The following is a 56,928-nucleotide window of genomic DNA, read 5'->3' as shown; positions in this document are numbered from 1 at the left end:
GGACCGCCGCCGCGGCCAGGATGACGCGGGGCCAGGAGGCGGGCGCGTTCGGCGCGGTCGGCGGCCAGCCCGAGGCGCCGCCCGACGACACCGGCGAGGCCCTCGGCCTGCCCGCCTCCGGGCTCACGCTCACCGTCGGCTTCGGCGGATCGCTGTTCGACGACCGGTTCGGGCTCGCCTCCCGCAGGCCGGCCGCGCTGGCCGACCTGCCACACCTGCCCGGTGACGCGCTGCTGCCGGAGATCTCCGGCGGCGACCTGTGCGTGCAGGCGTGCGCGCACGACCCGCAGGTGGCGGTGCACGCCATCCGCAACCTGGCGCGCATCGGCTTCGGCCGGGTCTCGGTGCGCTGGTCCCAGCTCGGCTTCGGCCGTACGTCGTCGACCTCGCGCGCGCAGGCGACACCGCGCAACCTGATGGGCTTCAAGGACGGCACCGCCAACCTCAAGCTGGAGGACGTGGCGCTGCTGAGGGAGCAGCTCTGGGTGGGACCCGGCGACGGCGCCGGCTGGATGACCGGGGGCAGCTACCTGGTGACCCGCAAGATCCGCATGCTGGTCGAGACGTGGGACCGGGCACCGCTGGCCGAGCAGGAACAGATCTTCGGCCGGAACAAGGGCGAGGGGGCCCCGCTGGGCGGGAAGGCCGAGTTCGACGTGATCGACTTCGACGCCAAGGGCCCCGACGGCGAAACCCTGATCAAGGACGACGCGCACGTACGGCTGGCGCACCCCTCCCACAACGGCGGCGCGCGCCTGCTGCGCCGCGGCTACAACTACGTGGACGGCTCCGACGGGCTGGGCCGCCTGGACGCCGGGCTGTTCTTCATCGCCTACCAGCGCGACCCCCATCGGCAGTTCGTCGCCGTGCAGCGGTCCCTGGCGGGGAAGGACTCCCTCAACGAGTACATCAAGCACGTCTCCAGCGGCCTGTTCGCCTGCCCGCCGGGCGTGCGCGACGCGGGCGACTACTGGGGCCGCGCCCTGTTCTCCTGAGTCCTCCCGAGTCCTCCCGGCTCCCGCGTCGCCGAGACGGGGGCCGCCCGGCCGGCAGGCGGTCCGGGGTTCCGGCGGCGGAGGGGGCTCACCGGGCCTTCCGTCCGCCGGTCCGGTGCCGCAGGGCGTACAGGAGGCCCGAGGCGGCGAAGAACAGGAGGGTCACCAGCAGCCATCGCCCGAGGTAGGGGGCGGTGCTCAGTCCCGTCGCCTCCCGGTAGTTGTGCTCCGAGGCGCGCAGGACGAGGGGAAACCAGACGAGCAGCAGCAGGCCGGACAGCCCGGCCGGCACGCGCACGTAGTTGACCGGCGGCGGCCACCGGCCGGTGGACGGTGCCCGGGGCGGGCGTGCCGGGGGCGCCGACCGTGACTGGACGGCGGTGTCGGCGAGGGAGTAGAGCGGGAACAGCACCAGGTCGTGGATGATCACGGCACCGACGAACCACAGCAGGAATCCCACCCAGATCCCGGCCGCGATCACCCGGGTGGCGGCGTAGCCGGCCACCGCCAGACAGACGGCCAGGGCGAGCAGGTGTCCCGGTCCGGCGCCGTACCCGGTCCTCCACGTCCTCCACGTCGTCCACCGGTGCGGCGCACCCTCGCGGCGGGTCACGAGAACGACCGGAAGTCGAGTTCGCGTACCCATTTGGTGTTGTGCACGCCGGGGGCGCCCGGCACGATGATCCGGGCCGGGAAGCCGTGGTCCATCGACAGGTCGGCGCCGTTGACCCGCAGCGCCAGCAGCGAGCGCGGGTCGGCCACCTGCCGGGCGCTCAGCGACGCGTGGCTGAACACACCGCCGCGCTGCAGCGACCGGACGAAGACCCCGCTCCCGCCGACGGCCCCGGCGAGGCGGGCCAGGTCGGCCAGCCGCACACCGGTCCACTCCTGCTCGGTGGACCAGCCCTCCACGCAGGCGATCGGCAGTGAGCAGGTGTGCAGCGGCAGTGCCAGCAGGTCCGCGCGCGACAGCCGTGCCGGACGTGGCCCGGTCAGGGTCAGCCGCCAGCCGGGGCCGGTTTCCGCTGCCCTGACACCCACACTGGCCGCGGTCTTGTTCACCGGGAAGTCGTTCGGGCCCGGACCGTACGCGCGGCCGTGCGGGGCGAGCAGCGCGGTGCCGCGCAACGGCCCGTCGAGGGTCTGGCCGACGGACAGGCCGAACATCGTCAGCGAGCCACCGCCGACGAAGGCCAGCAGGCCGCGCCGGGACACGGTGGGCGGCGCCGGGGCGACGGGCACCAGCCCGTCGGGATCGGGCGGTTCCGGGTGGGTGTCGCGCAGGCCGGTGCGCAGCTCCCGGCGGAGGTCGCGGGATCGCAGCGCGGTGATCGCCCGGGGCAGCTTGAGGACGACGTGCGCCACGAGCGCGGCCAGGAAGAGCCAGGCGCCGTACAGGTGGGCCGGATAGAAGGAGAACGGGAAGACGTAGAACAGCTGTATGTTCAGGATGCCGGTGGTGAACTGGAAGACCGCGCCGCCGACCAGGAGCACCAGGCTGGCCCGCTCCAGCAGCTGGGCGGGGGAGCGGGCGGGTGGCCAGGCGAACAGTTTGGGGATCACCGACCACAGCTTGGCCAGCAACACCGGCACCAGGGTGAGCCCGAGGATGACGTGGACCCCCTGGGTGAGCCGGTACAACCAGGCCGGATGGGTCGGCCAGTCGAAGAGGTAGAAGCCGAGCAATCCCTTCTCCGGCGTGATGTCGTTGCCGGGCAGCCGCGGATCGTAGGCGGCGTAGGAGACCAGGCCCGTCAGGGCCACGATCGAAATCCCCGCCAGCAGCACCAGGCCGAACACCGACGTCAGCCAGGGGCCACGCAGCGGGCTGCGCCAGAACTCCGGGCGGAACGGGCCCGGCGGCCGCCCGTCCCCTCGCGGCCACGCCCTCGCCCTGCCCTTCGCGGGGCCACCTCCGGCGGGGCCACCTTCGGCGGGGCCGCGCCCGCGGGATGCGTCCGACACTGATCACCCCCGAAGCCGGTGCCGGCATGAGACGACCACTCTGTCGGCCCGCCGAGGGTCCTTACCGGAAAAGGCCGCCTCCAAAGCCCGGCCTCTTCCCGTTTTTGGCCAGGTCCGCGTCGGCTCCTTTCCGATCGTCGAGCGGAGAGCGGACGAACGTGGCCGGAGGCGGTGGCTACAGCGAGTTCGACCACCGGCTCACCGGCTCACCGGCTACGTCGAGGAGGAGAACGCCGGCGACAAGCCGATCGCCTCCGGCGGCAGGTATCTCGTGGACGTGCTCGGCGAGCGGGCGGTCGACTTCGTCGAACGCTCCCGCGAGCACGCCCCGGGCGAACCGTTCTTCCCGCAGGCAGGTCAGGCCGACTGCCGGAGCGCCTCACACGTCGGCTGACGGTACTACCCGGGCACGCGTCGGCACGGTTTCGACGATCTCGTGACCGGCCGGGCCCGATCCACCGGGCCCGGCCTGCCGCCCGCCCGGCGGCTACGGCCGGGCGGTCCGGAAGTAGTGGCCCTCCTCCAGGTCCTCGATCAGGCCCGGCCGGGTCGGCCGCCAGCCCAGCAGTGCCCGGGTCCGCTCGTCGGAGGCGGGGCTGTCGGCGTCGAGGAACCCCGCCAGCCAGGCGAAGTGCCCGGCCGCGTCGCCGGTGGGGACGGAGCGGGTCCGCAGGCCGAGGTGGCGGCCGATGACCTCGGCGATCGAGCGGATCGGCACGCCCCGGTCGGCGGCCGCGTGCAGGACCGATCCGGCCGGTGCGCCCTCCAGGGCGAGCCGGAACAGGTGTGCGGCGTCGACACGGTGCGCGGCCGGCCAGCGTTGGGAGCCGTCGCCGATGTAGCCGGAGACGCCCTTGTCGCGGGCGATGCCGACGAGAGCCGCCATGAACCCGGGGTCGCCCTCGCCGTGCACGGTCGGCGGGAGCCGTACGACGGACGAGCGGATGTCCCGGTCGGCGAGGGCGAGGGTCAGACGCGCGGTGTCCATCCGGGTCCGCGGGCCGCCGGTCAGATGTGCGGGCAACGCGTCGGACGTGCGGCCGTCCTCCTCGGTGCTCACGCGGCCCGGGGCGAGTCCGAGCAGCCCGGAGGCGAGCACGAACGGCCGGGCGGAACCGGCGAGCGCCTCCCCGAACGTCTCGACGGCACGGTGGTCCGCGTCGGAGGCGCTTTGGAAGTCTCCCGCGAAGGCGATCTCGTGCTTGAACGCGAGATGAACCACCCCGTCCGACGCGGCGGCCGCGTCGCGCAGGACGCCGAGGTCGTCGAGCGTGCCGTGGACAACCTCGGCCCCGGCCTTGGTGAGGGCGGCGGACGAGGCGTCCGAGCGGGCGAGCCCGACGACCTGGTGACCCGCGTCGATGAGTTCGGGCACGAGTGCGGAGCCGATCCATCCGGATGCCCCGGTGACGAAAACGCGCATGAGCGAGCCTCCAGCGTAGGCCGGTCGTCCTCGCGCGGAGGACGCGCCGGACGGCCGAGCGATGTCAGTCACTGTCATCACACGGTAGCACCTGATGTCAGTCACTGTCATCAGGTACGATGCCGGGCATGGGGAGATGGGAGCCGAACGCGCGCGGCCGGCTCGAAGAGGCGGCACTGGATCTCTACTTCGAACGCGGCTTCGAACGGACCTCGGTGGCGGAGATCGCCGAACGGGCGGGACTGACGGAACGGACGTTCTTCCGGCACTACGCGGACAAGCGCGAAGTGCTGTTCGCGGGGTCGGGCGCGTTGCATGAGCTTCTCGTGGGCGTGGTCGCCCGCGCTCCCGAGCCCGCCACCCCGATGGAGACCGTGGTGGCGGCCCTCCAGGCCGCCGCGACCGTGCTGCAGGAACGCCAGGAGCACGCCCACCGGCGCCATGCCGTCATCGCCGCCAACGCCGAGCTGCAGGAACGCGAGCTGATCAAACTCGCCTCGCTGTCGGCCGCACTCGCCGAGGCGTTGCGGCGGCGCGGTGTCGACGACGCCTCCGCGAGCCTTGCCGCGGAGGCGGGCATCGCCGTTTTCAAGATCGCGTTCCAGCGCTGGATCGAGCAGGCCGGGCGGGCCGAACAGGAAGGGCGGATCGAGCAGGCCGGGCGGAAGGACTTCTCCCGGTTCATCGGAGAGTCGTTCGCGGTGCTCAAGGCGGTGACCACGGACGCCTGACTCAGGATCGGTGACCGCGGGCGCCTGACGTGCGATCGATGGCCGCGGGCACCTGACTCACGATCGGTGACCGCGGGCGCCTGACGTGCGATCGATGGCCGCGGGCACCTGACTCACGATTGGTGACCGCGGGCGCCTGACGTGCGCGGGATCCGGTCGATCGGGCAGGCGTGGGTGCGCCGTCAGCGAAGGCTCGCGAACCATCGTCCCGCCTCCCGCCAGTGCTCGGTCACCGGGAAGCCGCCGGCCAGCGCCAGGCGCGCGATGTCGGTCACCGAGACCCGGGCCCAGCCGAACCAGCCGCCGACCGTCTCCCCGCTGCGCAGCCGTACCCTGTCCACCCGGCTGGCCGTGCCCGGTCCCTCCACCTCGGCGAGGACCTCGCCGCCCGGCCGGACCAGCTGCCTGACCCTGCGTACCAGGGCGGCGGGGTCGCCGCCGATGCCGATGTTGCCGTCGGCGAGCAGCACGGTCGCCCACCGGCCGCTGCTCGGGATCCGGTCGAAGACGTCGCGGCAGAGGGCGAGGCCTCCGGCACGACGGGTCAGGTGAACGGCGTGGGGGGTGATGTCGATGCCCAGTGCGGGAACACCTCTGCGTGTCAGCGCGACGGTGAGCCGTCCGGGCCCGGAGCCGACGTCCAGCGTGGGGCCGGCGCAGCGGGCCAGCATGGCCTCGTCGCCGTCGATCGGTTCGAACCAGCGACCCGGCTCCAGCGGCTCCACGGTCCCGTCGACGTACTCGATCTCGGTGGCCGTACCGGTCAGGGACTCCGCGTAGAGTTCACCGATCATCGGGAGACTCCCGCCCCGATGACCGCCAGGGCCTCGGCGAAGCGGGATCCGGGTGCCCGCGCCGCGACATGGAAGGCGTCGGAGGCGATGTCGACGTCGTCCAGCTCCGGCATGTGGGCCACGTCCAGCCCGGCCTCGCGCAGGCGCCGCAGCTGGGTCGCGCCGGTGGTGGGCCGCGACATCGCCACGCCGAGCAGCAGGGACGGGTCGGGGCGGCACAGCCCGAGCAGCCAGAAGCCTCCGTCGGTCGCCGGTCCGTACACCGCGTCGTGAGCGGCCAGCAGGGTGACAGCGGTGTCCAGCAGTTCCGGAGTGACCTGGGGGGTGTCCATGCCGATCAGGACCACGGGCAGCCGGTGCAGCCGGTGGGCGTCGTGGAAGGCGGCGGCCAGGCGCTCGTCAAGGCCGTCGCCACGCTGGGGGATCACGGTGAAGCCGTCCGGGAGCCAGGCCCCGGGGAGCCCTTCGAGCGCGAGCACCCGCCGCCGGACCCGCGTCGCGGCCACCGCGTGCAACGTGTCCCACAGGGAGGCCGCCGCCAGGTGGGCGGCCTGGGCGGGGGTGAACGGCGGGGTCAGCCGGGTCTTCACCCGCCCGGCCACCGGCTCCTTGGCGATGACCACGATCTGCGCGGCGCTCATGTCCTCTCCCTCGTGACGCGGCGCACGTCCTTCCACGTGACGCGGCTCACCTTGTCTCCCTCGCGACGCGGCGCACGTCCTTCCCCGTGACGTGGCTCATGTCGTCTCTCTCGTGACGCGGCGCACGTCCTCTCCCATGACGCGGCGCATGTCGGCGATCGCCCGGAGGGTGCCGCGCACGGTGCCGGTCACCTTGGAGCGTCCCACCCGTGGCAGGTAGTCGACCTCGGTCTCGGTGATCCGCCAGCCGGCCGAGGCGGCGCGCAGCACCATCTCCAGGGGGTAGCCGAACCGGCGGTCGGCCAGTCCCAGCCCGACCAGCCCGGCACGGTCGCAGGCGCGCATCGGGCCCAGGTCGCGCAGCGGGGCGCCGGTGCGGCGCCGCAGGCGCGCGGCCAGCACGGCGTTGGCGACCCGGGCGTGCGCGGGCCCGGCGTGCGGCATCCGGCGGCCGAGTACCAGGTCACTCTCGCCCGCCAGGACCGGACCGGCCACCCGTGGCAGCTGGCCGGGGTCGAGCGAGGCGTCGGCGTCCATGAAGCAGACGACCTCGGTGGTCGAGGCCAGCAACCCGGCGTGGCAGGCGGCGCCGAACCCGCGCCGTGGCTCGCTCACCACCGGCGCGCCGTACTCGGCGGCGACGGCGGCCGAGCCGTCGGTGGAGCCGTTGTCGACCACGATCGGGCGATAACCGTGCGGCATCCGGCCGAGAACCCAGGAGAGCGCGGCCTCCTCGTTCAGACATGGCAGCACCACGTCGATCTTCATGGCTTCGAGGGTAGGGCAGGAAGCGGCGATCACCTCGTACAAAGCGATGGCGCATGTCCAGCAAACGGCCAGCTCAGCCCTACCTTTGGTAGGGGAGTCCACGCCCCGGGGCAGCGGATCGAAGCGGAGAGGAACGCCTTTTGAGTGGTTCCTCGTTGGAGGATCCTGACATGTCGGCGACCGGAGCCACGGTCGTGGCGCGAGGCGTCCACATCGCGGGTTCCCCACGCGATGGGAGAACGGCACGCGCGCTCTGGATCTGGGCGCTGCTGATCGCCGCGTCCTTCGCGGCGGGCGCGATCCTGCACGCGCTCGGTGCGCTCACCATCGACCACCTGCCTCCGCTGCACGCGCATTTCCGCGCGCCGACCCCCGCGCTGCTGCCCGCCGCCGCGTTCGGGGGCGCCGCCGTCCTGTTCCTGCCCGCCCTCGCGGCGCGGCTGGGCTTCGGGCGTGCCCTGCTGGTGTCCTACGGCTGCGCGCTGGCCTGGACGGTGCTGCTGTCGATCTCCGCCGGCGGACCGGCCGCCCCGCTGACCCACCCGCAGGAGTATCCGGCGGTGCTGCCCACGGTGGGCGACGACCCGCTGAGCTGGCTGGCCTCGTTCACCCGGCACCTGCCGGACTATCCCACCCACGTGCGCGGGCACCCGCCGCTGCCCGTACTGGTGCTCTGGTCGATGGCCGCGCTCGGGCTGTCCGGACCGCTGTGGGCGGCGCTGCTGGTCGTCGCGGTCGGCTGCTCGGCGACCGTGGCGATCGCGCTGACGGTACGGGAACTGGGCGGGGAACGGGCGGCCCGGAGGGCGCTGCCGTACCTGGCGCTCACCCCGGCCTCGGTCTGGATCGCCACCAGCATGGACGCCTTCTTCGCGGGGGTGGGCGCGTGGGGCGTGGCCCTCCTGGCGCTCAGCGGGCGGGGCCGGATCGCGCGAAGGTTCGGCTGGGGGGCCGGCGCAGGGGTGCTGCTCGGCGCGCTGCCGTACCTCAGCTACGGCCTGGTCCCCTACCTGCTCATCCCCGTGGTCGTCGCGGTCGCCGCCCGCGTGCCGCGCGAGGCCGTGCTCGCGGCCCTGGCCGGTGCCGCGGTGGTGACCGCCGCCTTCGCCACCGCGGGCTTCCTGTGGCCCGCCGGGGTGCTGGCCACCCATGCCGAGTGGGCGGCCGATCCGGGCGCCGCCCGGCCCTATCCGTACTTCCTGTTCGCCAACCTGGGCGTGCTGGCCATGCTCACGGGACCGGCCACCGCCGTGGGCCTGGCGCGGCCCGGCCCCGGCGGGGCGCGCGCCGTGGTGGCGGCCGCCCTGGTGGCGGTGCTCGCGCTGGACGTCAGCGGCGTGACCCGGGGTGAGGTGGAACGCATCTGGGTGCCCTACGCGCTGTGGATCGGCCTCGCCGCGAGCCTGGCACCCGGCAGGCGGTGGCTGGCCGCCCAGATCGTGACGGGCCTGCTGCTGCAGGGGCTGGTCCTCTCACCCTGGTGAGCCGTTCCCGCGACATCGGGGGCGTGTCGTCCCAGTACGTCGTCACGGGCGCGTCATCCCAGTGGGGCGGTGGCGAACTCCTTCATTCCCTCCTCGAAGGCGACCTCCGCGGCGAACCCCAGTTCCTCACGGGCACGCTCCGGCGAGGCCACGATATGGCGTACGTCCCCTAGCCGGTACTCGCCGGTGATCACCGGTGCGGGCCCGCCGCGCTGCCCGGCGAGGGTGGCTGCCATCTCGCCCACGGTGTGCGGCTCACCGCTGGCGATGTTGTAGGCGGCGGGCGAGCCCGGCTCCCCGCAGCCCAGCGCGGCCACGTTGGCCCTCGCGACGTCCCGCACGTGGACGAAGTCGCGGCGCTGGCCGCCGTCCTCGAAGACGCGCGGCGCGCGCCCGGCCTCCAGCGCCGACCGGAAGATGGCCGCCACCCCCGCGTACGGCGTGTCGCGTGGCATCCGCGGGCCGTACACGTTGTGATAGCGCAGCGCGACGGCGGTGCCACCGGTTTCACGCGCCCAGTTCGCCGCCAGGTGCTCCTGGGCGAGTTTGGTGGTGGCGTAGGCGTTGCGGGGATCCATCGGCGCGTCCTCGCCGACGGCCGCCGGCACCACCCGGGCGTCGCACCGCGGGCAGCGCGGCTCGAAGGACCCCCGGTCCAGCTCCGGGGCCGCCCGTGGCCCCGGCCGCACCCGGCCGTGGCCGGCGCAGTCGTAGGCGCCCTCCCCGTACACCACCATCGATGACGCCAGCACCAGCCTCGCCACGCCGTGGCGGGCCATCGCGGCCAGCAGCACGGCGGTGCCGTACACGTTCACCGAGGCGTAGTCGGGCAGGTCGGCCACGTCCACGCCGAGCCCGACCTTGGCCGCCTGGTGCACCACGGCGTCCACCCGGCCCAGCGGCTCGTCCAGTGCCGTGCCGTCCCGCACGTCGCCGCCGGTGCGCAGGTCGAAGCCGATCACCTCGTGACCGGCGGCGCCGAGCGCTTCGGACACGTGGCCTCCGATGAACCCGGCCGCGCCGGTGAGCAGTATCTTCACCTGCCGAGGGTACGAGGCGACGCCACCGTCGCAGCGGTCCGGCACGCGGATGTCCGCAGGTCACCGGCCTGGTCCATCGCGGGTCGTCCCGTCGTCGACAGCCTGTCGACGACGGTTCCCCGGCCCGGAGCCGAGGCCGGGTTCCTCAGCCAGGAGTACCCGTGCCGACCGGAGCGCCTTCGGCGCCTCGGTCCACCGCCCGGGCCGATGAGGCGCGAGGCGAGCGGCAGGCGGGGCGCGGCTAGGGTTTGAGCGCGACGCCGCCGGCGCACGCCACCTCGGGAGCGTCGCCCCAGGGGCCGGGCTCCGGCCGCCACCGCTGCACCGGTACGACGCCGGGCTCCAGCAGCGTCAGGCCGTCGAAGTAGCGGGCGATGAGCTCCGGGCTGCGCGGCGTGTAGGCGACCACGCCGCTCCCCGAGTTGTGGCGGCGCATCGCCTCGACGTACGCGGGGTCGGTGTCGGCGCCGTCGTAGAGCGCCAGGTAGCTGCCCGAGGGCAGGTCCCGCATCAACCGGCGCACGATCGAGAGCGCCTCGTCGTGGTCGCCGATCAGGCCCATGATGCCCATCAGCATGAGCGCGGTGGGCTGCCCGAAGTCCAGCGTCTTCGCGGCCTCCCGCAGGATGTGCTCGGGGTCGCGCACGTCCGACTCGATGTAGTCGGTGGCGCCCTCGGGCGTGCTGGTGAGCAGCGCGCGGGCGTGCACGAGCACCAGGGGGTCGTTGTCCACGTAGACGACGCGCGACTCCGGCGCCACCCGCTGGGCGACCTCGTGGGTGTTGTCGACGGTGGGCAGCCCGGTGCCGATGTCCAGGAACTGGCGGATGCCCGCCTCACCGGCCAGGTGGCGCACCACGCGGGCGAGCATGTACCGGGAATGACGGGCGACGTCGACCATGCCGGGGAAGACGGCGGACACCCTCTCACCCGCCTCGCGGTCGACGGCGAAGTTGTCCTTCCCGCCCAGCAGGTAGTTCCAGATGCGCGCCGAGTGCGGCACCTCGGCGTCGATCCGTTCCATCCCGGGCCGCCGCCCGTCCTCTGACGAACGGGATGACGGGTTAGAGACGGTCGGCTCATCGGCCATGTGGGGATCTCCTGCCTTCGGCCTTCGGGTGTCCTTCAGGGAGGTTACGCCCATCCGTGGACCCTGACCCCGAATCATATGATCTTGGTTCCACGGCGTCAGGCCGAAGCCGTCGACGTGCGCACCCTCGCTGAGGCCGACGGCACGTGAACCGTCCCGGGTTCCCGGGGGATCCGACCGGTTGACCCCGAAGAGGCCGGGTTGACTCCGAAGAGGCCGGGAGGGCCCGAACCCGGCGCTCCCTCACCGGTCCTTCTCACCGTCCCTCCTCGCGGCCCCGTCACCGGCCCCTTTCGCCAGGCCCTCTCACCAGGCACTCTCACCGGCCTCTCTCCAGGCACTTCCAGCGGCCCTCTCACCGGTCCCGGGCAACCCGCTCGGCCAGGAAGTCCTCCCAGGTCCGCAGGCCCACGACGGCACCCTCAAGGGACAGGTTCTCGCCGGTCCGGTACGCGCGGCCGGCCCTTCCCGGGATCCGGACCGGCACCATCAACCGGTGCCCGCCGCGCGCCCGCAGGTATCCGCCGCTCAGCTCGGCCATCCCGTACACCTTCGGTCCCGCCAGGGCGGGCACCGGGCCGGACGGCTCGCCGAGCGTCAGTTCCACGAGCCGGGCCGCCACCTCGCGCGCGTCGACCGGCTGGAACCGGAGGCCACCCGGGACCGGTATCACCGGCAGTTTCGCCATCCGCCGCACCACGTCCAGGACCAGGTCGTGGAACTGGGCGGCGCGCAGCGTCGTCCACGGCAGGCCGGAACCGGCCACGGCCCGCTCCGCGCCCAGCTTGGACCTGAAATAGCCCAGCGGAACCCGGTCCGCCCCGATGACCGAGATGTACACCAGGTGTCGTACCCCGGCGCGCGACGCTGCCCGCACCAGGTTCCGGGTCGCCTCGTCGTCACCCCTGGGGCCGCCCGCGAGGTGCAGGACGGTCTCCGCCCCGTCCACCGCGGCCTCGACCCCCTCGTCCTTGAGCAGGTCACCGGTCACGTACTCGACGCCGCCCCCGGGTTCGTGGCCGTTCCTGCTGAGCACCCGCACCGTACGGCCGGCGTCTCGCAGGAGCGGTACGACGAGGCGCCCGAGCGTGCCCCGTGCCGCCGGTGAGCAGGATGGCTGACGTCATGATTTCTCCAGGCTCTTCGTTTCGGTCGGAGAACCGGTCCTCCGGTCACATCGGCCGGGTTCCGCGGGTCTTGGTCGAACGGTCCCCGGCCGCGGCGCGGCAGCTCGCGAGCCGCGCCCGCCGCCGGGTACGCGGGCAGGCCCCGGTTCCCGACCCCGATCCCGAACGCCTGAGCCGGCTCGACCTGGCGGTCCTCGACGACTGAGTGCCCCCTGCCAGGGCGGGCGTGCCCGCCGCTACGCGGTCAATGTAACCACTTCGAGGTCGGCAGGCGTCCCCGGCGGGCCTCCCGGGAAACGACCTCACGGCGACACGGACGCGCCGCTCACCCGTGGCGACAGGTCGCCCCACGTTCCCGGCGGATCCATCGCGTCACCACGTGGTGGGTGACCGATCGCGAAGTGGCGCCCGCCCCTTTCACGGAAGCCAGTCCTGAAGTCCGGGGAGATGCCCGAGCTCCGACTCGATACGTCGCCTGTCGCCGGTGGTGAGTTCCAGACCACGTAAATCGGCGCTCCATGGATCGGCGGGCTCGCCGAGGACCATGGCCAGGTCGACGAGGTGGCACAGGGCGATGGCCCGCTCGACCACCGGGGCGTCCGCGCCATGCCTGCGCACCGCCGACTTGAGCGCGCGAAAAGCCTGCAGGTCGTCGTTCTTGAACTCGCGCAGGATCCGGGCGTTGTCGAGCGCCCTGGCCAGGCCCGTCAGCTTTTTCGAGCCGCCGTACTCCAGTTCGGCGGGCTCGTCACGCTGGATGAATATGATCGAGTTCCCGGACGGATCGATCAGCGTGAACCGGGACGCGCCTGGCCGGTAGCGGGTGATCCGCGGCAGGCCCGAACCGAGCACCTTGCCGTGGACCCGCCGCATCGCCGCGACGAACGCCGCATGGTACGGCGCCACGTCGTCGACCATGACCAGGCAGCCTCCCGACTCCTCCCGGGCCGGATCCAGCCCTTCGGGCGCCGGGCCGAAGTCCAGCTGGAACCCGCTCCACCGCAGTGCCAGGTAGACATAGGGCCTGCTCTGCTTGTACGTCGCCCGGAACCCCAGCGTCTCGTAGAACGCCAAGGTCTCCTCCACAGAGGCGCACGGCATCAACGGCACCGTCGTCTCGTTCGGCCGAACCGCGATCTCACCCACGTCATTCCACCTTTCGGGTCGTCCGGCGATGCTCGCACCCCGCGGTGAACCTCGCATATGGATCGTTCCACTGCGGATCGGGAACGGGCGGGGGTGGACACGGGCCCGCCGGAGGGTGGATCGAGGTCGCTCACACCGTCTCTCCGGCCCCGGCGAGGTCATGTCGAGGGAGCGGGCGGGATACCCTGCCTGCGGTGTCTCGAACCACGTGACCGGAGGAGTCGATGCTGGGATGACGGCAGGGCGACCGATGCCCACACAGGACGACGTGCTCGGATACTTCGACACGCTGTCGAACTGGGGACGGTGGGGCGACGACGACGAACGCGGCACTCTGAACCACATCACCGACGACGTCCGGCTGGCGGCGGCGCGGGCCGTGCGCCACGGCAGGAGCGTGTCGTGCGCGTGGGAGGTCGCCGTACCGGAGGACATGGAGCGGTCGACGACGACGTGCCCGTGCGCCGCCGACATGCCGGGCGCCGAGAACATGCCGGCACCGGGGTTCCACAACGACCGGCGCTGGGGCTTCTCGTCCGAGCGGCTCGGCGTCACGTTCCACGGCAACACCCTCACCCACGTCGACTCGCCGTGCCACATCTTCTGGGACGGCACGATGTACAACGGGCGGCCGCACTCGCTGGTCGACGCCGCGACGGGATCGGCGTGGGCGTCCGTCACGGCGGCGGCGAACGGGATCGTCACGCGTGGTGTCCTGCTGGACGTCGCGAGCGTGCGGGACGTGCCGTGGCTGGAACCGGGGCAGGGTGTGTTTCCCGAAGACCTGGAGGAGGCCGAGCGTCGCCAGGGGGTGCGGGTGCGATCCGGCGACGCGGTACTCCTGCGGACCGGCCACGGCCGCGTCCGGCACGAGGGCGGTGCGGCCGGCGGTTTCGCGCAGGCCGGGTGGCACGCGTCCTGCCTGCCGTGGCTGCGCGAACGGGAGGTCGCGCTGATCGGCGCCGACACCCCCCAGGACGTTCAGCCCTCGGGGTACGAAGACGTGTTGATGCCGGTTCACGCCGTGAGCCTCGTCGCGATGGGTCTGTGGCTGCTCGACAACTGCGACCTGGAGGCGTGCGCGACGACGGCCGCCGAGCTCGGCCAGTGGGACTTCCACCTCGCGGTCGCGCCGGTCCGCTTCGCCGGTACGTCCGGCAGCCCGGTCAACCCGATCGCCACCTTCTGACCGCGGTTCGCGAGGAGGCGCGACACCGTGAAGGACCCGGCCCGCACCCGGAACGCGGTCGTGACCGGTGAGAACACGCCGTGCCGGCCGGGAACCAGACGGTATGAGCGCCTCAGGGCGAGGTGTCGCGGTGCTCTCGGGACGAGACCGGCCCGCCTCAGCGCGGGCCCCCGCCGACCTGCGACTCCGGGCGGACCGGCCGAATACGCCCGCGCGGTGACCGAAGGCAGCCGCGTCTGGAGGACCCCCGAGGACATCGACCACTTCGTGGCACTGCGGCTGGAGCATCGGCGCACCATGCCGGAGCGCCGATCTCCGCTGAAGATCTGGACGGTGCTCCCCGAGGCCTGCTACGTCAGGAAGTCGGCGGACGGGCTTGCATGCGCGCCCAGCCCGAACACCTGACACACCTCGCCCGCACCAACCCCGCCGTCACGATCCAGGTCCTGCCGTTCTCCGCCGGAGCCCACGCGGGAATGGACGGCCCCTTCACGCTCATGTCGTTTCCCACGGGCCGCGACCTCGTGTGCATCGAGTCCCCGCGTGCCTCCCTGCACCTGAACGAACCCGAGGCCGTCGAGCTCTACCGCACCACCAGCGACCTGTTGAAGTCCGACGCCCTGCCACCGAAGGCGTCGATATCGCCTCTCACCACGATCGCCAAGGACCTCTCATGAACAAGAACACTCTTGATCCCGACTGGATCAAAGCCCAACTCCGCGACGCCCGCTGGCGCACCGGCAGTCTCAGCGGCGGCGGCACCAACTGCGTCCAGATGGCCTTCCTGGAACGGGGCATCGTGGCCCAGCGCGACTCCAAGAATCCCGAGAAGGCTCCGCACCTGTTCACCGGCGCCGAGTACGACGCCTTCACCGGCGGCATCGAACGTGGCGAGCTCCGACGCCCCTGAGCTTGCAAGAACGCCGAGTTGAGAGTGATGGTGGCGACGAAGGCGGCCCAGATGCTCTCGGGGATATGAAAACCGGCCAGTGGTTGTCGCCCGCCACGGCAGGGGTGCCGGTACGGCATGCGGCGAAATAGCGATTCTCGTGGGTGACGATGGTGATGTGGTGGCGCTCTCATGTATCGCCTCCCATGGCGGCTGCGGCTGCCAGGATGTTGACGTAGTCACGCAGATGGGCGATCTGCCCGTTGCGTACGGTGAGCACAACGATGTTGGGAAGCGCGAACTCGCCGGTGGACGCGCTGGTCCCAAGAGCTTCCTGCTCGACGATGATCGTTTCCGGATCGTTGGTGTCATGGATGGCAAGAGTGCGGTAACGCTCGAACTTCAGCGGGTAGCTTTTCCATCCTGTGGCTATCCAGTTCACGATTTCGTCCCGGCCCTCAAGCCGGGACGGCAGACCCGGGCGTGTGAACGGGAACTCGTGGACCGCGTCGACCGCGTGCACGCGGCTCATGTCATCGACGGACTGGCTGATAGCGGCTTGGCGGAAACGCTCCAGAACCTCACGCGCGCCGGCTTTTTGCTCTTGATCTGACAGTGCCATGAGGGCGGCCCTCCCTGCTTCGGGTGAGTCATGCCAGTAAAGTGAGGCATGGTCCGGTTAGATGAAAACGGTAGCGGACTGTGTCCCCGTTTAGCAAAGGTGTGGTGATTGCGCTGGCAGGCCAAGGTTCGCGATCGCATGCCGGGCGTCCGATGCGTGCAGACGCCCGACGTAACCACGGGCAGTTGGTCGAGCAGGCGCGAATCGCGTTCGCCGAGTTCGGCGTGGACGCCTCCTTGGATGAGATCGCTCGGCAGGCAGGGCTGGCCAGCGGAACGCTGTATCGGCATTTCCCTACTCGGCTGGATCTCATAGAGGCGGTGCTCGCCGAGCAGATAGCGGAATTGGTCGGCCTTGGTCGCGAGCTGCTGACGGTCGAGGACGAATTCGACGCGTTGTCCACCTGGCTGCGTGCTGCGCTCACGCATGCCTTGACCTATCGAGGTCTGTCGGCCGCGGTGATGAACTCGGCGCTCGACCGCGGGAATGGGCTGGTATCGACCTGGCATGCGGAGTTGTTCGAGGTGGGGGCCGCGTTGCTGGCGCGGGCGCGGCAAGCAGGCGTCGTCATCGCCGATGCGGACGAAGTGGATGTGCTGAAGATGGTCGGCGCTATCGCCTGGGCCGCCCAGGACACCCCGGACAGCTCAGCTCAAGCCGACCGCCTGCTCGCCCTCCTCATGAGCGGACTGCATCACGGCGGCGTCCAGCGATGACCAGGCCGGCGATTTCGGCGCGCCGCAGTCCGGTGCCGAGCATGGTGAGTGGTCGGCGTTCCCGGGCGGCGTCAAGGGCGGCGAGTTCGACATCTGAGACCCGCCGATTCTGTTCGGTGGTCGCCTGAGGTGAGAGTCCCCGTCATGGTGGGGACTCTCACCTGCGCCGTGAGCGGCGTCACCGTCTGGCAGCCTCGGGCTCAGGCGTTCGCCATGGTGTCCCGCGCTCCGGCGAGGTTCTCCTTCCGGTCCTCCCGGTCGGCGTTCTTTCCCAGGTAGGTGCGCAGGTGCCGGGCGGTGAGGGAGTCTCCTGCCGAGACGAGGTCGGCCGGGGTGCCGGTGAAGACGATCCGGCCGCCGTCGTGTCCGGCTCCGGGGCCGAGGTCGACGATCCAGTCGGCGTGGGCCATCACGGCCTGGTGGTGCTCGATGACGACGACCGTGTTGCCGTCGTCGACGATCCGGTCGAGCAGGGCGAGCAGCTGGTCCACGTCGGCCAGGTGCAGGCCGGTGGTCGGCTCGTCCAGCACGTACGTCGTGGCCTTCTCCGCCATCCGGATGGCCAGCTTGAGCCGCTGCCGCTCACCCCCGGACAGGGTGGTGAGCGGCTGGCCGAGGCCGAGGTAGCCGAGGCCCACATCGGAGAGCCGGTCGAGGACGGCCCGCGCCGCGCCGAAGCTCACCTTCGAGGCCCCCGCGCCCGAAGGACCCGAAGGACCCGTACCGGGGGCGAAGAAGTCGCGGGCCTCGGTCACCGACATGCCGAGCACCTCGCTGATGTCCTTGCCGCGCAGCTTGTGGGTGAGCACCTCGGGCGTGAACCGCCTGCCCTCGCACTGCTCGCACACCGACGCGACCCCGGCCATCATGGCGAGGTCGGTGTAGACGAGGCCGATGCCCTTGCAGTTGGGGCAGGCGCCCTCGGAGTTCGCGCTGAACAGGGCCGCCTTGACCCCGTTGGTCTTCGCGAAGGCGGTGCGGATCGGGTCGAGCAGCCCGGTGTAGGTGGCCGGGTTGCTGCGGCGGGACCCGCGGATCGCGGTCTGGTCGACCACGGCGACCCCCTCCCTGCGGGGAAGCGAGCCGTGGATCAGCGAGCTCTTGCCGGACCCGGCGACGCCGGTGACGACGGTGAGCACGCCCAGCGGGATGTCGACGCTCACGTCCTTGAGGTTGTGCAGGGTGGCGCCGGTGATCGACAGCTGCCCGCGCGGCGTCCGTACCTTCTCGCGCAGGCGGGCCCGGTGGTCCAGGTGGCGGCCCGTCAGGGAGTCCGAGCGCCGGAGCGCGGCCACGTCACCGGTGAAGCACACCCGCCCGCCGGACGAGCCCGCCCCCGGGCCCAGGTCGATCACGTGGTCGGCGATCTCGATCGTCTCCGGCTTGTGCTCGACGACCAGGACCGTGTTGCCCTTGTCGCGCAGGAGCAGCAGCAGGTTGTTCATCCGCTCGATGTCGTGCGGGTGCAGCCCCACCGTGGGCTCGTCGAAGACGTAGGTGACGTCGGTCAGGCTGGAGCCGAGGTGGCGGACCATCTTCACCCGCTGGGCCTCGCCCCCGGACAGCGTGGACGACTCGCGGTCCAGGCTCAGGTAGCCCAGGCCGATCTCGACCAGCGACTCCAGCGTGCCGCGCAGGGTGGCGACCAACGGCCCCACCGACGCGTCCTCGATGCCCCGGACGAACCCGGCCAGGTCGCTGATCTGCATGGCCGCGCAGTCGGCGATGTTGCGGCCGTCGATCTTCGAGCCCAGCGCGGCGGGGTTGAGCCTGCTGCCGCCGCACGCGTGACAGCTCGTGAACGTCACGGCCCGGTCCACGAACGCCCGGATGTGGGGCTGCATCGACTCCCGGTCCTTGGCGAGATAGAGCCGCCGTACCTTGACCAGGAGCCCCTCGTAGGTGGTGTTCATCGTGCCGATTTTGATTTTGGTGGCGGGTTTGTGGAGGAAGTCCTCCCACTGGGCCGGGGTGTAGTCCCTCAGCTTCGTGTCGGGGTCGAAGAACCCGGAGTTGGCCAGGCCCTGCCAGTACCACGAGTCCACGGTGAAGTTGGGGGCGGTGATCGCGCCCTCGTTGAGCGAGAGGTCGACGTCGACGAGCTGGGAGACGTCGACGTCCGACACCCGGCCTAGCCCCTCGCACTCCGGGCACATGCCCTCGGCGCTGTTGAAGCTGAAGGCGCTGGAGGTGCCGACGTGGGGGGTTCCGATCCGGCTGAAGACGATCCGCAGCATCGTCTGCGCGTCGGTCGCCGTGCCGACCGTGGAGCGGGAGTTGGCGCCCATCCGCTCCTGGTCGACGACGATCGCCGCGCTCAGGTTGCGCAGGGCGTCGACGTCGGGACGTCCCTGGCTCTGCATGAACGACTGGATGAAGGCCGTGTAGGTCTCGTTGATCAGGCGCTGCGACTCGGCCGCGATGGTGCCGAAGACGAGGGAGGACTTCCCGGAGCCGGAGACCCCGGTGAAGACGGTGAGCCGCCGCTTGGGAATGTCCAGCGAGATGTCGGCCAGGTTGTTCTCCCTGGCGCCGCGGACCTCGATCACGTCGTGGCTGTCCGCGGCGGCCCGGCCGTGTCGCGGGCCGCGAGCGCGAGCCGGGGTGGCGGGTGGGAACACGAACCTTCTCACTTGATATCCTTAGGCTGTAAAGAGTTGGCCCGGCCAAGTTAGTTTATGCCGTAAGGAGTTGCAAGTGGTCGTCTTCGCCGGACAGGGCGACGCGCGCCGTTCGATGGCGCTGCTGTGGCGTACCACGAGGTCGAACGACACACGCCCCGGGCCCAAGCCCGGCCTGAGCGTGGATCTGATCGTGGACACGGCCGTCGCCATCGCCGACGCGGAGGGGATGGCCGCGCTCTCCATGCGCGCGGTGGGCGAGCGGCTCGGGCGCACGGCGATGGCCCTCTACACCTACGTCCCCAGCAAGAGCGAGCTGGTCGACCTGATGTACGACCGGGCCCTCGCCGAGCTCTCCACCCGCCACGACCTGGCCGGTGGCTGGCGGGCGGCGGTGACCGCCTGGGCGCAGGAGACGTGGGAGTTCTACGTACGGCATCCGTGGGTGCTGCAGGTGTCGCAGGCGCGTCCCGTGCTGGGTCCCAACGAGTACGTCATGATCGAGGAGGCGCTGCGGATCCTCCGCGAGACCGGGCTGGGGGCCGGGAAGCTGCGGTACGTCGTCGGGACGCTGTTCTACTTCGTGCGCGGGGCGGCGCAGACGGTCGCCGAGTCGCGGCAGGCCCCGGTGGAGACCGGGGTGTCGGACGAGGAATGGTGGTACGCCCGCTCGGCCCTGCTGACGGAGGTCGCGCCCGACTTCCGCGAGCGGTTCCCGACACTGACCTGGCTCGACGACGAGGGCGCCTACCGGTCCCAGGACGAGACCCTCCCCTACCTGGAACAGGAGGGCAGGGACACCTTCGCCGCCGGGCTCGCCATCCTCCTGGACGGGATCGAGGCGACGGTGAGCAGGGCCGGGGCCTGAGGGGTCCCGATGGCCCGCTCCGGCGTACGGGAGGCGCCACCGGATCCGTTCACGCCGGGGGTGAGGCGGACGACCGGCGTCTCCAGAGCGCGCGCCGTATCAGATACCCGGGGCCGAGCAGGAAGAAGAGGGCGAACGCGCCGAAGAACAGCAGGCCGACGGGGTCGAAGTAGCCCGGTCTGTGCACCTTTAACTCGTGACCCGCGTCCAGGGCTCGTACCCGATCCCCCACGGACAGTTCGTGCGCCTCGTAACCGTAGATCCAGACCTCCCGCGAGTCCGACAGGCCGTCGTCGGGCAGGTAGGAACCCGACCAGTGGCAGGGGCCACGGCCCTGGCACTTCAGCTCCTCGGCGGTGAAGGCGCCCATGGCGCCCTCGCGTTTGGCGGCACGTATCTCCAGCAGCGTGCCGTCGAAGGTCGTCAAACCGAACAACGTCGCCATCAGCAGCGCCGCCGGCAGCGCCATCACGATCAGGATCACAAGGCAGCCCGTGCCGCAGCCGTTCCGCTCCTCCATGCCGCAGGCTCCCGTCCGCGCCGGTGATGAGGACCCCCGGTTCGAGAACGGGTGGGAGGGGTCCCCGGGTTCCGTTTCGTTCTGGCGTCGGCCCCCGGGTTCCATCCCGCCGGGCGCCGGGTGCTGGGCGTTTCGGCGGTGGACGGCCCGCGCGCCGGGCCCGGCCTCGACGTGAGCAGCGCCTAACCGGACCGTCGTGGGGCAGGAACACCTCATGAAAAAGTTTTTCAAGGTCGTGGTGGCACGCTGGCTGGCCCGCACGCCGTTCGGGCTGGCGATCCTGGGGGTGGGCTGGTTCCTGGGGCGGCGGCGCAGGCAGCGTGAGCAGGAGCAGACCGGGCGCGGTGGGCGGGGATACGTGACGCGGGGAAGCGGACGCCCGCCCCGCTCCGGCAGGCGCTGAGATCCCGGTCCCCCGAGACGGGCGGCCGTCCGAGATGGGCGGCCCGTCCGAGGCGGGGACGGGGCGACGGAGCCGCGCCGACGCGGGCGGGAACGGGGAGAGCGGGGCGACGGAACCCCGCCGGGTCCGCGCCCTGCCGACGCGCCCGGGGTGGTCGCCCGCCGGGTTCGGCTACTCAGGGAGTGACTGAGTAGGTGGACGCTGTCGCGCCGCTCATCCGGGGCGCATCATCGGGACATGAGGGAAACGACGCACAGGGTGGCCGGCCGGGGGGCTCTGGTCGGCAGGGGAGCTCTCGTCGGCCTGGGGGTCGGTCTCGTCGTCGCCGCCATCTGGGTGGACTCCGCGCTCAAGGGCCACGGGCTCGACACGATCCTCCACTCCTTCGCGATGATCCTGGTCCCCTTCCCCCTGGGCGCCGTACTGGCCAAACTGGCCCGGCTGCCGCGCTGGGGGGCCGTGACGCCCGCCGGTCCGGTCGCCGGGGGGTTCCTGGCGCCGGCCCTGCTGGTGTTCGTCCCCGACCCGCGCGTCCACGGTTTCCCCGAGCCGCTGCTCGGCGGGGTCTACGTGCTCGCCGGAGTGGCCGGCTACGCCGCCGTGACCTGGGTGATCAGCACGGACGGCGTCCTGTGGCCGCGGATCGCCGTCGCCGGGCTGCTCGTCGCGTTCCCGCTGGTCTCCGCCCAGCTGCGGGACCCGGTCGGCGACTGGTACCGGACGCGCGGATTCGAACGGCTCGGCGTCCCGCTGCTCGCCCCCGAGGTCCCCGGCCACCGGCTCTCCCGAGTGGAGATCTTTACCGGCTCCACCGGTGTCACCGGTTTTGCCGACGAGGACGGGGACGGGCCGTCGATCCGGCTCGCGTACCGGCGCGGGCGCATGGACGCGCCGAACGGGAACTGGTCGGAGATCACGGTGTTCGTCCGACCCGGCTCCGCCGCCACCCCCGCCGCGGCGTGCGCCTCGCCGTACCCCTCCGGAGTCTGGGGGAGCGAGGGCGAGCCGTGCCGGGCCGTCGCGGGTGACCGCTGGGTCCGCCGCGCCCCCGCGACGATGGTCGGGGTGTTCGCCCGGCAGGGGGACGCCCTGATCCAGATCGAGAGCGTCCAGGCGAGCGAGGCGGAACTGCTCGCTCTCCTGCCGACCATGCGGCCGGTCTCCGCGGCGTTCCTCGCCGGAGTCTGAGCCGGTCCGCGCCGGAGTTCGAGCCGGTCCGTTCCGGGTTTCCTCGCCGGAGTCCGCGTCGGTCTCGGGCGGGCTTCTCGCCGAGCTCCGAGCCGGCCGGTCACCCCCTGTTTGTTTCGGGTACGCGTCTCGGATACGCGTCACGTCATCGTCGGCCGGAGCGACTGGCCGGAGCGACGGCCGGCCGGTCATTCCGGTCGGCCGTGAGTCTTTTTATACTTTGTGCGACATATGGGAGTTTTTGTCTGCCTAGTTATGTATTTGCTGACCGGACTTTCATTGACAGTCGGCATAAGTTCGATCTAGCGTCGCGAAACATATACGACATAAGTCCCGTTCCGTGCCGGGACGTGTAGTGCCGACCGAAGGGAAACCCCGCCATGCCCCCCAGGCGGAGATCGACCCACCCTCGCCGGAGGATCGCGCAGTTCTGCGCGATGCTCCTGGCCTTCACCGGAGCGACCGTGCTCACCGCGGCCGCGCCCGCGCAGGCGGTCGCCGCGATCGACCCGGCCGACTACCAGAGGGTGGAACTGGCCAAGGGCGCCGCCGAGATGGGCGAGCCCATGACCATGGCCGTGCTGCCCGACCGGTCGGTGCTGCACACCTCGCGCGACGGCAACCTGCGCCGTACCAGCGCGGCAGGGGAGACGGCCGTCGTCGGCACGCTGCCCGTCTACACCCACGACGAGGAGGGCCTGCAGGGCGTCGCCGCCGACCCCGGCTTCGCCACGAACAGGACGATCTACCTGTACTACGCGCCGAAGCTGAACACCCCCGGGGGTGACGCCCCCGCCACCGGCACCGACTGGACGGCGTGGCAGGGCGTGAACCGGCTGTCGCGCTTCACCGTCAAGGCCGACTGGACGCTCGACGCCGCGAGCGAGCGGACGGTGCTGGAGGTCGCGGCCGACCGTGGCATGTGCTGCCACGTCGGCGGCGACATGGACTTCGACGCCCAGGGCAACCTGTACCTGTCCACCGGCGACGACACCAACCCCTTCGACTCGGCCGGTTACTCGCCCATCGACGAGCGCACCAACCGCAACCCCGTCTACGACGCCCAGCGCACCTCCGGCAACACCAACGACCTGCGCGGCAAGATCCTGCGCGTCAAGGTGAACCCGGCCACCGGCGCCTACACCGTCCCCTCGGGCAACCTCTTCGCGCCCGGCACGGCGGGCACCAGGCCCGAGATCTACGCGATGGGCTTCCGCAACCCGTTCCGGCTCAGCGTCGACAAGGCCACCGGCGTCGTCTACGTCGGCGACTACGGCCCCGACTCGGGCAGCACCGACGCCGCCCGCGGGCCCAGCGGCCAGGTCGAGTTCAACCGGGTGACCGGGCCAGGCAACTACGGCTGGCCGTACTGCACCGGGACCAACACCCTGGCCGAGACCTACGGCGAGTACACCTTCCCCTCGGGCCCCGCGGGCGCGAAGTACGACTGCGCCGCGGGCGGCGCGACCAACGACTCCTTCCGCAACACCGGCCTGGCGAAGCTGCCGCCCGCCAAGCCCGCCTGGATCAGGTACGGCGGCGACGCCGGTACCCCGCCGGAGTTCGGCGGCGGCTCCGAGTCGCCGATGGGCGGCCCCGTCTACCGCTACGACGCCGCGCTGAACTCCACCGTCAAGTTCCCCCAGGAGCTCAACGGCCACTTCTTCGCCGGTGAGTTCGGCCGCAGGTGGATCAAGGCGATCGAGGTGGGCACCGACGGCTCACGCGGCGCCATCGCGGGCTTCCCGTGGACCGGCACCCAGGTGATGGACCTCGCCTTCGGCCCCGACGGCGCGCTCTACGTGCTCGACTACGGCTCCGGCTACTTCGGCGGCGACGCCAACTCCGCGCTCTACCGCGTCGAGTACGTCAAGGGCGTGAACCGCGCGCCCGTAGCGGTGGCCAAGGCCGACAAGACCTCGGGCAGGAGCCCGCTGGCCGTCACCTTCTCCTCGGCCGGTTCCGCCGACCCCGACGGGCAGGCCATCACCTACGCCTGGGCCTTCGGCGACGGGACCACCTCCACCGCCGCCAACCCCGTCAAGACGTACACGGCCAACGGCAACTACACCGCCACGCTCACCGTGCGCGACCCCCTCGGCGCCACCGGCACCGCGAGCGTGCCCATCACGGTCGGCAACACCGCGCCCACGGTGACCATCGAGAGGCCGCGCCAGGGACAGCTGTTCCAGTGGGGCGACACCGTGCCGTTCACCGTCAAGGTGACCGACCCCGAGGACGGCACCGTCGACTGCGCGAAGGTCAAGATGACCTACGTGCTGGGCCACGACACCCACGGCCACCAGATCACCTCCAAGAACGGCTGCTCGGGCGACCTGGCGATCCCGGTCGACGGTGAGCACGACGACGCGGCGAACATCTTCGCGGTCTTCGACGCCGAGTACACCGACCTGGGCGGCCTGACCACCCACACCCAGCACATCCTGCAGCCCAGGAAGCGCCAGGCCGAGCACTACGCGACCATGTCCGGGGTCTCGCTCATCACCAAGACGGCCGCGCACGGCGGCCGGACCGTGGGCGACGTCCACAACGGCGACTCGATCACCTTCAAGGGCTACGAGCTGGCCGGGGCCACGAAGATCGACGCCCGGGTCTCCTCTGCGGGCGTCGGCGGCTCCATCCAGGTCCGCGCGGGCTCGGCGACCGGCACCCTGATCGGCACGGTGGCCGTGGCGCCGACCGGCGGCTGGGAGACCTTCGTGGACGTCTCGGCCCCGCTGGCCGGGGCACCGGCCGGGGCGACCGACCTCACCCTGGTCTTCACCGGCGGCGCGGGCGCGCTGTTCGACCTGGACGACTTCACCTTCACCGGAGGGGGCACCACCGGACCGGTCGCCGGAAGGATCACCGGTGCCGGAGGCAGGTGCGTCGACGTCGCGGGCGGCCTGACCGCCGACGGCACCAACGTGCAGCTGTACGCCTGCAACGGCACCGCCGCGCAGAACTGGTCCAGGGAGGGTGCCACCCTCAGGGCGCTCGGCAAGTGCATGGACGTCGCGGGCGGCGTCGCCACCGACGGCACCCGGGTCCAGCTCTACACCTGCAACGGCACCGGCGCGCAGAACTGGACGGCGAACGGCTCCACCCTCAGGGCGCTCGGCAAGTGCCTCGACGGCGCCAACGCCGCGCAGCTCGTCATCAGGACCTGTGACGGCGGCGCCGCGCAGAACTGGACGCTGCCGGGCGGGACGACCCCCGACCCCGACCCGGGGACCGGCACGGGCGCCGGTGACGTCCTCGTCTTCTCCCGCACCGCGGGCTTCAGGCACGACTCGATCCCCGCCGGTATCCAGGCCATCAGGGACCTGGGCTTCACCGTCGCCGCCACCGAGGACCCGGCGGCCTTCACCGCGGCCAACCTGGCCAGGTACAAGGCCGTCGTCTTCCTCAACACCACCGGCGACGTGCTCGACGCGGGCCAGCAGGCCGCCTTCGAGTCCTACATCAGGGCGGGCGGCGGCTACGCCGGCGTCCACGCGGCCTCCGACACCGAGTACGACTGGCCCTGGTACGGCAACCTGGTCGGCGCCTGGTTCGCCTCCCACCCCGCCGTCCAGCAGGCCACCGTCAAGGTGCAGGACCGGGCCCACCCGTCCACCGCCCACCTCGGCGCCACCTGGAGCCGTACCGACGAGTGGTACGACTTCCGCACCAACGCCCGCACCGCGTCCCGCGTGCTCGCCACCCTGGACGAGTCCACCTACACGGGCGGCGGCATGGGCGCCGACCACCCCATCGCCTGGTGCAAGGCGTACGACGGGGGACGCTCCTTCTACACCGGCGGCGGACACACCGCCGCAGCCTTCGCCGAGCCCGCGTTCCGCCAGCACCTGCTGGGCGGCATCAACTACGCCACCGGCAAGTCCAAGGCCGACTGCCGCGCGGAGAACGGCTACACGCCGATCTACGACGGTTCCGTCACCGGCTGGGAGCAGGCCGGGCCCGGGAGCTTCGCCAACGCCGACGCCACGCTGACCTCGCAGGGCGGCATGGGCCTGTTCTGGTACAAGGCGAAGGAGTACCGCTCCTACTCGCTGAAGCTGGACTGGAGGATGGCCGGGGACGACAACTCCGGGGTCTTCATCGGCTTCCCCGCCTCCACCGACCCCAACTCGGCGGTCGGCAACGGCTACGAGATCCAGATCGACGCCACCGACACCGCCGACAAGACCACCGGCTCCGTCTACGGCTTCAAGTCCGCCGACGTGGCGGCCAGGGACGCCGCGCTCAACCCGCCGGGGCAGTGGAACACCTACGAGCTGCTGGTCGAGGGGGAGAGGCTGCAGATCTTCCTCAACGGCGCGAAGATCAACGACTTCACCAACACCGACCCCGCCCGCTCGCTCCAGCAGGGGTACGTGGGCATCCAGAACCACGGCGCCGGGGACGACGTGTCCTTCCGCAACATCAGGATCAAGGAGCTCGGCGCGGCCGGAGGTGACACGACCGTCCAGGCGGAGGCCTGGTCGGAGGCGAACGGCGTGCAGCCCTACCCGCACACCCCCGCGCACGGCGGCACCGTGCTCGGCTACGTCAACCCGGGTGACTGGGCCGCCTACGACGGGGTGAACCTCACCGGCGTCACCACCTTCAGGGCCAGGGTCGCCTCGCCCACCCCGGCCGGCGGCTTCCAGATCCGCACCGGCTCGCCCACCGGCCCGCTGCTCGGCAGCGTCACCGTGCCGGCGACCGCGGGCTGGGAGTCGTACGCCGACGTCTCCACCGCGCTCACCGGAGTCCCCTCCGGCACCGCCAGGCTCTACCTGGTGTTCACCGGCTCGAACTTCGACGTGGACGACTTCACCCTGGTCCGCACGCCGTAGGACGTCCTGTCCCTGCGCCTCAGGACTTCCCGCCCCTTCTCCCGCATCCTGCACGGGAGGAGGGGCGGGAACGACGAGACGGCCCGGTCGTCCGACCGGGCCGTCTCGTCGTATTCGTGTTCCCGTGTTCCCTGAACTCCCTGTGTCGCCGCGTTTCCCGCGTGCGCCGCGTTTTCCGCGTGCCCCGCGTTCCCCGTGCTCCTCCGGGTCTCCCAGGTGTCCCGGAACCGCCGGAGCGGGGGACCTCAGCCGGACATCAGCTGAACATCGCCTCCATGGTCTCGTGCGACTGCTCCTTCTTGGCGTCGGACTCGCTGCCCCAGCAGGTGTTGAGGATGATCCGGGTGCGGTCCTCGGAGAGCGGCACCGTGCGGTGCAGCGTCGTGTCGGAGCGCAGGAAGTAGATGTCGCCCGTCTGGTGGGCGTAGGTGCTGATCTGCTGCTTGATGAGGTGATCGTGGACCCGGGGGTCCTCCTTCACCCAGTTGGTGTGGGGGACGCACTGGAGCATGCCGCCGTACTCGCTGCTCGGCGCCTCCATGATCCAGATGAGGGTGAAGCTGAAGTCACCCCAGTGCCAGCCGTGGGTGTCGCCCTGCTTCTCCTGGCGGATGATGACGTACTTCTCCTCGTCCCAGGGGCAGTTGACGACCGGCTCGTTGGCCAGCTTCCCGAGGAAGCCCTTGAGGGAGACGGAGTCGTAGAGCTCCGGGATGAGGGAGCTGTCCTGGGCGATGGACTGCTGGCTGACCGTGCTCATCTTCCTCGGGGAGTTGCTGGTCTCCTTGAGGTTGATGTCGATCCGGCGCGCGTGCAGGTCGAGCAGCCGGTTCACCTCGTCCGAGACGAGATCCTTCACCTCGCCGGAGACCACGTCCCGCAGCTTGACGTAGCCGTTCCTGCGGAAATCGTGCGACAATTTGCGGATTTCCCATGGGTCCTGAAAGGTCTTTTCGAGATGCTCCGCGATCCGGTCGTCGAGTGAGAGCGTCCCGAGGCCGGTCTCGTAGTCGGAAGTCGGCATGCGGTTTCTCCTCCGTGGTTATCGAGTCCGTGGTTATCGGGGTTTCCAGAACCGTAACACGCGAGTGGCGGACGCAAATGGCGCGCGTTGTTCGTCCCGTCCCCCTGTGAAACCATGAGCGGATTCCATCCGATCGGCTTCAGCAATTACTCAGACTACGCAGGGACGAGCGTCATGAACACCAAAGTCACATTCGTCGAGCTGTCTGCATTCGAGGCCATCCTGCCCCTCGCCTCCGGTTACATGCAGGCCTACGCGCAGCACGACCCGGAGGTGGGACCGCGATGTGAGTTCGAGATCTACTCCGCCCCGGTGTCCGCCGACCGGGAGGAAGTGATCGAAGAACTCCTCGGCAAACGCAGCGACGTCTACGCCATCAGTTGCTACATCTGGAACATCGGGTTCGCGCGCGCCGTGCTGGACGCGCTGCACGAGCGGCTTCCCCAGGCCCAGTTCATCCTCGGCGGCCCGCAGGTCATGCTGCACGCCGACGAGTACGTCGCCCCCGAGAGGGAGAACGTCGTCGTCTGCAACGGCGAGGGCGAGAAGACGATGGTGCAGTACCTGCGCCAGATCATCAGCGACGCGCCCGACTTCGCCGAGGTCCACGGGGTCAGCTTCTGGCGCTCCGGGGAGCTCGTCACCACCGAGGCCGCCGAGCGGGTGCGCGACCTCATGGAGGTGCCCTCGCCCTTCACCTCCGGCGTCTTCGAGGAGGGCAAGTACACCACGGCCATCCTGGAGACCAACCGCGGATGCCCGTTCAGCTGCGGTTTCTGCTTCTGGGGCGCGGCGACCAACGACAAGGTGCACAAGTTCGAGGACCAGCGGGTCCGCGACGACATCACCTGGATCAGCAAGAACAACTTCGTGTCGATCTTCATCGCCGACGCCAACTGGGGCATGGCCCCGCGCGACGTGGAGCTCACCCGCCACCTGGTGGAGTGCAGCGAGGAGAACGGCTACCCGGTGATGGTCTCGATGGCCGCGGCCAAGAACAAGCCCGACCGGATGGCCGAGATCACCGAGATCCTGGTGCAGGGCGGCCTGCTGACCAGCCAGCCCATCTCCCTGCAGTCGATGAGCTCCAGGACCCTGGAGCTGGTCGACCGCTCGAACATCAAGCCCGCGACCTACACCGAGCTGCAGAGGACGCTCAGGGAGAAGCGCATCAGCTCCTACATCGAGCTGATCTGGCCGCTTCCCGGGGAAACCCTGGACTCGTACAAGGAAGGGGTCGCGGAATTGTGCCGGCTGCGTGCCGACACCCTGATCGTCTATCCGCAGCTCCTTCTTCACAACACCTCGATCTACGCCAAGCGCGACCTTCTCGGCGTGCAGGTCGAACGCGTTCCCAGTGATGTCACAGAGGCCGATGTCGTGGTCGGCACCAACTGGGTCAGCCGCGAGGAGTGCGAGCGCGGCACGTGGTTCTACTACGCGGTCCACTCGCTCTACAACCTGCGCGGCCTGTATTACCTCGCCAATTACCTGGACAGGTCGGGAACCAGGAAGTTCGAGGACTTCTTCACCGACGCCGCGGCGTATTTCGAGAGCCGTACGGACACCGAAGTGGCGACTTTCTTCCGCGATTCGGTGGAGAAACTCTGGAACTACGACTTCCACAATTTCGGGATGGTCGCGCACATCGTCCTGCATTCGCACCGCGAGGAGTTCGACGGGCTGCTCGTCGACTTCGCCCGCACCCAGCCGTGGTGGGAGGACGCCGAGGCGCGGGCCGCGTTCGAGCTCGACCTGCTGGCCCGGCCCTACATCTACCTGGCCAAGCCGAAGCCGCCCCGCTACGACTTCGCCGAGCTGCGCGTCGAGTCGCGCCCGGGGGCGCGGGGGAAGACGACCTCGGTCGTGGACATGCCCGCCGACCTGGCCGCCCTGCTCATCGACCTCGACGTGACCGGCCTGGAGGCCGGCCAGGAGACCCTCACCCGCCTGGAGCTCGACCACCCGCGCGGGCGCAAGCTGCCGTTCATGCCGGAGCGCAGCCTGGAGCACAACGCCTCCTACTGCCAGGGCATGGTGCTGCGGCTGCGGGAGTACCTCCCCACCTGGCGACCGGAGTCCGAGACCGCCGCGCTGCCCGGCCGGCGCTGAGCCGCCCATCCACCCGGCCCGCCCGCGCGTCACGCCGGGCGCGCCGGGGCGGCGGGGGCGGAGCGGGGGCAGAGGGGGCACCGTGGCCGCGCATGACGAGGGCCCGTGAGGATCATCCTCACGGGCCCTCGTCATGCGCGGCATCCCGCCCGGCGGGATGCCCGCCGCCCCTGAGCAGGCGCTCAGGGGCGCTCGGGGCGCTAGACCTTCGCTCCCGCCTTGGCCTCGGCCTTGGCGGCGGCGGCGTCCACCGCCTCGGCGAAGTCGGCGAGCACCGGGTTCTCGAACAGCACCCGGATCGGCACGTTCACCGTGAACGTCTCCCGCACCTGGGTGATCACCTGCGCGGCCACCAGGGAGTGGCCGCCGATCTCCAGGAAGTCGTCCTCGCGGGCGATCCGCTTGAGCTTCAGCACCTCCGCCCAGATGGCGGCGATCGCCTGCTCCGTCTCGGTCTGCGGCGCGTCGAAGTCGTCGTCACCGCCGTCCCCGTTCCCGCCGCCGTCCAGGCCGGGCTCGGGCAGCGCCCGGCGGTCCACCTTGCCCGAGGAGGTCAGCGGCATCGCGTCCAGCGTCACGTACGAGGAGGGCAGCATGTACGCGGGCAGCGAGCCCTGCAGGAACCGGTGCAGCTCGCCGGTGAGGCCGCTGCGGTCGGCGATGATCCTGGAGGCGTCGTCCAGCACGACGTAGGCGACGAGCCGGTCGTCGCGCACGACGACCGCCGCCTCGCGCACCCCCGGGTAACGGGTGATCGCGGCCTCGATCTCGGCCGGCTCCACCCGGAAACCACGGATCTTCACCTGGTGGTCCACCCGGCCCACGTACTGCAGCCGGCCGTCCGGCAGGTAGCGGACCAGGTCACCGGTCCGGTACAGCCGCGCGCCGGGAGGGCCGTACGGGTCGGGCATGAACGACTGCGCGGTCAGGCCGGGCTTGCCCCGGTAGCCGTGGGCGAGGCCGGTGCCGCCGACGTACAGCTCGCCGGGCACGCCCGCGGGGAGCGGGTTGAGCCAGCGGTCCATCACGTACGTCCTGAAGTTGGCCAGCGGCCGGCCGATCGGCGGCGCGTACGCGGCGGCGGGATCGCAGGTCCCCATCGTGGCGCACACGGTCGTCTCCGTCGGCCCGTAGGCGTTGACGAAGGTACGGCCGGGCCCCCAGGTCCGGACCAGCCCGGTCGGGCACTGCTCGCCCGCGACGACCATGAGCCGCACCGTGCCCAGCTCGTCGCCCTTGAGCGTGCTGAGGAACGTCGGCGGGAACGTGGCCGCCGTCACCCCCTGGTCGCTGATGGCCTTCGCCGTCTCCTGCGGGGTCATCGCCGCCGGGTCCAGCACGCACAGCGCCGACCCGTTCAGCAGCGCCATCGTGATCTCCCAGATCGACGCGTCGAAGCTGAGCGAGGCGAACAGCGCCACCCGGTCGTCGGGCGTCAGGGAGAACTCCCGCGACAGGGCCGAGGCGAGGTTGCTGACGCCGCGGTGCGGCACCTCCACGCCCTTGGGACGGCCGGTCGAGCCCGAGGTGTAGATGACGTAGGCGGGCGCGTCGGGCGCGGGCGTCACGCCGGGCCTCGTGTCCGGCTCCTCGGCCTCGATCGTGCGCCACTCCCCGTCCAGCTCGACCGTGCGCACCCGGTCGTCGCGCACCAGGCCGGAGTGCTCGGCCACGGTGAGGACGAGCCGGGTCCCGCTGTCGTCGAGGATGTGGCTCAGCCGGTCGGGCGGCAGCGCCGGGTCCAGCGGCAGGTAGACGCCCCCGGACTTGACGATGCCGAGGAAGGCGACGAGCGCCTCGGCCGAGCGGCCGGTCATCGAGCCGACGACGTGGCCGGGCCGCACCCCGTCGCGGATCAGCCGGTGGGCCACCCGGTTGGCGCGCTCGTCCAGCTCCCGGTAGGTGAGCCGCCGCTCGCCCGCGAGCACCGCGAGCGCGTCGGGGGCGGCGGCGGCGCGCGCCTCGAACAGGGCGCCGACGCCGGCCTCCTCGTCGAAGGGGGTCTCGGTGCGGTTCCACTCCTCGACCACCAGCCGCAGCTGCTCCGCGTCCAGCAGGGACAGCGACGAGATGGGCCGCCCGGGGTCGCGTACGGCGTCGGACAGCAGGGTGACGTACTGCTCGGCCCTGGTCTGGGCGCCCGGAGCGTCGAACAGGTCGAGCCCGTAGCGGACCTCCCCGTCGAGCGAGCCCGGCACCAGGACCAGCGCCAGGTCCGAGGCGAGCGGGAAGCGGCCGGCCACCAGCTCCGAGGTCCGCACGCCCGGCAGCCGCAGCGCGCTCCAGGCCGGGGCCGCCTGGGCGAACTCCGCCTGGTAGAGCGGCTGCACGCCGCTGGAGGCGTCCAGCTCCAGCTCCTCGGCGAGCCGGTGCGCCGGGTAGGAGCCGTGCGCGGCCGCCTCGTCCAGCGCGCCGCGCACCTGGGCGACGACGGCGGCGAACGAGGGATCGCCCTCGCAGCCGATCCGGATCGGGAACGCGGGAGCGCGCCCCCCGGCCGGTACGGGCACGCCGACCACGACCTCGTCCTGGCCCGACCAGCGGCACAGCGCGACCGCCCACGCGGCCAGCGTGACGGCCTCGGTGTCGGCGCCGGTCTCCGGCGCGGTCTCGGCCTGCCCCGACCAGCGGGACAGTGCCATCGCTCGCGCCGCCTGACTGGGAGGTCCGGCCTCGCGCGCGACGGTCTCCACCCGCGCGGCCGTCTCCGGCGGCACGGTGAAGGTCACCCGGGCTCCCGTGAAGCCGGGCACGGCGGGACGGCCCCGGTCGGAGGGCAGGTCGAGGGCGGGGGGCGTGCCGTCGAGCCGGTCACGCCAGTAGGCGAGGTCGCCGGCGTCCCCGCCGTTCGCGTCCCTGCCGTTCGCGTTCCCGTCGTTCGCGTTCCCGGAGGCGCCGTTGGAGGTTCCGGCGGGGGCGTGGCCGCTGTGAACCTGACCGTTGAAGGTCTGACCGTTCGAGGTCTGGCCGTTGGAGGTCGCGGGGGACGCTCCGTCGGAGGCCGGAGAGTCGAACGCGTCCTCGTACGCCTGGGAGATCTCCTCCGCGAGGCCCGTCAGGACGTGCTCGTCGGCGACGAGCCGGTGCGCGGTCACGATGAGCGCGTGGTCGTCGTCGGCCAGCCGCGCCAGGGCGACCCGGACCGGCGGGCCGGATTCGAGATCGAGGCCCCGGTTGGCCTGCTCGGAGACGAGCCGTGCCAGCGCCTCCTCGCGGCGGCCCGCGTCGTGCCTGCTCAGTTCCACCGGCGCGGGCACGGTGACGGGCCCGGGCTTCGCGCCGGGGTCGCCGGGCGACGCCGGACGCAGGTCCTCGCGCGCGTCCAGCACGTGTTCCAGCGCGGCGGTCAGGGCCTTCTCGTCGAGGGGGCCGCGCAGCCGCGCCGCGAGCGTGACCTGGTCGGTGTGGTCACCGGCGGTTTTCGCCCGGTAGGACCTCCACCGGCTCTCCTGTGTCGGCGACAGCGAAGCCTTACTGTCCGGCATGGGGTGCTCCAATCAGTGCCCGGCGTGGTCGAGTTCGAGGTGGACGGGGACGCGGTCGACGCCCCACATGAGGTTCGAGCGCAGCCGCTTGACCGGCCCGGTGAGCTCCATGCGGGCCACCCGGCCGGTCAGTTCCTCCAGCAGCACGCGCAGCTCGAACCTGGCCAGCGCCGCGCCGATGCACAGGTGCTTGCCGAGGCCGAACGTGAGGTGCTTGTTAGGGGTGCGCCCGACGTCGAAGCGGCGCGCGTCGGGGAAGGCGTCCTCGTCGCGGTTGACGGCCGGGTGCCACACGCTGACCCGCTCACCGGCCCGGATGGTCTGGTCCCCGATCCGCGTGTCGCGCAGCGCGGTTCGCATGACGTTGAGGCTGGGGGCGGTCCAGCGCAGCACCTCCTCCACGGCGGTCGGGATGAGCGAGGGGTCCTCGCGCAGCCGCCGCCACTCGTCGGGGTTCTCCACCAGGGCGATGACGGCCCCCGCCGAGGCGTGCCTGGTCGTCTCGTTGCCCCCGGTGATGAGGCCGTTGATGTTGAGCAGGATCTCCTCGTCGGTGAGGGGCGTCCCGTCGATCCGGCCGCGGATCAGCACGCTGATCACGTCGTCGCCGAGGTCCCCGCGCCGCTCGGCGAGCAGGTCGGCGTAGTAGGCGAAGATGTTGGCGTTCGCCTCGGCCTTCTCCGCGTCGGAGATGACGTCGTCCGAGGTGGCGGAGCCGAACGCGGTGCGCGTCCACTGGATCATCAGGTCCCAGTCGGCGCGGGGCACGCCCAGCAGCTCGCAGATGACCGAGAGCGGGAGCCTGCCCGCCACCGTGTCGACGAAGTCGAAGGAGTCCTTCTGGGCGTTCTCCTCCAGCATCCCGCCGACCGTCTCGCGCATCGCGCCCTCCAGGCGGCGGACCACCCGGGGGGTGAGCGCGGGGTTCATCACGTCGCGCAGCTGGCTGTGGCGGCCGTCGGTGACGATGAGCATCTTGCCCGCGGCGGCGCGGGCGGCGGACTCGGTCTGCCCGACCTGCATGCCCCGCTCGGAGGTGAAATTCGTCTTGTCGAGATAGACGGCGACGCCGTCCGCGTATTTGGTGAAAGCCCAGAAGCTCGGCCCGTCCGACCTCTTGTTCCAGAACATCGGCTGGTGCTCCTGCAGGTAATGCAGGACGCCGAGACCGGAGTCGGGGGCCGTGTAGATGTCCGGATCGGCCAGATCCAGCTCGTTGAGATTCACGGTCGTGTCAACTGTCATGGGGAATTCCTCCGTGCGTACACGTCGAAGATGTCGGTGTCCTTCAGCAGGGGGTCCTGGCCGATGTCGACCTGGAATCCACGACCGGTCAGATCGTCGCGCACGGACGCGAGCCTGCCGTCGATGTCGTGGACCTGCATGACGATTTGGTCGACCGCCTCCCAGTCGCCGGGAGCGATTCCGTCCAGGACATCGCATTCGGCTTTCTCGACGTTGATTTTCAGCAGTCCTATGCGGTCCACGCCCTCGGTGGCCATCACCTCGGAGATCGTCCGCACCTGGCACTCCTGCTTCTCCGTGACGTGCCTCCCCTCGGCCATGTCCGTCACGTCCTCGGGGGCGAAACCGCTGTTGGCCAGGAAAGTCCTGGTCACCTCGGCGTCGTGGTCGGCGTCGGTGTACATCCCCGACATCGCGGTGGTCTCCGGGTAGACGGTGAGAACCGCCGTACCCGGGGTATGGGAGAGCGCGCAGTCGAACGCCTTGGCGTTCAGGCCGTGGGCGGAGAGATTCGCGCACAGCGCGTCGTAAAGCGGCCTGGCGGGCTCGAAGGCGAGAATACGCGTGCCCGGACATTCCCAATGAAACGCCAGGGCGGCGATTCCGATGTTAGCCCCCACGTCGAACACCGTCATTCCCGGCTCAAGACGCACGTCATGTCTGAAGTAACTTCTGTCGCCCACGATACTGCGATACTGCAGGCTGGTCTCGGCGGGATTGAGCTGGAATACCACATGGCCGTCGGGGAGCGTCATCTGACGGACCCGCTGATTGTTTTCCAGTGTGTCTCTCGTATGATTTCGCATATCATCACCCTTAACAAAAACCTTATTCCAGTCAACCAGAGGTGAATCCCGACAAGGACGGAATGATCTTATGGACACTCAGAGAGCGGAAGTCAGGGCGCCGGAGGAAAAGCCGCCCTCTCTCTGGCGAAACCCCGACTTCAACCGGCTCTGGACCGGTCAGTCGATCTCGGTCCTCGGCTCCGAGCTGACCACCCTGGCACTCCCGCTGACCGCGATCCTCATGCTGCAGGCCAGTTCCCTGGAGGTCGGCCTGCTCAACACCATGCGCACGATCGCCGCGCTCCTGCTGACGCTGATCGCCGGCGTGCTCATCGACCGCTACCGCCGCAGGCCGCTGATGGTCGGCGCCGACATCGGGCGTGCCGCGGTCGTGGCCCTCATCCCGATCGCGGCCTTCGTCGGCTTCATGGACATGTGGGTGCTCTACGTGGTCGCGGTGGTGGTCGGCGGCCTCTCGGTGGTCTTCGAGATCGCCTACGCCGCCTACATGCCGACCCTGCTGAGCGAGGAGCAGCTCGTCGCGGGGAACAGCCGGATGGCGGCGACCGAGTCGGTGGGCGCCATCGCGGGCTCCAGCGCCGGAGGCGTGCTCATCGACCTGTTCCGGCCGGCGTACGTGATGCTGGGAGACGCGATCTCCTTCCTCGTCTCCGCCTTCGCCCTGTCGCGCATCCGCCACGTCGAGCCGCCCGTCGAGCGCCAGAGCAACCAGGGCCGGGGCGCGGTCGCGGCGATGCTCCACGACATCAAGCACGGCCTGAGGGTGACCTACCGCAACGACTACGCCCGGCCGCTGATCCTCAACTCCGCCGGGGCGAACTTCGGGTCGATGATGATCCTGACCCTGTTCATCCTGTACGCGGCCAGGGAACTCGGCATGTCGGGCACCTGGATCGGCTTCATCTACGCCATCGGCAGCATCGGCGGCGTCGTCGGAGCCGTCTTCGCGAGCAAGTTGTTCGAGAAGTTCGGCTACGGGCGCGGCATCATGACCGCCCTGATCGCCTTCCGGGTGCTGTGCTTCACGCCGTTCGTGGCCGGTCCGCAGTGGCTGCAGATCACCCTGTTCTCGATCATCTGGTTCGTCACGGTGTTCGGCGTGGTGGCCGGCAACATCGGCCAGCTCACGCTCTTCCAGTACGTGATCCCCAACCACCTGCGGGGCCGGGTCATCGGCGCGAGCCGCGCGGTCTACCTCGGCATCCTGCCGCTGGCCGCGATGCTGGCCGGGGTGCTGGGCGAGCTGATCGGCATCAAGCCCGCCATCTACGCCGGTTCCGCGTTCCTGCTGCCCTGGATCATCCTGCTGTTCCTGTCGCCGGTGCCGAACCTGCGCAGGCTGGAGGACGCCGAGCTCCTGCGGGACGACCCGGAGCCCGCCGAGGCCGGTGGATCCGGCGGGCCCGGCGGGCGCGAGGACGGCAAGAGCGCCAAGGACGCCTGAGGACATCTGAGATCGACCGGCTCAGCCCGGGACGCGCGCGGACATGCTCCGCGAGATCTCGTCCAGCAGGGCGGCGGGCGCCTGGAGGTAACTCCAGTGCCCGCCGTCCAGCACGGTGTAGCGGGCCTCGCCGTAGGACTCCCAGCCGCCCATCTGCTCCGGGGGGATCTGCGTGTCGCCCGACCAGCCGATCGCGGTGATCGGGCACGGCAGCTCCACCGGGTCGGTCTTGTCGAAGCGGCCGTACGCGGCCACGTCGGCGCGCATGACGTCCGCGGCCATGTCCACCAGCTCGGGCAGCGGCTCCGCGCCGCGCGCCCGCATGAGGTCCGACACCAGCGCGCCCACCTGCTCCTCGTCGAGCTTGAGGATGCTCGGCCACGAGGCCCGGTGCGGCGGGACCATCGACGAGGCGAACAGGTGCGCGGGCAGCGGCCCGCCCCGCTCCATGAGCAGCAGCGTCGCCTCGTAGCCGATGAAGACCGTGCCGCAGTGGCTGATGAAGCCGAACGGCCGGTCCAGGTAGGGCTCCAGGCCCTCCAGCATCTCGGCGGCGACGGCCGCGTAACTCTCGAACAACGGCTCGCGGAGCCGGTTCTCCCTGCCGGGCAGCTGCACGGGGCACAGCTCGATCCCGTCCACCTCGGCCGGCCACCCGTGGTACATCGACGCCCCGGAGCCCGGGTACGGCAGGCACCACAGCCTGGCCCGCGCCTCGGGGTCGGGGGTGCGCAGCAGCCACGTGGGGCGGCTCCTCCTTCGCTTCCTCTCGGTCATGTCGTCCGTCCTTCCGCCCTGATGTTCCGGATGAGGGTCTCTGGGGTCGGCGCCCGCAGGAAGTCGCGCAACCGGATCCGCACGCCGTAGCGGCTGCCGATCCGGTCGACGAGGCGGGTGGCAGACAGGGAGTCGCCGCCGGAGCGGATGAAGTGGTCACCCAGCGCGCCGCGCGCCCCGAGCTCCTGCTCCCACAGCTCCAGCACTCCCGCGGTCACGGGATCGGCTCCCGCGGTCACGGCGTCGGCTCCCACGGTCACGGCGTCGGCGCCCTGGGGAGCGGCCTTCGAGGCGCCGGCTCCCGGGAGGCCGGCCCCCGAGCTATCGCCCCACGAGGGCGCGGGCAGCGCGCGGCGGTCCACCTTGTTGCTGGAGTTCAGCGGCAGCCGCTCCATCGGGGTCCAGGCGGTCGGCACCATCGGGCCGGGCAGCCGGGCCGCGGCGAAGGCGCGCAGCTCCACGCTCCCGTACGCGACACCGTTCGCGGTGCTGCCGTGCGTGACGCCGTCCGCGCCGTTGTCCTTGGCGCCGTCCAGGGTGCCTTCCGCGGGGGCGGCGTAGACGACGTAGGCGCACAGCCTCAGGTCGCCGCCGGGGCCCGGGACGCCCGTCACCACGCACTCGCGCACCGCGGGGTGGTCGAGCAGCACGGCCTCCACCTCCGCGGGCTCCACCCGGTGGCCGCGGATCTTGACCTGCTGGTCGACGCGGCCGTGGTGCTCCAGCCGCCCGTCCGGCCGCTCCCGCACGAGGTCGCCGGTCCGGTAGACGCGGCCGCCCCCGCCCGAGGGGTCGGGCAGGAAGCGTTCGGCGGTGCGGGCCGGTTCGCCCAGGTAGCCCCGGGCCAGCTCGGGCCCGGACACGAACAGCTCGCCGACCTCGCCCGCCGCGACCGGTTCCAGCCCGGAGGTGAGGACGGGGACGCCGACGCCGGGCCACGCGCGCCCGATCGGGGGCCGGGCGCGCCTGGCGGTCTCGCCGGCCGTGACCGAGGTGCAGCGGTCGTCCAGCGGGACCAGGCAGCTCGTCACGCCGTTGGCCTCGGCGGAGCCGTACTCCACCGCGACCTCGAACGGCAGGCCGGCCGAGGGCCACACGCGCACCGCGTCGCTGCCGACCGTCATGAGCCGCAGTGCCGTCTCCTCCGGCCACGGCAGGCCGTACAGCAGCTCGGCGAGCGGCATGTTCACGTACGAGCGGGTGATGCCGGAGGCGACCATCCAGTCGCGCAGCTCCGGTGGCGAGCCCGCGGTCGCCGCGTCGGCGACGTGCACGCTCGCGCCGGAGCAGAGGTAGGGCCACAGCTCCACCACCGAGACCGACGAGGCCGGGGGAGCCAGCCAGCTGGAACGGTCGGCGGGGGTGATGCGGTACGCCTCGGCGTGGGTGGCGACCCGGTGGGCGATCGCCCGGTGGGTCACCCCGACGAGCTTGGGCCGCCCCGTCGACCCGGAGGTGTGCACCGCGTACGCGAGCTGGTCCCCGTGCACCCGGACGCCGGGCCCCTCATCGGAAGGGGTGGCGTCGAGGGGGCCGTCGATCACCACGGGCGCGCCGTCGAGGACCGCGGCGACGCGGTCCTCCGGCCAGCCGGGGTCGAGCAGCACCGCCGCGCCGCCCGCCTTGCAGACGGCGAGCAGTGCGACGAGCAGGTCGGGGGAGCGGTCCAGCCGCAGGGGGACGAGGGTCTCGGGGCCGACGCCGCGTCGCAGGAGCGACCGGGCGAGGCCGTTGGCACGGGCGTCGAGGTCCCGATAAGTGAACAGGACGGCCCCGGAAACCAGGGCCGTCCTGTCCGGTGCCTCGGACGCCTTTCTCTCGAACAGCGTGTGGACGGTGTCCACCTGTCCTCCGTTCCTCACCCGGCCTTGGCGTCGTGGATCCCGCGAGCGGGGATCTCGCCGGTGGCGACCTGGTTGAGGATGAGCCGCGCCCACTCCTCCACGCTGCGGTTCATCCGGCGGGCCGCGTCACGCCACGACTGTTCCTGGTCGACCGGTACGTCGATATGGATGACGGCCTTCTCCTTGGCGGCCTCCGCGGCACGGCCGGAGGCCGACAGGGCGGCGGTGCGGTGCGCCTTGATCTGGCTGCGGAGCCGGTTTCTGGACCAGCTGAAGCGCTCGGCGCGATCGAGCCAGAGCATCTGCTCGTGCTCGGGAAGCGCGGCCACTTCGGCGTGGTGCTGAAGGCTGAGCTTATCCCGCCGGCGGGATACCGGGAATCGCCGCGCGACCCAGGCGTAATTGCGCAGGGTCTGGATATCGAGGGAGCTCTCCTCGACCGCTCTCTTGTAACGGTCGGTGTATTCGGTTTCGCCGTAGACCAGCCAGTCACCGAGCCACCAGGCGGAGGAGTCGGCGATGAGGGAGATCTGGTGGCCGATCCGCCGCCAGGTGTCGAAGGGGAGGCTCGACGGGAGCTGGAGCCCGGTTCGCCGCGGCTTGGCTGACGCGTCCAGGGCCAGCTTGGAGCCCTGGGAAGGGGTACGGCGCGGGGCCGGGACGGGGGGCCTCTCATCACTGGACGGCGGGGTCTGGCGGTTCGCCTCTCGATTGGGGGAGAGCACCTGCATGCGACTGTTCCTCCGGATTTCTGTGCACTTGGAGTGAGTCAGGTCGATCCCTTACCCGCCGTCTCGGAAAGCGCACTTTCGATCATGGGTAATTTTCGGATGGGCTTCCTGAGGTACAACGGAAAGACGAGATCGAGCCGTTGACCAGCTGAGTCTCCAATCAGCTTGGCAATTTTTTTTGCTCTGTGATATATGCGCCGGTTCGGAATTCAACCTCTCGGAAATGGAATTGATCCATGACGTATACAAGATTTCGGTCCGCGAATAAGCGCACGCTGCGTCGTTCCCTGATCGCGTACGGTCTCGCGGTCGTGCTGCCCTCCGTACTGGCGCTGCTGATGCTGGCGCTCGACCCGGGGACGGCCACCGGTCCCGTCCCGGTGCCCTCGGTGGAGCCGGGACGGGAGGAGGCGGTGCCGGCCACGCCCCTGCTGCTGTTGTCGATCACGGTGGTCGTCGCGCTGGCCCATCTCGGCGGGGCCGTCCTCCGCGGGCTGGGCCAGCCCCGGGTGATCGGGGAGATGGCCGCGGGCATCGTGCTCGGCCCCTCGCTGCTCGGCGCCGTGTGGCCCGAGGCCTACGGAGCGCTGTTCCCCAGCGCGGTCATGCCGTACCTGAACCTGCTGGCCCAGTTCGGGCTCGCCTTCTTCATGTTCCTGGTCGGGCTGGAGCTGCGCGGCGACCTGCTGCGCGGGCGGGGCAGGATCGCGGTGCTCTGCGGCCAGGCGAGCGTGGCGATCCCGTTCGCGCTCGGGGTCGCGCTGGCCCTGCTGATCTACACGCCGCTGGCGACCGCGCCCGTCGGCTTCCCGGTCTTCGCGCTGTTCATCGGCGCCGCGCTGAGCGTCACCGCGTTCCCCGTACTCGCCAGGATCCTGCTGGAACGCGGGCTCTTCCACACCCCGACCGGGGCGCTCACCGTCACCTGCGCAGCCATCGCCGACGTGACCGCGTGGCTGCTGCTCGCCGTGGCGGTCACCATGGCCAAGGGCTCCTCACCCGCCGAGGCGCTGCGCACGCTCGGCCTGACCGTCGCCTTCGCCGCCTTCATGGTCTGGGTGGTACGGCCGCTGCTGACCCGTCTGCTGCGCCGGGGACTCTCGCAGGAGGCGACGCTGCCCATCGTCATCGTCGGCCTGCTCGTCTCCGGGCTGCTGACCGAGCTGATCGGCATCCACCTGATCTTCGGCGCGTTCCTGTTCGGTGTCCTGTTCCCGCGCGACGGCGACGTACGGCTGCGGCGGGTCCGCGAGCGCACCCAGGACTTCACCACCTCCTTCCTGCTGCCGCCCTTCTTCGCCTTCGTCGGGCTCAACACCCAGATCGGGCTGCTCAGCCAGGACCTGGCCATGTGGGGCTGGTGCCTGCTGATCCTCGTCGTCGCCGTGGTGGGGAAGGTCGGCGGGGTGCTGGTCATCGCCAGGCCGATGGGCGTGCCGGGACGGGAGGCCATGCGGCTCGGGGTGCTGATGAACTGCCGTGGGGTGACCGAGCTGGTGATCCTGAGCATCGGCCTCAGCCTCGGCATCGTCACCCAGGTGCTGTTCACGATGCTGGTGATCGTCGCGCTGGTCTCCACGGCCGCGACCGCGCCCCTGCTGGGGTTGCTGGACCGGTGGGACGCGCGGCGCGACGGGGAGGCGGCGCGGGACGGGCTGCCGGCGAAGCCGGGAGAGTCCGAGGGAGCGCCCGGGGGAGCGGGGGCGGTGCGCCGATCCGCCTGAGCGGGGACCGGGGAACCGGGGTTCCGGCCCGGTGGTCCGAGGGCCGTCGGGGCCGGGCTTCGAGGGGGTGTCGGGGGCCGGGCTCCGAGGGCCGGGGAAAGCGGGTTCCCGGTAGGACGGGGTCGGGACGCGGGGTCGGGGCGCGGGGTCAGGAGGCGCGGGGGAGCGCCCGGGGCTCGGCGCCCAGCTCGCGCAGCTTGGCGCGGACCTCGTCGGGGCTCTCCCCGGCGACGGTGAGCCGGGAGGTGGCGAACACCTCGCCGTCGGCGTCGGTGATCGGGTCCCCGCTGTAGGGGACCTCGCCGCTGAAGCGGGCCGCGCAGAGATGGTCACGCAGCTCGGGCCGGGCGTGCAGGGAGAAGATCGGCAGCTGGGTCGCCATCGCGGCGAGCCGCATGGTGCCCGACACCCGGGGGTTGATCTCCAGCAGGTGCGCCTCGCCGCTGCGGGTCAGCAGGAACTCCACCTCCAGGTAGCCGTGCGCCTCGGCCAGGTCGGCGAGCCGCTTGCCGACGGCCCGCAGCTTGCGCTCCCAGGTGCCGCCGAGCGCCGGGCTGGGACACAGCCGCAGCCGCTGCCACGGCGGCACCAGGTCCGGCGAGGTCGCCCCCTTCCAGACCGGCGGGAACGTCGCCGTGCCGTGCTCGTCGCGGTAGATCAGCACCGAGTACTCGATCCCGTCGACGTACAGCTCGCTCATCTCGTTGGGGGCGAGGTCACACTCGCCCGCGCGGGCCAGCCGGGTGCCGACGCTCTGCGTGCCGTGCCGGTCCTTGATGACCACGGGGGTGTCGGGACCGGCCGCGGGCAGCGGCTCGCCGGCCCGCGCCCACGGCGGTGAGACCAGGCGGTAGCGGTCGAAGAACTCCTTCATCAGGATCTTGTCGCTGCCCAGCGAGGCGCACAGCCGCGACTGGCACTCGGCCCGGTGGCCGAGCTCGCGGAGCCGGAAGGCCAGCAGCTGGTCGCGGCCGAGCGTCGTGTGGCTGGAGTGGAAGACCACCGTCGCCCGCGGCGTCCGGCCGATCGCGCCGAGCAGCGGGGCCACGTCGACGTGGTGGTCCTCGCCTGTGAAGACGATCCGGTCCTGCGGGCCGAGGTCGACGAAATGACCGAACCAGCTCTCCAGGCTGGTGGGGGCGACGGCGTGAATGACGGGGGACGTTTGTCGGCTCATGTGGATTACTCCGGAATCGACGCTGGAAACACTGGAACGCTGAGAACGCTGAGAACGCTGCTGACAACGAGAACGCCGTGAGCGTCGGAAATCAGGAACGACGTTACGCGGTACGCGCCATCGAGAACGCGTCGCCGAACGCCTCGACATACGCGCCGACCAGGGGTGAATCGGCCTCCCAGAGGAAATTCACCGGCAATTTCATCCACCTGGCGAACAATTCTGCGGAACGCGGGAACGGCCGGTCGTTCGCCGCCGCCGCGGCCCGTACGGCGGCGGCGACCTGGGGTGACCAGTCGGGCGCGGTGCCCTGGAAGAGCGGGAAGACGTGCAGCGGACGGGTGGCCGGGCCGCGCACCTTCAGGCCGCGCTCCTGACCGGCCGCGACCAGCCCGTCCCGGCTGAACGGGCACTCCGGCGTCACCTCGACGACCCCGTCGTACCAGGCTCCCATCGTGACGCCCTCGGCGACGGGGGAGGGCCGCACGCCCGGCAGCTCGCCGAGCCCCGCGGTCAGGGCGGACATGTTGGCCACCCGGCGCTCCACCAGCTCGTCCAGGCGGTCGAGGTGGCTCTGGGCGAGCACGGCGCCCGGCGTGGAGATGCGGAAGTTGCCGCCGAGCCCGGTCAGCAGGAACGGCTTGTAGCGGACGGCGTCGATGGTCAGGTCGGTGCGGTGCCGGAAGTTGGTCAGCAGGCAGGCACGGGCGAAGACGTCCTCGGAGTCGGTGAGGAGCATGCCGCCCATGCCCCCGGAGACGAGCTTCCTGCCGCCCACGCTGAAGATCGAGATGTCGCCCATGGAGCCCACCGGCCGGCCCCGGAACGTGGAGCCGTGGGCGTGCGAGCAGTCCTCGACCAGGGCGAGCCCGCGCCGGTCGGCCACCGCGCGCAGGGCGTCCATGTCGCAGCTGTGCCCCCACAGGTGGGTGACGACGATCGCGACCGTACGGGGGGTGACCAGCGCCTCCACGTCCGCCGCGGCCACGTTCCCGGTGGCGTCGCCCGCGTCGCAGAGCACCGGCACCGCGCCCAGCAGGAACAGCGGCGAGGCGGTGCTGAAGAACGTGAGGTCCGGGACGATCACCTCGTCGCCGGGCCCGATGCCCAGCGCGAAGTAGGCGGCGAGCAGCCCGGCCGTGCCGGAGGTGAGCGCCAGGGCGTGGGCGCGGCCGTGCCGCTCGGCGAACGACCGTTCCAGCTCGGCCAGCTCGGGGCCGTAGTCGTAGTCGAACGTGCGGCCCAGCGTCACCAGCTCGGCGACCTTGGCCGCCACGCCCTCGTCGTAGACCGGCCATTCGAGCGGGTGCGGGAGGCTCACGGGGGCCGTGAGCCCGCTCTCCCGCGTGTCCGTGCGGCCGCTCTCCCGCGTGTCTCGCGTGTCCGTGCGGCCGGTCTCCCGTGCGTTCCGCGTGTCCGTGGGCCCGGTCTCCCGCGTGTCCGTGCGGCCGGGTGCCGGCGGGCTCACGCGTCCGCCCCCTTGAGGGCGACGAGCCTGGTCACCGCGTGGGTGTGCGGCTCCTCGTGGCCCTTGTGCGTGTGCGTGGAGTCGGCGTCGGTGGCGCTCAGCACGGTCCATCCGGCGTACCTGGCGAGGTACCAGTCGTGGGGCAGCAGGACCGGCATCCGCATCTCGCCGGCGGGAGGTAGGTAGGCGTGGCCGCGGTTGAACATCAGCAGGGCGTTCACCCCTCCCGGCCTGGTCGCGGCCTGGAGCCTGGCGATGACGTCGGCGACCTGTTCCTCGTCCTCCAGCCAGTGCAGGACGCTGCACGCCAGCACCCCGTCGAACGAGGCGGGCTCAAGCCCGGCGGTGCGCGCGTCGCCCCGCCGCCACTCGATCCCGCCGGCGTCGCCCCACGCCCGCGCGCCGTTCTCCAGCGCGGCCTCCGACATGTCCATGGCCAGCACCCGCGCGCCCCGCTGGGCGAGGCGCACCGCGTTGCGTCCCTCGCCGCATCCCACGTCGAGGACGGCGGGCGCGTCCGCGCCGGCCGGGGTGGAGGGCGGTCCGACCTCCGCGGGTGCTCCGGGCAGGGAGAGCGCGTCTCCCAGGACGTCGGAGATCCGGTCGGGCCTGCGCCCCCACAGGCAGGCGGTCCTGGTGTAGCGGGCGTCGCAGCCACCGTCGTCGTCGTACGCGTTCGGTTCTGTTTGAGGTCCCATCTGGCGGAGGCTAGGCGGGGCCTTGATCATCGTCAACGGGGGTGGACGGCCGTCCGGGGCGCCGCGTGCCGTGGGGCCTGTGCGGGCACGAGCTTCAACTTGTCGCGCCCGGGACTCACCGGGGTGGGGTACTCGCCGGTGAGACAGCCCTCGCACAACCCCTCGCCCGCCGCGCTCCCGACCGTGTGGCGCATGCCCTCCACCGACAGGTACGCCAGGCTCGTCGCGCCGATGATCCGGCACACCTCCTCGGCCTCGCGGCCGGTCGCCACCAGCTCGCCGGTGTCGACGATGTCCACCCCGTAGTGGCAGGGCGCGATCAGCGCGGGCGCGGCGATCCGCACGTGCACCTCGCTCGCCCCCGACTCGCGCAGCAGCGTGACGATGCGCCGCATGGTGGACCCGCGCACGATCGAGTCGTCGACCACCACGACCCTCGCCCCGTCCACCGGCGCGCCGATGGAGAACTTGCGCCGCAGCTTGCGCTCGCGCCGCCGCTGGTCGGGCTCGATGAACGTCCTGCCCACCTGCTCGTCGCGGACCAGCGCCCCGGCGAGCGGGAGGCCCGCCGCCCGCGCGTACCCCCGGGCGGCGGGCACGCCGGAGGCGGGAACGGCCACCACCAGGTCGGCGTCCGCCGGGGACTCCAGCGCGAGCCGTTCGCCGAACGCCATCCGCGTCGCGCCGGTCCTGGCGCCGTCGATCCTGGAGTCCTGCCTGGTCAGGTAGAGGTGCTCGAACACGCAGAAGCTGCGCGGAGCGGGGTCGGCGACGCGGTGCGCCCCGATCAGGCGGCCGTCGCGCAGGACCAGCAGCTCACCCGGCTCCACCTCCCGCTGGTCCGGGCAGCCGAGCGCGTCGAGCGTGCAGGTCTCCGAGGCGACGACCGCCCTGCCCTCGGCGAACCCCACGACCAGGGGACGCAGGCCGTGCGGGTCCCTGAAGGCCACGAGCAGGTCGCCGACGGCGCACACCACCGAGTACGCGCCGCTCAGCACCCGTACGGCCCGCGCGACCGCCGCCACGACCGGGTCTCCGGCCTGGGGATCGGGGGTGTCCAGGGCGTCGGCGAGGAGGGCGAGGATGACCTCGGAGTCGCTGGTCGAGCGGAACCCGTAGCCCTCCCGGCCGAGCCGGGCGCGCAGCTCGGCGGCGTTGGTGAGGTCCCCGTTGTGCGCCAGCGCTATGCGCCGCGCCTCGTGGACGAAGGGCTGGGAGTTCTCCAGCAGCGTGGCGCCCGTGGTCGAGTACCGGGTGTGGGCGACCGCGAGCCTTCCGGCCGGCCGGTCGCCGTTGGCGGAGTCACCGCGGTCCGAGCGCGAGGCGAACCCCAGCGACCGCCTGACCTCCACGCCGTCCGGCCCGGCCACCGCGATGCCCCACGACTCCTGGCCGCGGTGCTGCAGGGTGACGAGCCCGTCGAAGGCCGGCTGCCCGGCGGTCCCGTCGAGAACAGATACGCCGGCTATTCCACACATAGCTCCCCTTAAACACCTTAACATTTCGCGGAAAGTACGTTAAATCGCTTCTGCTTGACCATGGCATTGTTTGATTGCAACGTCGGGTCGAATGACGAATGAGGCGAAGGAGAGCCGAATGGCCGAGGCAGTGGAGACCGCCGAGTACACCGTCGTGCTCAATCACGAGGAGCAGTACTCCATATGGTGGTCCGACCGTGACATTCCCGAGGGCTGGCGGAGCGCCGGTCACAGTGGCACCCGCGAGGAGTGTCTGGCCCACATCGAGGAGGTGTGGACGGACATGCGCCCGCTGAGCCTGCGCCGCTGGATGGACGACGGCGAGCGCTCCTGACCCGCGGCCCCGCCGATGAACGGTCCCCGATCCTGACCCGCGGGCCCGCCGGAGAACGGCCCCCGAGGACGGTCCCTTAAGGAGGAGCCGATGGACACGATCCAGGAGCACGACGCGCGCCTGGTCGTCGAGGAATGGAATCGCACCGAGCTGGCCGACGAGCCGGCGACCGTCGCCGAACGGTTCGCCGCCCAGGTCGCCAGGTCCCCCGACGCCACGGCGCTGACGGACGAGGAGGGCACGACCCTCACCTACGACGAGGTACGCCGCGCCGCCAACCGCCTGGCCGGGCACCTGCTCGGTCTCGGCCTGCGCCGCGAGGACCGCTGCGCCATCTACCAGCGCCGTTCGGTGAACACGGTCGTGTCCATGTTCGGGACGCTGGCCGCCGGGGGCGCGTACGTGCCGGTCGACGAGGGCAACCCGCCCGAGCGGGTCGAGGCGATCCTGCGCGACGCAGGCACCGCGGTGGTGCTCGCCGACTCCACCACCGAGGCCGAGGTGCCGCCGGGCCCGTGGTGCGTGGTGAACGTCGACGACCACCCGGGAAGCGACGAGAGCGACCCCGATGTGCCGCTGCACCCGGCCAACCTCGCCTACGTCATGTACACCTCGGGCAGCACGGGGGCGCCCAAGGGCGTCCTCATCGAGCACCGCGCGGTCACCGCGTTCGTCCGGGGCGCCCAGCACCTGTACGGGCTCTCGCCGCGGGACCGCTTCGTGCAGTTCTCCTCGATCGCCTTCGACGTCTCCACCTTCGACGCGTTCGGGGCGCTGCTGTCGGGAGCCGCCCTGCACGTCGCCTCCACCGAGACCCGTACCTCCTCCGAGCGCTTCCGCGACCTGCTGCGCGAGCGCCGCATCTCCGTCTACATGGGCACCCCCGGGGTGCTGAGGCTGCTGGAGCCCGGCGACTTCCCCGACCTGCGGGTCATCGCGGTCGGCGGCGAGAGCTACTCGGGCGAGTTCACCACCCGCTGGGCGGCCGGGCGCAGGTTCGTCAACAGCTACGGTCCCACCGAGACGACCGTCGGCGTCATCACCCAGGAGTGCGAGGGACACTGGGACACCTCGCCGCCCATCGGCCGCGCCATGCCCAACCACCGGGCGTACGCGCTGGACGAGGCGATGCGCCCCGTGCCGATCGGCACGGTCGGCGAGCTGTACGTCGGCGGCCCCGGCCTCGGGCGCGGCTACCTGGGCCGTCCCGGCACGAGCGCGGCCTCCTTCGTCCCCGACCCGTTCGCCACCACGCCCGGCGAGCGCCTCTACCGCACCGGCGACCTGGTGCGCTGGACCCCCGAGGGCGAGCTGGTCTTCGCCGGGCGGGCCGACCGCCAGGTCAAGGTGCGCGGCGTCCGCGTCGAGCTGGAGGAGATCGAGGCGACCCTCTGCAGGCACCCCGACATCGCGCACGCCGTGGTCGAGGCGGAGGCGCGCGACGACGGCGACGCCCGCCTGATCGCCTACGTCGTCTCCACCGCCGGGGAACCGCCCGGCGTGAGCGAGCTGCGCGAGACCGCGGCCCGGTGGCTGACGGCGCCGCTGGTGCCCAACGAGTTCGTCCACGTGCCCGAGATCCCGCTCACCCCGACCGGCAAGGTCGACCGCGACGCCCTGGCCGAGGCCAGGGGGGAGCGCGTCGAAGCCACCACCACCGACGCCGGTGACGACGGTGAGTGGACGCCGACCCGGCGCAGGGTCGCCGAGGAGATCGTGAAACCACTGCTCGGCGTCGACTCCCTCGGCCCGCACGACCACTTCTTCGAGCTGGGCGGGACCAGCATCCAGGTCATCCAGCTCCTCGGCAGGGTACGCACGATCTTCGGCATCGAGGTGCCGGTCGTCGAGTTCTTCGACCGGCCCACCATCGCCGGGGTCGCCGACGCCGTCGACTCCGAGGTCCGCTCCGACATCAAGGACATCGTCCGCGAGGGCTGGGACGACATCGCCGACCGCTACGCCGCCTTCCAGTCGGAGTTCTCCGACGGCCCCCGCATGACCTGGACCGACCACCTGCTCGGCATGCTGCCCGGCGAGGGCGCGGCCGTGCTGGAGCTGGGCGTCGGCGGCGGCCACGAGTCGTCGCGCCGCGTGGCCGAGGCGCACGCTCTCACCGCCGTGGACATCTCCGCCGAGCAGCTCAAACTCGCCGAGAAGACCCTGCCGGGCGCGACGCTCGTCCAGGCCGACATGGCCGAGGCGGAGTTCCCAGACGCCTCCTTCGACGCCGTCGTGTCCATCTACACCCTCACCCACCTGCCGAGGGAGGAGCTCCCCGGCCTGCTGAGGGACATCGCCCGCTGGCTGAAGCCGGGCGGGCTGCTGCTGGCCACGCTCATGACCGAGGACATCCCCGGCGCGGTGGAGGAGTGGTTCGGCTCGACGATGTTCTTCTCCGGCTTCCCCACCGAGGAGAACCTGCGCCTGCTGCGCGAGAAGGGCCTGGTCCCCGAGCGCGAGGAGGTCGTGGCACAGCGGACACCGCTCGGGGAGTCGCGCTTCCTCTGGGTGATCGCGAGAAAGACGGAGGGACCCTCGTGACCGGTCTGCCCGTCCGCACCGCACCGCTGTCCTACCTCCAGGAGCAGCTCTGGTTCGTCGAACAGGACGATCCGGGCAACGGCTCGTACAACGAGCTGAAGGTGCTCGTCCTGGACGGCACGCTCGACGCCGCCAGGCTCGGGCGGGCGCTGGAGCGGGTGGTCGCGCGGCACGACGTGCTGCGCACCACCTTCGTCTACCAGGGCGCGGAACCGGTGCAGGCGGTCTGGGACCGGGGTCCCGTGCTGCGCGAGGCGGCCGTCGGCGGCGAGCAGGCGCTCATGGAGTACGCCCGCGAGGTCGCCGAGGCCCCCTACGACCTCGCCTCGGGACCGCTGCTGCGCGCCTCGCTCGTCACGCTCGGCGCGGACCGGCAGGCGCTCGTGCTCGGGGTCCACCACATCATCAGCGACGGGTTCTCGATGAACCTGCTGCTGGACGAGCTGGACGCCGCCTACCGGGGCGAACTCCCCGGCGGTCCGCAGAGCGAGCCACCTGACGAGACGCGGAGCGGGTCTTCCGGTGAGACGCGGACCGGCTCGGCCGGTGAGCCGCAGAGCGGGTCAGCCGGTGAGACGCGGGCCGGATCAGCCGGTGAGACGCGGACCGGCTCGGCCGGTGGGTCACCGGGTGGGTCGCCTGAGGCGCCGATCGGGGTGTCGGTCGAGCCGCCCGCCCAGTACGGCGACTTCGCCCGCTGGCAGCGCGAGCAGTTCGCCGGGGGCCGGCTGGCCGCCGACGTCGACCACTGGCGGCGCGAGCTCGACGGCGCGCCCACCGTGCTGGAACTGCCCGCCGACCGGCTCCGGCCGCGCCGCCGGGCCAGCGCGGGCAGGCGCGAGCGCTTCCCGCTCGACCCCGCCCTGACGGGCCCGCTCGGCGAGGTCGCCGAGCGGGTCGGCGGCACCGTCTTCACCGTGCTGCTGGCCGCCTTCGCCGCCACCCTCTACCGCTACACCGGGCGTGGCGACATGGTGCTCGGCACCGGCGCCCCCGGCCGCCCCGGGCGCGAGTTCGACGGCGCGCTCGGCTTCTTCGCCAACATCGTGCCCGTACGGCTGCGCCCGGCGGGCGAGCTTCCCTTCACCGACCTGGCCGACGCGGTCAGCGAGGCCGCCTTCGACGCCTTCGACCACCAGTACGTGCCCTTCGAGAAGCTCGTGGAGTTCCTGCAGCCCGAGCGCGACGCCGGGCACACCCCGCTCGTGCAGGTCGTCTTCACCATGTGGGACGCCGGGGCGGCCGAGCGTTCCATCGGCGGCGTGCCCGCGGCCGAGGTCGAGGTGACGCGCGGCCGGTCCCGCTTCGACGTCGCGGTCGAGGCCGTGCGCCGGGGCGACCGGGTCGACCTCTTCGTCGAGTACGACGACGCCCTCTTCGACGAGGCCACGATCGCCCGCGTGATGCGCCACTACGACCGGGTGCTGCGGGCGGTCGCCGACGACCCCGCCCAGACCCTGGCGGACATCCCGATGATCACCCCGGAGGAGCGGGTCACCCTCACCCAGGGCGACGTGACCGTGCTCGACCACGACGGCAACGTGCTGCCCGCCGGGGCCGTCGGCCAGCTGGTCCACCGTTCCGCGGGGGCCGGTCCCACCGGCCGCCTCGCCACCCGCAGGCCCGACGGGCGGGTGGTCGAGCGCGGGCGCGAGGACCGGCTGGTCGGTATCGGCCCGTTCCAGGTGCAGCTTGAGGACGTCGAGGAGGTCCTGCGCGCCCATCCCTCCGTACGGGACGCCGCCGTCATCGCGGTCGAGGGCGGCGCGGGCCGCGAGCTGGTCGCCTACACCGTCGCCGGGCCGCCCCCCGACGCGCTGCGCGCCACCCTCGTCGAGCGGCTGCCGCAGTACATGGTGCCCGCCGTCGTCGTGCCGGTGGACCGCATCCCGCGTACCGAGGACGGCCGCGTCGAGGCCGGGCGGCTGCCCGACGCGGGCGAGCGCGACGAGCGGACCGAGCTGCCCGCCCTGGAGGCGGCGCTCTGCGTCATCTGGGCGCGCGTCATGAACCTCGACGAGGTGGAGCCCGACGACGACTTCTTCGCCCTGGGCGGCCACTCGATGCTGGCGGCCCGGCTGGTGCGCGAGATCGCCTCCGTGCTCGCCGTGCGCGTACCGCTGATGGCCCTGTTCGAGAACTGCACCCCGGCCGACCTGGCCGACTACATGGCGGCCAAGCACCCCGCGCTGGAGCACACGCTCGGCGACGCGGGCCGTGCCGGTCGCGCGGGCCGTACCGCCCCCCTGGGGGAGATCGAGCGGGACGGCGAGGAGCCCGACACCAGCGCGCTGTCCACCGCGCAGCTGCAGATCTGGATCAACGAGCAGCTGGCGGGCGGCGACGCCCGCGACTTCATCGCCGCCGTCACCTACCGGGTGCGCGGCCCGCTCGACGTGGACGCCCTGCGCGGCGCGTTCGACGCGCTGGTCGCGCGGCACGAGAACCTGCGCGCCCGGGTGGCGCTCGTCGGCGACGTGCCGGTGCTGCGCTTCGACCCCGGCGTACGCGTCGAGCTGCCGGTCGACGACCTCACCGGCCTGCCCGAGGACGAACGGGCGCGGGAGGCGGCCCGCCGCACCGCGCTCGACGCCGACAACGGCTTCGACCTGTCCACCGCGCCGCTCGTACGGGCCACCCTCTACCGGCTCGGCGAGGACGACCACGTCCTCGCGCTCGTCCAGCACCACCTGGTCACCGACGGCGTGTCCATCGGGCTGCTCGTGGGCGAGCTGGGCCGCCTGTACTCCGAGCGGGACGCCGCGCCCGCCGCGCCGCACCTGCGCTTCGCCGACTACGTGGCCTGGGAGCAGGCCTGGCTCGGCGGACCCGAGGCGGCCGCGTCGGAACGGTTCTGGCGCGAGCGGCTGCGCGAGGCGCCCGAACTGGTCCTGCCCAGGACGCGCGACGGGCGCCGCGAGGGCCGCGACACCGAGATGATCGCCCACCGCCTGCCGCACGCGGAGTCGCGGCGGCTGCTCGCGCTGGCCAGGCAGAGCAGGGCGACGCCCTACATGCTGGTGACGGCCGCTTTCGCGGCGATGCTGGCGCAGTGGAGCGGCCAGGACGACGTGGTGATCGGCACCACCGCCGACAACCGGCCGCTGCCCGGCCTGGAGGGCGTGGTCGGCTGCTTCGTCAACATGGTGGCGCTGCGCGTCGACTGCGGCGGCGACCCCACCTTCGCCGAGCTCGCCGGGCGGGTCCGCAGGACGGTGCTGGAGGCGTACGCCCACCAGAGCACCCCGTTCAACGAGGTGGTGCGGGCGTTGAGGATCCACCCGGATCCGCGCCGGATGCCGCTGTTCCAGGTGACGTCCGACTGGGCGGGCGCCGGGCCCGCGATCCCTGAGCTGGCCGGGTGCGAGGTCGGGTTCGACTACGTGCACACCAGGGCGAACCGGTATGAGCTGGAGATGTACGCCGGGATGGCGGGGGAGCGGGTCGTGCTGGACCTGGAGTACGCCGTCGAGCTGTGGGACCGGAAAGAGGTCGAGGAACGCCTGGGCCGGGTGGCGGCGCTGCTCACCCGTGCGGTGCTGGAACCGGAGACCAGGATCTCGAAGCTGCTCACCTGACCGGGCGCACGTCGTGAGGCGGCCTCCTGGCGGGGGGAGGCCGCCTCACCGGGTCTCTCGGCGGGGTCCGAGGGGGTGGGAAGGGCTACGGCGACCCGGCGCGGGCGGCGACGGCTCGCCTCCTGCCGGTCCGCCGCCCGCCGTGCTTCTTCGCCTTGCGAACCAGCCCTGTGGACCATGCGCCTGCCGGGTTCCCGGACGCTCGCTCAGTGGCAGTGCGGTTGAGAACGATCGTCGGACGAGGGGCCGAGGTCGTCGTCGCGCCCGGCCTCGATCCGTGACCACTGGGCGGTCGGGCGGCCGTCCAGCCGGAACTGGCCACCTCGGGAACCCCAACGCTGCGGCCAGCCCTCCGGCGAGTCCTCCCAGAACTCCTGCCGGCCGTGGACGGTCAGGTCCAGCAGCCCGTACGACGGCGCCATCGGCTCGTTGCCCCGGCCGGTGGTCCAGTAGGTCTCGTAGACCTTGTCGTCGTCGCGGAGGTAGGCGACCAGGATGCCGAAGTGCCGGTTCGCGACCAGCCGGTCCACGGCGTCCTCCGGCACCGAGTACCAGGGAATCGTCCAGCCCATGAAGTCGCGGTAGCGCGAGCTCTCCTCGTACGGTCCCTGGCAGAAGGTCGCGTAGCCGACGTCCCGCGAGTGCAGGTAGGACAGCTCGTTGATGTGGGCCGTGGAGAAGGTGCAGCCCTCGCACTGCTCCGCCGCGGGCTTGCCGGTGTGCCACATCTGGAAGTAGGCGATCAACTGGGACCGGCCGCCGAAGACGTCGATCAACGGCACCGGGCCGCCGGCTCCGATCAGCGGGGTCAGCGGATCGACCTCGACCATCGGCAGCCGGCGGCGTTCGGCGGCCAGCGCGTCCCCGGCCCTGGTGTGGGCCTTCTCCTTGACCCGGAGTTCGTCGATCCTCGCCTGCCAGGTCCGCCGATCGGCGACCTGCGGAAGGTGGTGTCCGGCTGCTGACGTCTCTGTCATGTGACCTGTCTAGCCCAGCTGGACGGCGCGGAACAACACCTTCGGCCGATCACGGCCGGATACCGGTCTCGTACCTCCGCCGTTCGGGGTGCCGGTGAGACGCATGTCACCAGGTACGCGCGCGTTCAACCGCGCTCCCGCCGGGGTCGGTGTGTGCGGAGCGGGGGCGGCGCTGGTCACGAGGCGGCGGGGGCCGGTCCCCGGTCGTGCCAGACGGTGCCGCGGCGCTCGTGGGCGAACAGCTCCTCGACGGCGTGGGCGATCCGCGGGCCCACCTCCCGCTCCAGGAGGTAGAGGGCCAGGTCGAGCCCGGAGGTGACGCCGGCACCGGTGACGAGGTCACCGTCGTCGACGACGCGCGCCCTCACGGCGTGGACGCCGGTGGCGTCGAGCAGGTCCAGGCCCATGTGGTGGGTGGTGGCGTGGCGGCCTTCCAGGAGGCCGGCCATGGCCAGGACAAGGGAGCCACCGCACACCGCGCCGACGGTCACCTCGGGGTTGTCCATCGCCGCCTTCAGCATGGCGGGCAGCTCGGTGGTCAGCGTGCGGCCCAGCAGCACCGGGATGAACTCGTCCTGCCGCCACTGCCCGGCGCCCGCGTCGTGGTCAGGGATCTCACCGGGTTCGCCGACGCGGCCCGAGGCGCCGGGGACCAGGATCAGGCCCGCTCGTGCGGGGTCGAGGGCGGCCGTGGCCCGCAGTGCCAGGGCCCCGGTGCCGCTGACCACCTCGCGTGGCCCTTCGGCGGACACGAGCTCCACGCTCACCAGGCCGCCGGAGGCGGTGCCGCCGGAGTACAGCACCTCGTAGGGCGCGATGACGTCGAGGGGATCGAAACCGTCGAACAAGATGATCTGGGCGTGCATGGGAGGAGTCCTTGAGGTCTGGCCGGGCCGGTCCGAGCCGGCTTCAGTCGCGACGCTAACCGGCTGCCGCCTCGCTTCCCAGTGGCATTGACGACACCTACCAGCGGAAAAATGCCATGACCGGTGTCAGTCATCCGAACTGGAGAAACAGTGGCTTATCCGGGGCAGAGCGCCGGAACCGCCGCCCGGCGGGGAGGTACTTTCTCGTCATGCACACCGTCGCCATCCTCGCGCTGGACCAGGTGATCCCGTTCGACCTCTCCACCCCGATCGAGGTCTTCACCCGCACCCGCCTCCCGGACGGACGCCCCGGCTATCAGATCCGTGTGTGCGCCGAGCGGCCGGAGATCGACGCGGGCGCCTTCTCCCTGCGTGCGCCCTGGGGGCTGGAAGGGCTCAAGGGCGCGGACACGATCATCGTGCCCGGCACGGCCGACCTCGCCGTCCCGCCCACGTCCGCCGTCGTCGACGCGCTCCGGGCCGCCGCCCGGAACGGCACGCGCATCGCCTCCATCTGCTCGGGCACCTTCCCTCTGGCCGCCACTGGACTCCTGGACGGCCTGCGAGCCACCACCCACTGGGCCGCCGCCGACCTCCTGGCCACCGCTTACCCGCGCATCCAGGTCGACCCGGATGTCCTGTACGTCGACAACGGCCAGATCCTCACCTCGGCCGGTGCCGCCGCCGGCCTGGATCTGTGCCTGCACATGATCCGCGCCGATTACGGTTCGGCCGTCGCCGCCGACGCCGCGCGGCTGTCCGTCATGCCCCTGGAACGCGAAGGCGGGCAAGCGCAGTTCATCGTCCACGGCTACCCGCCCACCCCTCGGGGCGGCAGTCTCGAACCCCTCCTCGCCTGGCTCCAGGACAACCTCGCCACCGATCTCACCCTTGCCGACATCGCAGCTCATACCGGAACCAGCACCCGGACGCTGATTCGCCGCTTCCGCGAGCAGACCGGCACCACCCCCCTCCAGTGGCTCCACCGCGCCCGCGTCCGCCAAGCCCAGCACCTCCTGGAGTCCACCCACCACACCGTCGAACGCATCGGAGCCCAGGTCGGTTTCGGCTCGGCCACCGCCTTCCGCGACCGCTTCAAGAAGACAACCGGTGTCAGCCCGCACAGCTACCGCCGGGCCTTCAGCTGATATCCAAAGGCAGCGGCGGGCACTCCTTGGGGACGGACCGACCAAGCGTCGCGGCCCGGCGGCTGTGCTGCCGGTGAGGCCGGACGCGAAAGGGCCGGGCGCCCGATCGGACGCCCGGCCCGCCACCGGCCCCTCCCCCGGGGCCGGTCGCTCAGATCTCGCAGTTCTCCTCGGTCTCGCCGGTGCAGGTGTCGGTGTTGGCGCCGCCGTCGGTCGTGTCGTTGCCGCCACGGCCGTGCAGGAAGTCGTCGCCGGTGCCGCCGACGAGGACGTCGCGGCCGCTGCCGCCCCAGAGGGTGTCGTTGCCGGCCGAGCCGAAGATCTCGGTGAACCGGTTGACGGTGTCGTTGTTGACGATGTCGTCGCCCTGGCGCATGTTGACCATGATCGTGCTGGCGTTC

Annotated in this window: 48 protein-coding genes (1 of these 48 only partly in view); 21 read left to right on the top strand and 27 right to left on the bottom strand. The window is 71.6% G+C overall.

Annotation, left to right across the window (positions count from 1 at the left end; translation table 11 throughout):
- Positions 1-995: the 3' portion of an iron uptake transporter deferrochelatase/peroxidase subunit gene (gene efeB / locus ACSC1Q_RS40215; RefSeq protein ID WP_436763999.1), read on the top strand. The gene continues 274 nt to the left of window position 1, outside the view; 995 of the gene's 1,269 nt are visible here — the last part of the coding sequence; its start codon lies beyond the left edge, outside the window; its stop codon occupies positions 993-995.
- 88 nt (positions 996-1,083) lie between these two features.
- Here the strand turns inward: efeB and ACSC1Q_RS40210 are convergent, their stop codons facing one another.
- Positions 1,084-1,608: a hypothetical protein gene (locus tag ACSC1Q_RS40210; protein ID WP_436763998.1), complete on the bottom strand. Its 525-nt coding sequence runs from the start codon at positions 1,606-1,608 to the stop codon at positions 1,084-1,086.
- Positions 1,605-2,960, bottom strand: a complete 1,356-nt coding sequence (locus ACSC1Q_RS40205; protein WP_436763997.1) for a molybdopterin-dependent oxidoreductase — start codon at positions 2,958-2,960, stop codon at positions 1,605-1,607. Before ACSC1Q_RS40205 ends, ACSC1Q_RS40210 begins: the two co-directional genes overlap by 4 nt.
- A gap of 271 nt (positions 2,961-3,231) precedes the next feature.
- Between ACSC1Q_RS40205 and ACSC1Q_RS40200 the strand changes: the two genes are divergently transcribed.
- Positions 3,232-3,354, top strand: coding sequence for a hypothetical protein (locus ACSC1Q_RS40200; protein ID WP_436763996.1), 123 nt, complete (start codon positions 3,232-3,234; stop codon positions 3,352-3,354).
- Positions 3,355-3,447: 93 nt separating this feature from the next.
- On the opposite strand, the gene ACSC1Q_RS40195 is transcribed toward ACSC1Q_RS40200, so the two are convergent.
- Positions 3,448-4,383 (bottom strand): SDR family oxidoreductase, encoded by a 936-nt coding sequence (locus tag ACSC1Q_RS40195; RefSeq protein ID WP_436763995.1) that lies wholly within the window; start codon positions 4,381-4,383, stop codon positions 3,448-3,450.
- A 128-nt stretch (positions 4,384-4,511) separates the two neighbouring features.
- On the opposite strand from ACSC1Q_RS40195, the gene ACSC1Q_RS40190 reads away from it, so the two are divergent.
- A complete protein-coding gene (locus ACSC1Q_RS40190; RefSeq protein WP_436763994.1) occupies positions 4,512-5,114 on the top strand; it encodes a TetR family transcriptional regulator in 603 nt (200 codons plus the stop codon).
- Positions 5,115-5,296: 182 nt separating this feature from the next.
- Here the strand turns inward: ACSC1Q_RS40190 and ACSC1Q_RS40185 are convergent, their stop codons facing one another.
- The 3 genes from ACSC1Q_RS40185 to ACSC1Q_RS40175 all read right to left on the bottom strand — a co-directional run bounded on the left by ACSC1Q_RS40185 (position 5,297) and on the right by ACSC1Q_RS40175 (position 7,317).
- Entirely contained in the window at positions 5,297-5,908 is a 612-nt protein-coding gene (locus ACSC1Q_RS40185) for a class I SAM-dependent methyltransferase (RefSeq protein ID WP_436763993.1), read from the bottom strand.
- Positions 5,905-6,549: a TIGR04282 family arsenosugar biosynthesis glycosyltransferase gene (locus ACSC1Q_RS40180; RefSeq protein WP_436763992.1), complete on the bottom strand. Its 645-nt coding sequence runs from the start codon at positions 6,547-6,549 to the stop codon at positions 5,905-5,907. Before ACSC1Q_RS40180 ends, ACSC1Q_RS40185 begins: the two co-directional genes overlap by 4 nt.
- A gap of 96 nt (positions 6,550-6,645) precedes the next feature.
- Positions 6,646-7,317 carry a glycosyltransferase family 2 protein gene (locus ACSC1Q_RS40175; protein WP_436763991.1) on the bottom strand — a complete coding sequence of 224 codons (672 nt, stop codon included), beginning with the start codon at positions 7,315-7,317 and terminating at the stop codon, positions 6,646-6,648.
- Between the two features lie 170 nt (positions 7,318-7,487).
- Here ACSC1Q_RS40175 and ACSC1Q_RS40170 point away from each other — a divergent pair, with 170 nt between their 5' ends.
- Positions 7,488-8,801: a hypothetical protein gene (locus tag ACSC1Q_RS40170; RefSeq protein ID WP_436763990.1), complete on the top strand. Its 1,314-nt coding sequence runs from the start codon at positions 7,488-7,490 to the stop codon at positions 8,799-8,801.
- A gap of 53 nt (positions 8,802-8,854) precedes the next feature.
- Here the strand turns inward: ACSC1Q_RS40170 and ACSC1Q_RS40165 are convergent, their stop codons facing one another.
- The 3 genes from ACSC1Q_RS40165 to ACSC1Q_RS40155 all read right to left on the bottom strand — a co-directional run bounded on the left by ACSC1Q_RS40165 (position 8,855) and on the right by ACSC1Q_RS40155 (position 11,973).
- Positions 8,855-9,841 (bottom strand): NAD-dependent epimerase/dehydratase family protein, encoded by a 987-nt coding sequence (locus ACSC1Q_RS40165; RefSeq protein ID WP_436763989.1) that lies wholly within the window; start codon positions 9,839-9,841, stop codon positions 8,855-8,857.
- A gap of 241 nt (positions 9,842-10,082) precedes the next feature.
- Positions 10,083-10,865, bottom strand: a complete 783-nt coding sequence (locus ACSC1Q_RS40160) for an SAM-dependent methyltransferase (RefSeq protein ID WP_436763988.1) — start codon at positions 10,863-10,865, stop codon at positions 10,083-10,085.
- 421 nt (positions 10,866-11,286) lie between these two features.
- Positions 11,287-11,973, bottom strand: coding sequence for an SDR family oxidoreductase (locus ACSC1Q_RS40155; protein WP_436763987.1), 687 nt, complete (start codon positions 11,971-11,973; stop codon positions 11,287-11,289).
- 155 nt (positions 11,974-12,128) lie between these two features.
- On the opposite strand from ACSC1Q_RS40155, the gene ACSC1Q_RS40150 reads away from it, so the two are divergent.
- Positions 12,129-12,263, top strand: coding sequence for a hypothetical protein (locus ACSC1Q_RS40150; RefSeq protein WP_436763986.1), 135 nt, complete (start codon positions 12,129-12,131; stop codon positions 12,261-12,263).
- 212 nt (positions 12,264-12,475) lie between these two features.
- Here ACSC1Q_RS40150 and ACSC1Q_RS40145 read toward each other — a convergent pair whose 3' ends face one another.
- The gene (locus ACSC1Q_RS40145) at positions 12,476-13,204 is read right to left on the bottom strand and encodes a DUF8817 family protein (protein ID WP_436763985.1); all 729 of its coding nucleotides are present in this window, start codon (positions 13,202-13,204) and stop codon (positions 12,476-12,478) included.
- 250 nt (positions 13,205-13,454) lie between these two features.
- Between ACSC1Q_RS40145 and ACSC1Q_RS40140 the strand changes: the two genes are divergently transcribed.
- The 4 genes from ACSC1Q_RS40140 (at position 13,455) to ACSC1Q_RS40125 (ending at position 15,303) form a co-directional block, all read left to right on the top strand.
- Complete coding sequence (locus tag ACSC1Q_RS40140) at positions 13,455-14,393, top strand: cyclase family protein (RefSeq protein WP_436763984.1); 939 nt, start codon at positions 13,455-13,457, stop codon at positions 14,391-14,393.
- Between the two features lie 216 nt (positions 14,394-14,609).
- On the top strand, positions 14,610-14,798 hold the full coding sequence (locus tag ACSC1Q_RS40135; RefSeq protein WP_436763983.1) for a hypothetical protein: 189 nt from the start codon (positions 14,610-14,612) through the stop codon (positions 14,796-14,798).
- Positions 14,774-15,070: a Scr1 family TA system antitoxin-like transcriptional regulator gene (locus tag ACSC1Q_RS40130; protein WP_436763982.1), complete on the top strand. Its 297-nt coding sequence runs from the start codon at positions 14,774-14,776 to the stop codon at positions 15,068-15,070. The genes ACSC1Q_RS40135 and ACSC1Q_RS40130 overlap by 25 nt, the downstream gene beginning before the upstream one ends.
- Complete coding sequence (locus ACSC1Q_RS40125; RefSeq protein WP_436763981.1) at positions 15,067-15,303, top strand: DUF397 domain-containing protein; 237 nt, start codon at positions 15,067-15,069, stop codon at positions 15,301-15,303. Before ACSC1Q_RS40130 ends, ACSC1Q_RS40125 begins: the two co-directional genes overlap by 4 nt.
- A 169-nt stretch (positions 15,304-15,472) precedes the next feature.
- On the opposite strand, the gene ACSC1Q_RS40120 is transcribed toward ACSC1Q_RS40125, so the two are convergent.
- Positions 15,473-15,904 (bottom strand): nuclear transport factor 2 family protein, encoded by a 432-nt coding sequence (locus ACSC1Q_RS40120; protein WP_436763980.1) that lies wholly within the window; start codon positions 15,902-15,904, stop codon positions 15,473-15,475.
- A 185-nt stretch (positions 15,905-16,089) separates the two neighbouring features.
- On the opposite strand from ACSC1Q_RS40120, the gene ACSC1Q_RS40115 reads away from it, so the two are divergent.
- Positions 16,090-16,620 carry a TetR/AcrR family transcriptional regulator gene (locus ACSC1Q_RS40115; RefSeq protein ID WP_436763979.1) on the top strand — a complete coding sequence of 177 codons (531 nt, stop codon included), beginning with the start codon at positions 16,090-16,092 and terminating at the stop codon, positions 16,618-16,620.
- A 200-nt stretch (positions 16,621-16,820) separates the two neighbouring features.
- Here the strand turns inward: ACSC1Q_RS40115 and ACSC1Q_RS40110 are convergent, their stop codons facing one another.
- Positions 16,821-19,241 carry an ATP-binding cassette domain-containing protein gene (locus ACSC1Q_RS40110; protein ID WP_436764002.1) on the bottom strand — a complete coding sequence of 807 codons (2,421 nt, stop codon included), beginning with the start codon at positions 19,239-19,241 and terminating at the stop codon, positions 16,821-16,823.
- Positions 19,242-19,317: 76 nt separating this feature from the next.
- On the opposite strand from ACSC1Q_RS40110, the gene ACSC1Q_RS40105 reads away from it, so the two are divergent.
- Positions 19,318-20,109 (top strand): TetR/AcrR family transcriptional regulator, encoded by a 792-nt coding sequence (locus tag ACSC1Q_RS40105; RefSeq protein ID WP_436763978.1) that lies wholly within the window; start codon positions 19,318-19,320, stop codon positions 20,107-20,109.
- Positions 20,110-20,158: 49 nt separating this feature from the next.
- On the opposite strand, the gene ACSC1Q_RS40100 is transcribed toward ACSC1Q_RS40105, so the two are convergent.
- Entirely contained in the window at positions 20,159-20,629 is a 471-nt protein-coding gene (locus ACSC1Q_RS40100; RefSeq protein WP_436763977.1) for a hypothetical protein, read from the bottom strand.
- 214 nt (positions 20,630-20,843) lie between these two features.
- Between ACSC1Q_RS40100 and ACSC1Q_RS40095 the strand changes: the two genes are divergently transcribed.
- From ACSC1Q_RS40095 to ACSC1Q_RS40085, 3 genes are all read left to right on the top strand, one after another.
- Positions 20,844-21,032, top strand: coding sequence for a DUF6203 family protein (locus ACSC1Q_RS40095; RefSeq protein WP_436763976.1), 189 nt, complete (start codon positions 20,844-20,846; stop codon positions 21,030-21,032).
- Between the two features lie 237 nt (positions 21,033-21,269).
- Positions 21,270-22,220, top strand: coding sequence for a hypothetical protein (locus tag ACSC1Q_RS40090; RefSeq protein WP_436763975.1), 951 nt, complete (start codon positions 21,270-21,272; stop codon positions 22,218-22,220).
- Between the two features lie 380 nt (positions 22,221-22,600).
- Positions 22,601-27,064 carry a ThuA domain-containing protein gene (locus tag ACSC1Q_RS40085; protein WP_436763974.1) on the top strand — a complete coding sequence of 1,488 codons (4,464 nt, stop codon included), beginning with the start codon at positions 22,601-22,603 and terminating at the stop codon, positions 27,062-27,064.
- A 256-nt stretch (positions 27,065-27,320) separates the two neighbouring features.
- Here ACSC1Q_RS40085 and ACSC1Q_RS40080 read toward each other — a convergent pair whose 3' ends face one another.
- Complete coding sequence (locus tag ACSC1Q_RS40080; protein ID WP_436763973.1) at positions 27,321-28,088, bottom strand: HalD/BesD family halogenase; 768 nt, start codon at positions 28,086-28,088, stop codon at positions 27,321-27,323.
- 174 nt (positions 28,089-28,262) lie between these two features.
- On the opposite strand from ACSC1Q_RS40080, the gene ACSC1Q_RS40075 reads away from it, so the two are divergent.
- Positions 28,263-30,200 carry a B12-binding domain-containing radical SAM protein gene (locus ACSC1Q_RS40075; protein ID WP_436763972.1) on the top strand — a complete coding sequence of 646 codons (1,938 nt, stop codon included), beginning with the start codon at positions 28,263-28,265 and terminating at the stop codon, positions 30,198-30,200.
- Positions 30,201-30,400: 200 nt separating this feature from the next.
- Here the strand turns inward: ACSC1Q_RS40075 and ACSC1Q_RS40070 are convergent, their stop codons facing one another.
- From ACSC1Q_RS40070 to ACSC1Q_RS40060, 3 genes are read right to left on the bottom strand one after another with little or no spacing between them, the layout of a single operon-like run.
- Positions 30,401-33,685, bottom strand: a complete 3,285-nt coding sequence (locus tag ACSC1Q_RS40070; protein ID WP_436763971.1) for a non-ribosomal peptide synthetase — start codon at positions 33,683-33,685, stop codon at positions 30,401-30,403.
- A 12-nt stretch (positions 33,686-33,697) separates the two neighbouring features.
- Positions 33,698-34,930: a cytochrome P450 gene (locus ACSC1Q_RS40065; RefSeq protein ID WP_436763970.1), complete on the bottom strand. Its 1,233-nt coding sequence runs from the start codon at positions 34,928-34,930 to the stop codon at positions 33,698-33,700.
- A complete protein-coding gene (locus ACSC1Q_RS40060) occupies positions 34,927-35,685 on the bottom strand; it encodes an FkbM family methyltransferase (protein ID WP_436763969.1) in 759 nt (252 codons plus the stop codon). Before ACSC1Q_RS40060 ends, ACSC1Q_RS40065 begins: the two co-directional genes overlap by 4 nt.
- A gap of 121 nt (positions 35,686-35,806) precedes the next feature.
- Between ACSC1Q_RS40060 and ACSC1Q_RS40055 the strand changes: the two genes are divergently transcribed.
- The gene (locus ACSC1Q_RS40055; protein ID WP_436763968.1) at positions 35,807-37,183 is read left to right on the top strand and encodes an MFS transporter; all 1,377 of its coding nucleotides are present in this window, start codon (positions 35,807-35,809) and stop codon (positions 37,181-37,183) included.
- A 21-nt stretch (positions 37,184-37,204) separates the two neighbouring features.
- Here ACSC1Q_RS40055 and ACSC1Q_RS40050 read toward each other — a convergent pair whose 3' ends face one another.
- The 3 genes from ACSC1Q_RS40050 to ACSC1Q_RS40040 are packed head-to-tail and all read right to left on the bottom strand — an operon-like array spanning position 37,205 to position 40,535.
- Complete coding sequence (locus ACSC1Q_RS40050) at positions 37,205-37,960, bottom strand: thioesterase II family protein (RefSeq protein WP_436763967.1); 756 nt, start codon at positions 37,958-37,960, stop codon at positions 37,205-37,207.
- The gene (locus tag ACSC1Q_RS40045) at positions 37,957-39,804 is read right to left on the bottom strand and encodes a non-ribosomal peptide synthetase (protein ID WP_436763966.1); all 1,848 of its coding nucleotides are present in this window, start codon (positions 39,802-39,804) and stop codon (positions 37,957-37,959) included. The genes ACSC1Q_RS40050 and ACSC1Q_RS40045 overlap by 4 nt, the downstream gene beginning before the upstream one ends.
- A 14-nt stretch (positions 39,805-39,818) precedes the next feature.
- Positions 39,819-40,535: an LmbU family transcriptional regulator gene (locus ACSC1Q_RS40040; RefSeq protein WP_436763965.1), complete on the bottom strand. Its 717-nt coding sequence runs from the start codon at positions 40,533-40,535 to the stop codon at positions 39,819-39,821.
- Positions 40,536-40,771: 236 nt separating this feature from the next.
- Between ACSC1Q_RS40040 and ACSC1Q_RS40035 the strand changes: the two genes are divergently transcribed.
- A complete protein-coding gene (locus tag ACSC1Q_RS40035) occupies positions 40,772-42,259 on the top strand; it encodes a cation:proton antiporter domain-containing protein (RefSeq protein ID WP_436763964.1) in 1,488 nt (495 codons plus the stop codon).
- Positions 42,260-42,407: 148 nt separating this feature from the next.
- Here ACSC1Q_RS40035 and ACSC1Q_RS40030 read toward each other — a convergent pair whose 3' ends face one another.
- The 4 genes from ACSC1Q_RS40030 to purF form a co-directional block, all read right to left on the bottom strand.
- Complete coding sequence (locus tag ACSC1Q_RS40030) at positions 42,408-43,436, bottom strand: ATP-binding protein (protein ID WP_436763963.1); 1,029 nt, start codon at positions 43,434-43,436, stop codon at positions 42,408-42,410.
- Between the two features lie 103 nt (positions 43,437-43,539).
- The gene (locus tag ACSC1Q_RS40025; RefSeq protein ID WP_436763962.1) at positions 43,540-44,757 is read right to left on the bottom strand and encodes a DegT/DnrJ/EryC1/StrS family aminotransferase; all 1,218 of its coding nucleotides are present in this window, start codon (positions 44,755-44,757) and stop codon (positions 43,540-43,542) included.
- A gap of 143 nt (positions 44,758-44,900) precedes the next feature.
- Positions 44,901-45,602, bottom strand: coding sequence for a class I SAM-dependent methyltransferase (locus ACSC1Q_RS40020; protein WP_436763961.1), 702 nt, complete (start codon positions 45,600-45,602; stop codon positions 44,901-44,903).
- 32 nt (positions 45,603-45,634) lie between these two features.
- Complete coding sequence (gene purF / locus ACSC1Q_RS40015) at positions 45,635-47,080, bottom strand: amidophosphoribosyltransferase (protein ID WP_436763960.1); 1,446 nt, start codon at positions 47,078-47,080, stop codon at positions 45,635-45,637.
- Positions 47,081-47,198: 118 nt separating this feature from the next.
- Here purF and ACSC1Q_RS40010 point away from each other — a divergent pair, with 118 nt between their 5' ends.
- The 3 genes from ACSC1Q_RS40010 (at position 47,199) to ACSC1Q_RS40000 (ending at position 53,536) form a co-directional block, all read left to right on the top strand.
- Positions 47,199-47,414, top strand: coding sequence for an MbtH family protein (locus ACSC1Q_RS40010; protein WP_436763959.1), 216 nt, complete (start codon positions 47,199-47,201; stop codon positions 47,412-47,414).
- 90 nt (positions 47,415-47,504) lie between these two features.
- Positions 47,505-49,958, top strand: coding sequence for a non-ribosomal peptide synthetase (locus ACSC1Q_RS40005; protein ID WP_436763958.1), 2,454 nt, complete (start codon positions 47,505-47,507; stop codon positions 49,956-49,958).
- Complete coding sequence (locus tag ACSC1Q_RS40000; RefSeq protein WP_436763957.1) at positions 49,955-53,536, top strand: condensation domain-containing protein; 3,582 nt, start codon at positions 49,955-49,957, stop codon at positions 53,534-53,536. The genes ACSC1Q_RS40005 and ACSC1Q_RS40000 overlap by 4 nt, the downstream gene beginning before the upstream one ends.
- Positions 53,537-53,742: 206 nt before the next feature.
- Here the strand turns inward: ACSC1Q_RS40000 and ACSC1Q_RS39995 are convergent, their stop codons facing one another.
- Positions 53,743-54,513: a DUF899 family protein gene (locus ACSC1Q_RS39995; protein WP_436763956.1), complete on the bottom strand. Its 771-nt coding sequence runs from the start codon at positions 54,511-54,513 to the stop codon at positions 53,743-53,745.
- A gap of 176 nt (positions 54,514-54,689) precedes the next feature.
- Positions 54,690-55,379, bottom strand: a complete 690-nt coding sequence (locus ACSC1Q_RS39990) for a DJ-1/PfpI family protein (RefSeq protein WP_436763955.1) — start codon at positions 55,377-55,379, stop codon at positions 54,690-54,692.
- Positions 55,380-55,588: 209 nt separating this feature from the next.
- On the opposite strand from ACSC1Q_RS39990, the gene ACSC1Q_RS39985 reads away from it, so the two are divergent.
- Entirely contained in the window at positions 55,589-56,527 is a 939-nt protein-coding gene (locus ACSC1Q_RS39985) for a GlxA family transcriptional regulator (RefSeq protein WP_436763954.1), read from the top strand.
- Between the two features lie 151 nt (positions 56,528-56,678).
- Here the strand turns inward: ACSC1Q_RS39985 and ACSC1Q_RS39980 are convergent.
- Positions 56,679-56,928 (bottom strand): calcium-binding protein (locus tag ACSC1Q_RS39980; RefSeq protein WP_436763953.1); only part of this gene is annotated, 250 nt, incomplete at its 5' end.

Source organism: Streptosporangium heterodermiicola, assembly GCF_051390675.1.
In the GTDB taxonomy this organism is placed as follows: domain Bacteria; phylum Actinomycetota; class Actinomycetes; order Streptosporangiales; family Streptosporangiaceae; genus Streptosporangium.
This window is presented reverse-complemented; position numbering and strand designations above follow the sequence as displayed.

Bases quoted from the DNA above. Each gene is read 5' to 3' on its own strand.
- ACSC1Q_RS40180 (WP_436763992.1), bottom strand. From the start codon at position 6,549: ATGAGCGCCGCGCAGATCGTGGTCATCGCCAAGGAGCCGGTGGCCGGG.
- ACSC1Q_RS40190 (WP_436763994.1), top strand. From the start codon at position 4,512: ATGGGGAGATGGGAGCCGAACGCGCGCGGCCGGCTCGAAGAGGCGGCA.
- ACSC1Q_RS40095 (WP_436763976.1), top strand. From the start codon at position 20,844: ATGAAAAAGTTTTTCAAGGTCGTGGTGGCACGCTGGCTGGCCCGCACG.
- ACSC1Q_RS40170 (WP_436763990.1), top strand. From the start codon at position 7,488: ATGTCGGCGACCGGAGCCACGGTCGTGGCGCGAGGCGTCCACATCGCG.
- ACSC1Q_RS40085 (WP_436763974.1), top strand. From the start codon at position 22,601: ATGCCCCCCAGGCGGAGATCGACCCACCCTCGCCGGAGGATCGCGCAG.
- ACSC1Q_RS40120 (WP_436763980.1), bottom strand. From the start codon at position 15,904: ATGGCACTGTCAGATCAAGAGCAAAAAGCCGGCGCGCGTGAGGTTCTG.
- ACSC1Q_RS40140 (WP_436763984.1), top strand. From the start codon at position 13,455: ATGCCCACACAGGACGACGTGCTCGGATACTTCGACACGCTGTCGAAC.
- ACSC1Q_RS40075 (WP_436763972.1), top strand. From the start codon at position 28,263: ATGAACACCAAAGTCACATTCGTCGAGCTGTCTGCATTCGAGGCCATC.
- ACSC1Q_RS40125 (WP_436763981.1), top strand. From the start codon at position 15,067: ATGAACAAGAACACTCTTGATCCCGACTGGATCAAAGCCCAACTCCGC.
- ACSC1Q_RS40080 (WP_436763973.1), bottom strand. From the start codon at position 28,088: ATGCCGACTTCCGACTACGAGACCGGCCTCGGGACGCTCTCACTCGAC.
- ACSC1Q_RS40070 (WP_436763971.1), bottom strand. From the start codon at position 33,685: ATGCCGGACAGTAAGGCTTCGCTGTCGCCGACACAGGAGAGCCGGTGG.
- purF (WP_436763960.1), bottom strand. From the start codon at position 47,080: ATGTGTGGAATAGCCGGCGTATCTGTTCTCGACGGGACCGCCGGGCAG.
- ACSC1Q_RS40030 (WP_436763963.1), bottom strand. From the start codon at position 43,436: ATGAGCCGACAAACGTCCCCCGTCATTCACGCCGTCGCCCCCACCAGC.
- ACSC1Q_RS40090 (WP_436763975.1), top strand. From the start codon at position 21,270: ATGAGGGAAACGACGCACAGGGTGGCCGGCCGGGGGGCTCTGGTCGGC.
- ACSC1Q_RS40100 (WP_436763977.1), bottom strand. From the start codon at position 20,629: ATGGAGGAGCGGAACGGCTGCGGCACGGGCTGCCTTGTGATCCTGATC.
- ACSC1Q_RS40065 (WP_436763970.1), bottom strand. From the start codon at position 34,930: ATGACAGTTGACACGACCGTGAATCTCAACGAGCTGGATCTGGCCGAT.
- ACSC1Q_RS39990 (WP_436763955.1), bottom strand. From the start codon at position 55,379: ATGCACGCCCAGATCATCTTGTTCGACGGTTTCGATCCCCTCGACGTC.
- ACSC1Q_RS40050 (WP_436763967.1), bottom strand. From the start codon at position 37,960: ATGACCGAGAGGAAGCGAAGGAGGAGCCGCCCCACGTGGCTGCTGCGC.
- ACSC1Q_RS39985 (WP_436763954.1), top strand. From the start codon at position 55,589: ATGCACACCGTCGCCATCCTCGCGCTGGACCAGGTGATCCCGTTCGAC.
- ACSC1Q_RS40185 (WP_436763993.1), bottom strand. From the start codon at position 5,908: ATGATCGGTGAACTCTACGCGGAGTCCCTGACCGGTACGGCCACCGAG.
- ACSC1Q_RS40195 (WP_436763995.1), bottom strand. From the start codon at position 4,383: ATGCGCGTTTTCGTCACCGGGGCATCCGGATGGATCGGCTCCGCACTC.
- ACSC1Q_RS40175 (WP_436763991.1), bottom strand. From the start codon at position 7,317: ATGAAGATCGACGTGGTGCTGCCATGTCTGAACGAGGAGGCCGCGCTC.
- ACSC1Q_RS40055 (WP_436763968.1), top strand. From the start codon at position 35,807: ATGGACACTCAGAGAGCGGAAGTCAGGGCGCCGGAGGAAAAGCCGCCC.
- ACSC1Q_RS40010 (WP_436763959.1), top strand. From the start codon at position 47,199: ATGGCCGAGGCAGTGGAGACCGCCGAGTACACCGTCGTGCTCAATCAC.
- ACSC1Q_RS40130 (WP_436763982.1), top strand. From the start codon at position 14,774: ATGCGCGCCCAGCCCGAACACCTGACACACCTCGCCCGCACCAACCCC.
- ACSC1Q_RS39995 (WP_436763956.1), bottom strand. From the start codon at position 54,513: ATGACAGAGACGTCAGCAGCCGGACACCACCTTCCGCAGGTCGCCGAT.
- ACSC1Q_RS40060 (WP_436763969.1), bottom strand. From the start codon at position 35,685: ATGACGCTCCCCGACGGCCATGTGGTATTCCAGCTCAATCCCGCCGAG.
- ACSC1Q_RS40040 (WP_436763965.1), bottom strand. From the start codon at position 40,535: ATGCAGGTGCTCTCCCCCAATCGAGAGGCGAACCGCCAGACCCCGCCG.
- ACSC1Q_RS40035 (WP_436763964.1), top strand. From the start codon at position 40,772: ATGACGTATACAAGATTTCGGTCCGCGAATAAGCGCACGCTGCGTCGT.
- ACSC1Q_RS40020 (WP_436763961.1), bottom strand. From the start codon at position 45,602: ATGGGACCTCAAACAGAACCGAACGCGTACGACGACGACGGTGGCTGC.
- ACSC1Q_RS40160 (WP_436763988.1), bottom strand. From the start codon at position 10,865: ATGGAACGGATCGACGCCGAGGTGCCGCACTCGGCGCGCATCTGGAAC.
- ACSC1Q_RS40005 (WP_436763958.1), top strand. From the start codon at position 47,505: ATGGACACGATCCAGGAGCACGACGCGCGCCTGGTCGTCGAGGAATGG.